This window comes from Pseudoalteromonas ostreae (genome assembly GCF_018069805.1).
Lineage (GTDB): Bacteria > Pseudomonadota > Gammaproteobacteria > Enterobacterales > Alteromonadaceae > Pseudoalteromonas > Pseudoalteromonas ostreae.
Map to the genome: position 1 here is coordinate 1 of NZ_JAGPYN010000003.1, position 57,671 is coordinate 57,671.

Annotated in this window: 53 protein-coding genes, 3 tRNA genes and 1 pseudogene (1 of these 57 running past the window's edge); 39 read left to right on the forward strand and 18 right to left on the reverse strand. The window is 40.0% G+C overall.

The window, feature by feature from the left end:
• Positions 1–121 precede the first annotated feature (121 nt).
• From J7338_RS02520 to J7338_RS02535, 4 genes are all read left to right on the forward strand, one after another.
• Positions 122–198: transfer RNA gene (locus tag J7338_RS02520), tRNA-Arg, on the forward strand.
• A gap of 80 nt (positions 199–278) precedes the next feature.
• A tRNA-Arg gene (locus J7338_RS02525) sits at positions 279–355 on the forward strand.
• Positions 356–488: 133 nt separating this feature from the next.
• Positions 489–565, forward strand: a tRNA-Arg gene (locus J7338_RS02530).
• Positions 566–686: 121 nt separating this feature from the next.
• A complete protein-coding gene (locus tag J7338_RS02535) occupies positions 687–1,628 on the forward strand; it encodes a hypothetical protein (RefSeq protein WP_210795343.1) in 942 nt (313 codons plus the stop codon).
• Here J7338_RS02535 and J7338_RS02540 read toward each other — a convergent pair.
• Positions 1,621–1,875 (reverse strand): hypothetical protein, encoded by a 255-nt coding sequence (locus tag J7338_RS02540; protein WP_210795346.1) that lies wholly within the window; start codon positions 1,873–1,875, stop codon positions 1,621–1,623. The genes J7338_RS02535 and J7338_RS02540 overlap by 8 nt on opposite strands.
• A gap of 263 nt (positions 1,876–2,138) precedes the next feature.
• On the opposite strand from J7338_RS02540, the gene J7338_RS02545 reads away from it, so the two are divergent.
• From J7338_RS02545 to J7338_RS02590, 10 genes are all read left to right on the forward strand, one after another.
• On the forward strand, positions 2,139–2,348 hold the full coding sequence (locus J7338_RS02545; protein WP_210795348.1) for a hypothetical protein: 210 nt from the start codon (positions 2,139–2,141) through the stop codon (positions 2,346–2,348).
• Between the two features lie 53 nt (positions 2,349–2,401).
• A complete protein-coding gene (locus tag J7338_RS02550; RefSeq protein WP_210795350.1) occupies positions 2,402–3,784 on the forward strand; it encodes an NlpC/P60 family protein in 1,383 nt (460 codons plus the stop codon).
• Between the two features lie 9 nt (positions 3,785–3,793).
• Positions 3,794–4,906: a mandelate racemase/muconate lactonizing enzyme family protein gene (locus tag J7338_RS02555; protein WP_210795351.1), complete on the forward strand. Its 1,113-nt coding sequence runs from the start codon at positions 3,794–3,796 to the stop codon at positions 4,904–4,906.
• Positions 4,903–5,667: a L,D-transpeptidase family protein gene (locus J7338_RS02560; RefSeq protein WP_145240855.1), complete on the forward strand. Its 765-nt coding sequence runs from the start codon at positions 4,903–4,905 to the stop codon at positions 5,665–5,667. Before J7338_RS02555 ends, J7338_RS02560 begins: the two co-directional genes overlap by 4 nt.
• A gap of 116 nt (positions 5,668–5,783) precedes the next feature.
• Positions 5,784–7,370 carry a sodium:solute symporter gene (locus J7338_RS02565; RefSeq protein WP_210795354.1) on the forward strand — a complete coding sequence of 529 codons (1,587 nt, stop codon included), beginning with the start codon at positions 5,784–5,786 and terminating at the stop codon, positions 7,368–7,370.
• A 2-nt stretch (positions 7,371–7,372) separates the two neighbouring features.
• Positions 7,373–7,576: a hypothetical protein gene (locus J7338_RS02570; RefSeq protein ID WP_210795356.1), complete on the forward strand. Its 204-nt coding sequence runs from the start codon at positions 7,373–7,375 to the stop codon at positions 7,574–7,576.
• A gap of 7 nt (positions 7,577–7,583) precedes the next feature.
• On the forward strand, positions 7,584–7,766 hold the full coding sequence (locus tag J7338_RS02575) for a hypothetical protein (protein WP_210795357.1): 183 nt from the start codon (positions 7,584–7,586) through the stop codon (positions 7,764–7,766).
• Positions 7,763–8,698, forward strand: coding sequence for an N-acetylmuramic acid 6-phosphate etherase (gene murQ, locus J7338_RS02580; protein WP_210795359.1), 936 nt, complete (start codon positions 7,763–7,765; stop codon positions 8,696–8,698). Before J7338_RS02575 ends, murQ begins: the two co-directional genes overlap by 4 nt.
• Positions 8,699–9,889 (forward strand): exo-beta-N-acetylmuramidase NamZ family protein, encoded by a 1,191-nt coding sequence (locus J7338_RS02585; RefSeq protein ID WP_210795361.1) that lies wholly within the window; start codon positions 8,699–8,701, stop codon positions 9,887–9,889.
• Between the two features lie 108 nt (positions 9,890–9,997).
• Positions 9,998–10,522, forward strand: a complete 525-nt coding sequence (locus J7338_RS02590) for a hypothetical protein (protein WP_210795363.1) — start codon at positions 9,998–10,000, stop codon at positions 10,520–10,522.
• Between the two features lie 94 nt (positions 10,523–10,616).
• Here J7338_RS02590 and J7338_RS02595 read toward each other — a convergent pair whose 3' ends face one another.
• Together J7338_RS02595 and J7338_RS02600 are read right to left on the reverse strand one after the other, a co-directional pair.
• Positions 10,617–13,658: a TonB-dependent receptor gene (locus J7338_RS02595; RefSeq protein WP_210795365.1), complete on the reverse strand. Its 3,042-nt coding sequence runs from the start codon at positions 13,656–13,658 to the stop codon at positions 10,617–10,619.
• A gap of 512 nt (positions 13,659–14,170) precedes the next feature.
• Complete coding sequence (locus J7338_RS02600; protein ID WP_145240869.1) at positions 14,171–15,016, reverse strand: MurR/RpiR family transcriptional regulator; 846 nt, start codon at positions 15,014–15,016, stop codon at positions 14,171–14,173.
• A 486-nt stretch (positions 15,017–15,502) separates the two neighbouring features.
• Between J7338_RS02600 and pbp4b the strand changes: the two genes are divergently transcribed.
• Both pbp4b and J7338_RS02610 read left to right on the forward strand, forming a co-directional pair.
• Positions 15,503–17,950, forward strand: coding sequence for a penicillin binding protein PBP4B (gene pbp4b / locus J7338_RS02605; RefSeq protein WP_210795367.1), 2,448 nt, complete (start codon positions 15,503–15,505; stop codon positions 17,948–17,950).
• A gap of 150 nt (positions 17,951–18,100) precedes the next feature.
• On the forward strand, positions 18,101–19,477 hold the full coding sequence (locus J7338_RS02610) for a Na+/H+ antiporter NhaC family protein (RefSeq protein WP_210795369.1): 1,377 nt from the start codon (positions 18,101–18,103) through the stop codon (positions 19,475–19,477).
• A gap of 101 nt (positions 19,478–19,578) precedes the next feature.
• Here J7338_RS02610 and J7338_RS02615 read toward each other — a convergent pair whose 3' ends face one another.
• Positions 19,579–21,120, reverse strand: a complete 1,542-nt coding sequence (locus J7338_RS02615; protein ID WP_210795371.1) for a LytTR family DNA-binding domain-containing protein — start codon at positions 21,118–21,120, stop codon at positions 19,579–19,581.
• Positions 21,121–21,262: 142 nt separating this feature from the next.
• On the opposite strand from J7338_RS02615, the gene J7338_RS02620 reads away from it, so the two are divergent.
• On the forward strand, positions 21,263–22,750 hold the full coding sequence (locus J7338_RS02620) for an alpha/beta fold hydrolase (protein ID WP_210795373.1): 1,488 nt from the start codon (positions 21,263–21,265) through the stop codon (positions 22,748–22,750).
• A gap of 119 nt (positions 22,751–22,869) precedes the next feature.
• Here the strand turns inward: J7338_RS02620 and J7338_RS02625 are convergent, their stop codons facing one another.
• Both J7338_RS02625 and J7338_RS02630 read right to left on the reverse strand, forming a co-directional pair.
• On the reverse strand, positions 22,870–23,607 hold the full coding sequence (locus J7338_RS02625) for a helix-turn-helix domain-containing protein (RefSeq protein ID WP_210795375.1): 738 nt from the start codon (positions 23,605–23,607) through the stop codon (positions 22,870–22,872).
• A complete protein-coding gene (locus J7338_RS02630) occupies positions 23,597–24,046 on the reverse strand; it encodes a carboxymuconolactone decarboxylase family protein (protein WP_210795377.1) in 450 nt (149 codons plus the stop codon). Before J7338_RS02630 ends, J7338_RS02625 begins: the two co-directional genes overlap by 11 nt.
• Positions 24,047–24,564: 518 nt before the next feature.
• On the opposite strand from J7338_RS02630, the gene J7338_RS02635 reads away from it, so the two are divergent.
• The 6 genes from J7338_RS02635 to J7338_RS02660 all read left to right on the forward strand — a co-directional run bounded on the left by J7338_RS02635 (position 24,565) and on the right by J7338_RS02660 (position 28,489).
• A complete protein-coding gene (locus J7338_RS02635; protein ID WP_210795379.1) occupies positions 24,565–25,308 on the forward strand; it encodes a hypothetical protein in 744 nt (247 codons plus the stop codon).
• Positions 25,309–25,318: 10 nt separating this feature from the next.
• Positions 25,319–25,537: a hypothetical protein gene (locus J7338_RS02640; RefSeq protein ID WP_210795381.1), complete on the forward strand. Its 219-nt coding sequence runs from the start codon at positions 25,319–25,321 to the stop codon at positions 25,535–25,537.
• A 107-nt stretch (positions 25,538–25,644) separates the two neighbouring features.
• Positions 25,645–26,049: an ISAs1 family transposase gene (locus J7338_RS02645; RefSeq protein WP_210795383.1), complete on the forward strand. Its 405-nt coding sequence runs from the start codon at positions 25,645–25,647 to the stop codon at positions 26,047–26,049.
• 816 nt (positions 26,050–26,865) lie between these two features.
• A complete protein-coding gene (locus J7338_RS02650; protein WP_215908995.1) occupies positions 26,866–27,327 on the forward strand; it encodes a hypothetical protein in 462 nt (153 codons plus the stop codon).
• Positions 27,324–27,917, forward strand: a complete 594-nt coding sequence (locus J7338_RS02655; RefSeq protein ID WP_210795385.1) for a hypothetical protein — start codon at positions 27,324–27,326, stop codon at positions 27,915–27,917. The genes J7338_RS02650 and J7338_RS02655 overlap by 4 nt, the downstream gene beginning before the upstream one ends.
• A gap of 344 nt (positions 27,918–28,261) precedes the next feature.
• Positions 28,262–28,489 (forward strand): hypothetical protein, encoded by a 228-nt coding sequence (locus tag J7338_RS02660; RefSeq protein ID WP_210795387.1) that lies wholly within the window; start codon positions 28,262–28,264, stop codon positions 28,487–28,489.
• Positions 28,490–29,331: 842 nt separating this feature from the next.
• On the opposite strand, the gene J7338_RS02665 is transcribed toward J7338_RS02660, so the two are convergent.
• From J7338_RS02665 to J7338_RS02690, 6 genes and pseudogenes are all read right to left on the reverse strand, one after another.
• Entirely contained in the window at positions 29,332–30,090 is a 759-nt protein-coding gene (locus J7338_RS02665) for a hypothetical protein (protein ID WP_210795389.1), read from the reverse strand.
• A gap of 3 nt (positions 30,091–30,093) precedes the next feature.
• Positions 30,094–31,143: an AAA family ATPase gene (locus tag J7338_RS02670; protein ID WP_210795391.1), complete on the reverse strand. Its 1,050-nt coding sequence runs from the start codon at positions 31,141–31,143 to the stop codon at positions 30,094–30,096.
• Positions 31,136–32,251 carry a DUF262 domain-containing protein gene (locus tag J7338_RS02675; protein ID WP_210795393.1) on the reverse strand — a complete coding sequence of 372 codons (1,116 nt, stop codon included), beginning with the start codon at positions 32,249–32,251 and terminating at the stop codon, positions 31,136–31,138. The genes J7338_RS02670 and J7338_RS02675 overlap by 8 nt, the downstream gene beginning before the upstream one ends.
• A gap of 305 nt (positions 32,252–32,556) precedes the next feature.
• Positions 32,557–33,084, reverse strand: coding sequence for a hypothetical protein (locus tag J7338_RS02680; RefSeq protein WP_228732904.1), 528 nt, complete (start codon positions 33,082–33,084; stop codon positions 32,557–32,559).
• Between the two features lie 24 nt (positions 33,085–33,108).
• Positions 33,109–33,465, reverse strand: a pseudogene (locus J7338_RS02685) (RNA polymerase sigma factor); the annotation flags it as partial.
• 26 nt (positions 33,466–33,491) lie between these two features.
• Positions 33,492–34,130: an energy transducer TonB gene (locus tag J7338_RS02690; protein ID WP_210795395.1), complete on the reverse strand. Its 639-nt coding sequence runs from the start codon at positions 34,128–34,130 to the stop codon at positions 33,492–33,494.
• 152 nt (positions 34,131–34,282) lie between these two features.
• Between J7338_RS02690 and J7338_RS02695 the strand changes: the two genes are divergently transcribed.
• Positions 34,283–34,789 carry a DUF3087 domain-containing protein gene (locus J7338_RS02695; RefSeq protein WP_210795397.1) on the forward strand — a complete coding sequence of 169 codons (507 nt, stop codon included), beginning with the start codon at positions 34,283–34,285 and terminating at the stop codon, positions 34,787–34,789.
• A 69-nt stretch (positions 34,790–34,858) separates the two neighbouring features.
• Complete coding sequence (locus J7338_RS02700) at positions 34,859–35,377, forward strand: hypothetical protein (RefSeq protein ID WP_210795399.1); 519 nt, start codon at positions 34,859–34,861, stop codon at positions 35,375–35,377.
• Between the two features lie 255 nt (positions 35,378–35,632).
• On the opposite strand, the gene J7338_RS02705 is transcribed toward J7338_RS02700, so the two are convergent.
• Positions 35,633–36,037, reverse strand: a complete 405-nt coding sequence (locus J7338_RS02705; RefSeq protein WP_210795401.1) for a hypothetical protein — start codon at positions 36,035–36,037, stop codon at positions 35,633–35,635.
• A 105-nt stretch (positions 36,038–36,142) separates the two neighbouring features.
• On the opposite strand from J7338_RS02705, the gene J7338_RS02710 reads away from it, so the two are divergent.
• From J7338_RS02710 to csrA, 6 genes are all read left to right on the forward strand, one after another.
• Positions 36,143–36,958 (forward strand): LysR family transcriptional regulator, encoded by an 816-nt coding sequence (locus J7338_RS02710; RefSeq protein ID WP_210795403.1) that lies wholly within the window; start codon positions 36,143–36,145, stop codon positions 36,956–36,958.
• Positions 36,959–37,183: 225 nt separating this feature from the next.
• Entirely contained in the window at positions 37,184–37,807 is a 624-nt protein-coding gene (locus tag J7338_RS02715) for a GTP cyclohydrolase II (protein ID WP_210795405.1), read from the forward strand.
• Positions 37,808–37,885: 78 nt separating this feature from the next.
• The gene (locus J7338_RS02720; RefSeq protein ID WP_210795407.1) at positions 37,886–38,674 is read left to right on the forward strand and encodes a BPSS1780 family membrane protein; all 789 of its coding nucleotides are present in this window, start codon (positions 37,886–37,888) and stop codon (positions 38,672–38,674) included.
• Positions 38,675–38,685: 11 nt separating this feature from the next.
• On the forward strand, positions 38,686–39,138 hold the full coding sequence (locus tag J7338_RS02725; RefSeq protein WP_182718042.1) for a regulatory protein RecX: 453 nt from the start codon (positions 38,686–38,688) through the stop codon (positions 39,136–39,138).
• Between the two features lie 19 nt (positions 39,139–39,157).
• A complete protein-coding gene (gene alaS / locus J7338_RS02730; RefSeq protein WP_210795409.1) occupies positions 39,158–41,758 on the forward strand; it encodes an alanine--tRNA ligase in 2,601 nt (866 codons plus the stop codon).
• A 687-nt stretch (positions 41,759–42,445) separates the two neighbouring features.
• Entirely contained in the window at positions 42,446–42,637 is a 192-nt protein-coding gene (gene csrA, locus J7338_RS02735) for a carbon storage regulator CsrA (RefSeq protein ID WP_004587515.1), read from the forward strand.
• A 26-nt stretch (positions 42,638–42,663) separates the two neighbouring features.
• On the opposite strand, the gene J7338_RS02740 is transcribed toward csrA, so the two are convergent.
• Positions 42,664–43,131, reverse strand: coding sequence for a YcxB family protein (locus J7338_RS02740; RefSeq protein WP_210795410.1), 468 nt, complete (start codon positions 43,129–43,131; stop codon positions 42,664–42,666).
• Positions 43,132–43,258: 127 nt separating this feature from the next.
• Here J7338_RS02740 and J7338_RS02745 point away from each other — a divergent pair, with 127 nt between their 5' ends.
• Positions 43,259–44,194, forward strand: coding sequence for a hypothetical protein (locus J7338_RS02745; RefSeq protein ID WP_210795412.1), 936 nt, complete (start codon positions 43,259–43,261; stop codon positions 44,192–44,194).
• Positions 44,195–44,242: 48 nt separating this feature from the next.
• Here the strand turns inward: J7338_RS02745 and J7338_RS02750 are convergent, their stop codons facing one another.
• The 3 genes from J7338_RS02750 to barA all read right to left on the reverse strand — a co-directional run bounded on the left by J7338_RS02750 (position 44,243) and on the right by barA (position 47,680).
• On the reverse strand, positions 44,243–44,416 hold the full coding sequence (locus tag J7338_RS02750) for a response regulator transcription factor (protein ID WP_210795414.1): 174 nt from the start codon (positions 44,414–44,416) through the stop codon (positions 44,243–44,245).
• Positions 44,397–44,522, reverse strand: a complete 126-nt coding sequence (locus J7338_RS20915) for a response regulator (protein WP_267459576.1) — start codon at positions 44,520–44,522, stop codon at positions 44,397–44,399. Before J7338_RS20915 ends, J7338_RS02750 begins: the two co-directional genes overlap by 20 nt.
• Positions 44,523–44,914: 392 nt before the next feature.
• Positions 44,915–47,680: a two-component sensor histidine kinase BarA gene (gene barA, locus J7338_RS02755; RefSeq protein ID WP_210795417.1), complete on the reverse strand. Its 2,766-nt coding sequence runs from the start codon at positions 47,678–47,680 to the stop codon at positions 44,915–44,917.
• A gap of 98 nt (positions 47,681–47,778) precedes the next feature.
• On the opposite strand from barA, the gene rlmD reads away from it, so the two are divergent.
• The 5 genes from rlmD (at position 47,779) to eno (ending at position 55,275) form a co-directional block, all read left to right on the forward strand.
• Positions 47,779–49,104, forward strand: a complete 1,326-nt coding sequence (gene rlmD, locus J7338_RS02760) for a 23S rRNA (uracil(1939)-C(5))-methyltransferase RlmD (protein ID WP_210795419.1) — start codon at positions 47,779–47,781, stop codon at positions 49,102–49,104.
• An 8-nt stretch (positions 49,105–49,112) separates the two neighbouring features.
• Positions 49,113–51,269 carry a GTP diphosphokinase gene (gene relA, locus J7338_RS02765; RefSeq protein ID WP_210795421.1) on the forward strand — a complete coding sequence of 719 codons (2,157 nt, stop codon included), beginning with the start codon at positions 49,113–49,115 and terminating at the stop codon, positions 51,267–51,269.
• A gap of 8 nt (positions 51,270–51,277) precedes the next feature.
• Complete coding sequence (mazG, locus tag J7338_RS02770) at positions 51,278–52,093, forward strand: nucleoside triphosphate pyrophosphohydrolase (RefSeq protein ID WP_210795423.1); 816 nt, start codon at positions 51,278–51,280, stop codon at positions 52,091–52,093.
• Between the two features lie 138 nt (positions 52,094–52,231).
• The gene (locus J7338_RS02775) at positions 52,232–53,866 is read left to right on the forward strand and encodes a CTP synthase (RefSeq protein WP_210795425.1); all 1,635 of its coding nucleotides are present in this window, start codon (positions 52,232–52,234) and stop codon (positions 53,864–53,866) included.
• A gap of 110 nt (positions 53,867–53,976) precedes the next feature.
• Positions 53,977–55,275, forward strand: coding sequence for a phosphopyruvate hydratase (gene eno / locus J7338_RS02780; protein ID WP_210795428.1), 1,299 nt, complete (start codon positions 53,977–53,979; stop codon positions 55,273–55,275).
• 165 nt (positions 55,276–55,440) lie between these two features.
• Here the strand turns inward: eno and mutH are convergent, their stop codons facing one another.
• Entirely contained in the window at positions 55,441–56,112 is a 672-nt protein-coding gene (gene mutH / locus J7338_RS02785) for a DNA mismatch repair endonuclease MutH (RefSeq protein WP_210795430.1), read from the reverse strand.
• A gap of 427 nt (positions 56,113–56,539) precedes the next feature.
• Here mutH and rppH point away from each other — a divergent pair, with 427 nt between their 5' ends.
• Entirely contained in the window at positions 56,540–57,061 is a 522-nt protein-coding gene (gene rppH, locus J7338_RS02790; RefSeq protein WP_145240920.1) for an RNA pyrophosphohydrolase, read from the forward strand.
• Between the two features lie 17 nt (positions 57,062–57,078).
• Positions 57,079–57,671, forward strand: partial view of a phosphoenolpyruvate--protein phosphotransferase gene (gene ptsP / locus J7338_RS02795; RefSeq protein ID WP_210795432.1) — the 5' end (the start) only. It continues 1,681 nt past the right edge of the window; 593 of the gene's 2,274 nt are visible here — the first part of the coding sequence; the start codon lies at positions 57,079–57,081; its stop codon lies beyond the right edge, outside the window.

Genomic DNA, 57,671 nt, shown 5'->3' on the forward strand with positions numbered 1-57,671 from the left:
AGCAAGTAAAAGTGATTGGTTTAGTAAACCAAGCGGTCGGAGGTTCACTCTTTGAAGATATGTCCTGCGCCCACCATCCTTTACTTATTAGTAAGAAACTCGAATTAGAGTATAAAAAAGTGGGCGCATAGCTCAGCTGGATAGAGTACTCGGCTACGAACCGAGCGGTCGGAGGTTCGAATCCTCCTGCGCCCACCACTTTTTATTTACTACTGAGAGTTATATTAGTTATTGCATACTAATATGTCAGATAAGACATTAAAATCGAAATAGAATGTGGGCGCATAGCTCAGCTGGATAGAGTACTCGGCTACGAACCGAGCGGTCGGAGGTTCGAATCCTCCTGCGCCCACCACTTTCTATTAGTGTTAATTTATAAAGAGCCCGACAGATGGTCGGTTTTTTTATCTTTAAAATTCGTAATAAGCTTTTTATTAATTAGCTTAATGCGTCAGTCAAAGTAAGACTTTAAAATCAAAATAGAATGTGGGCGCATAGCTCAGCTGGATAGAGTACTCGGCTACGAACCGAGCGGTCGGAGGTTCGAATCCTCCTGCGCCCACCACTTTCTATTACTATTTAAGTTAATAGAAGACAACCGACGATAGTCGGTTTTTTTATGCCTGAAATTTGTCCCGTACTTATAAAAGTATAAACCACCAACCGAGCGGTCAGAGGTTCACTCTTTGAAGATACATCCTGCGCCCACCACTTTCTATACATTTACAGAAAGATGTAAGAAAGCACCAACCGACGAGAGTCGGTTTTTTTCATGCCTGAAATTTGCTGTATTTGTAGGTTTAAGCATTGCTTTAATAGGCTGTCGCTCAACCAAAACAGAGCAACAGCAGTACCATGAGCTTCAAGATGGTATTTTTTATGGTGCTTATTATGGTGTATCTACTGCTAGCGTTGATACTCTAGCTTACACCTACAACACTGTGCAGGAGTTAAATGAAAGCGAAAATGAACTGCTTGAAAGTATTGATCCTGCTATAACTCATGCCACGTTAAGTTTTCTTATCGGCTTGGGAGTCAGTGCTGATTTTGCTGTTGCAGAAAGTGATTTGGCCTATAAAAAAGCAGATAATCCCAGAGCTAAATATTTAGCCTACTCGGCGCAGTCACTGGCATTTTATAGTCAGGGGTGGCGTGATTTAGCAAAACAACGGGCTGATATTATTAAACATGATCCTATGTTTAGTGCAGTGAAGAGCAGTTACCCAAAAGATCAATTAATTGCCTATTTGATTTTAGGTAGCAGCGCTGTGCATAACGGTGATTTAACTACAGCGGATGAAATGTTTACTATTATTGGTGAGCAGATTGATAAGCCGTGGCTACCGTCGGTGGCCAAAGCGGTAACGTTTGCGTTTAATGGCTCATTTTTTAACACTGTTGATATGTTGCAGGGGTTACTCAGTGACCCTAGTTTAACGCAATATGAGCGTGCAAAATTGGATGAACTTAAAGCAATAGCGCAAAGTAATTTATCAACAACGCAAAAACAACAGGCTATGGCTAATCTTGCTGATAACTTTGTGTTTGAAAAAATAAAAAGTGGTAGTAGTGGCTTATATCAGCAATATTTAACTGATTTACAAGGCTACACTAAAGGTATCATTTAGCTATTTGCTGCATCATCAGCTTTAACGTAATCAAAATACCAGCTATAAAGACTGTCACGCCTTTCACCTTACATAAGCCTGATCGCTTTAACACGCCAATTATAAACGTCATAGTAAGCAGCTCAGAGCATTTTTCGCCATCGCAACTGAATATGCGTTTGCCAATATGATGTACACGTAACGAAGACTGCCACGGATAAATTAAACCAAATTCTGCGCCATTACTTTGTACCTGTGAATCAACCATGGCATTTCCATGTCATTTCCTTATAAATAGGTTGAAGTGTTTATATTTAATACTAATGCGTTTTAAGGTGTTAATAGAATGGAAACATTTGCTTACTGTGGAGAATATGTTATTTTAAATAAAATATTCCAAAAGAGAATCGCTAGAGGAATTTAATCTTGGTTGTAACAAAACTGAAAAAAGCGGGGCCGAATGTTTTAAGCCAGAGCTTATTAATCGGGTTTCTAGGCTGTCATAGTCAGCAACAATAATGGGCTGTTACAATGTTACAAAAGCAATATGAGAAGTTCAATCAACAGGTCATGTTGGCTCATGTTTACTTACCGTTTATTCAAGGTGGACGCGAATTTACCTTAGCGGCACAAAATAGTGTGCCAGGTGCAAGTGAAAAAAACTTAGCCGTGGTTGGCTTAAAAATACAGGCGAATTTTACGCATGCATTTAAACAGTTACTGATACCGCAAAACCAATAATAAGTAGCACACAGCACGACTTACCAAGCAAATTGATAATAGGGATCCTACGAATGCGACATACATTTATCGCCCTGAGTATTTCATTAGCAAGTATTATGACCATGGCACCCGTCATTGCGGCGGCTAATACGTGGCAATCAGATGTTATAGGGGTCAATCAATCGCAATTAACACCGCAGCACTGGCTTAGCCAAGTGACTGATAAAACCATGATGAGTGCAGCGCAAATTGCAGCATTTAATAAACAATTGATTGCTGAGAATGAACATATTGTCGATCCACTCGATTTTGCCTCTCAGCTAACTGGTGAGCAGTTAAAGGCATATATACTCAGTATTAGTGCGGTACCAAAAAGCCCGCGTTTTTACCCGAATGGCGTGGCATTAAGTAATAAGCATTTTGCGAAATATCTAGCCAACTTGAATTTAGACGCTGTGGCAGATAATAATCAAGTTAGTTATGCCATGGTGGTAAAGCGCTCAGTCCTGCGTACTTTTCCAACGTCGGACCGAGTATTAAATAGTGGCTTAGATAATGACCTCGATCGTTTTCAAGAAAGCGGATTATTCCCCGGTGACGCAGTGGCTATTTTGCATCAAAGCGCCGATAAAAAGTGGCTACTTGTGCGTGCTTATAATTACCTAGCTTGGGCGCCAAAAGCGGATATTGCCGTGGCAGATAAAGCTACATTACGTGAGTTTAAAAATAATGAAGATTTTTTATTGGTAACGGGCGCTAAAGTTAATACTGCTTATGTACCTGATGATAAAACCACATCGCAAGTGCAGCTTGATATGGGCGTACGACTGCCTTTAGTTGATCCACAGCAAGTACCCAATTTATTACACGGGCAAAATACTTATGCAAGCTATGTTGTGCAACTGCCAACCCGCGATCAGCAAGGCCAGTTAATATTAAAGAGTGCACTTATTAGCCGCAGTAGTGATGTTAATCTGGGCTATTTACCTTACACCCAACAGCATTTAGTCAAGCAAGGGTTTAAGTTTTTAGGTGAACGTTATGGCTGGGGGCATGATTACAATGGCCGTGATTGCACCGGTTTTGTTGGCGAAATATATAAATCATTTGGTCTATTAATGCCGCGTAATTCAGGTCAGCAGGGTAAAGGCGAGTATGGCATAAATCATCGCTTTGATAACGAAAGCTCAGAGCAAGATAAACTTACCACAGTAAAGCAAATGCAGGTCGGCGACCTTATTTATATACCAGGCCATGTGATGATGTATTTAGGTGAACAAGACGGTCAACCGTATGTGATCCATGATGTTAAAGGGTTGGGTTATAACAAGGCTGATGGTCGTTTTTATTCAAGTTCACTTAATGGGGTATCGGTAACGCCTTTATTGCCACTGCGTTTATCGCAAACTCAGAGCTATTTAGACCGTACTTATAATATTAAGCGTATTCGCTAGGAATTAAAAATGAAGATTACGGCGATACGTTTTGCCAAACTTAAAGTGCCATTAGTTACGCCGTTCAAAACAGCGCTGCGTGAAGTGAGCTATATTGAAGACTTAGTGGTGTTAATTGAAACCGATAAAGGTGAAATTGGTTATGGTGCTGCGGCATCGACGCCGGTAATAACGGGCGATACTCACCAAAGTATCCTTAGCGTTATTAAACAATTTATAGCGCCAAAACTAATTGGTATGGAAATCGAAAACCTCAATCAAATTTGCCAAGTGATCCAATCAAGTGTGGTGGCAAACTACAGCGCAAAAGCTGCGCTCGAGCTGGCTGTGTATGACTTGTGGGGTAAATTATATCAAGCGCCGCTGTATAAATTGCTCGGCGGTGGTAGTCAAACATTACGTACTGATATCACTATTAGCGTTGATAATATTGATAAAATGCTCAGTGATTGTGCTGTGGCTGTAGCGCAAGGTTTTGATATTTTAAAAGTAAAAATTGGCAATGATTTACAGCAAGATATCGAACGAGTGAAAGCGATTTATCAAGGTTTTGGCCAGCAAACGCAAATTCGTTTGGATGTAAATCAGGGCTGGAATGCTAAACAAACGGTGTTTGCTTTACAGCAATTAGAAAGCCACAATGTTGAATTAGAACTTGTTGAACAGCCAGTGAAAAGTGATGATTTTAAAGGTTTAAAGTATATTACTGAGCGGGTAAATACGCCGATCATGGCTGACGAAAGTGCCTTTTCGCCCAAGCAAGTAATTCAATTATTAGAGCAAAATGCTGTTGATATTATCAATATCAAAGTCATGAAAACGGGTGGCTTAAGTCGTGCTATTGAAATTGCCAATATTACTGCGCAGTATCAAGCTGATTGTATGATCGGTTGCATGTTAGAAGGCAGTATTGCCGTTGCAGGTGCGGCGCATTTAGCGTCTGCAAAAGCCCCGCAGATCAGTAAAATAGACTTAGACGGTCCAGCGCTTGGCCAATATGATCCGGTGCAAGGCGGTGTGGAATTTAATGGCCCAGCGATCACGTTAAGTGATGGTCCTGGTTTGGGGATTAAAAGTATCGACACATTACAACCGATAAACGATGGAATTTGGCCGTTATGAAAAAAATAATAATAACATTAATCACCACTGCAGCCCTCAGCGGCTGTGCAAATAGTGCAAGTACATCAGCAGCTGCAAGTGCTGCAGTTATCCCACAGCAAAGCCAACAGTTAGTGGTGGTGGTTGCAGATGATTGGCAAGCCATTGCCGCACAATTGTATCGATTTGAGCGTGTTGCAGGACAATGGCAACAACAAGGCCAAGGTCACAGTGTGGTACTTGGGCGCACCGGTCTTGCGTGGGGTATTGGTTTACACCCAGCTCAAGCGGGCGAACAAAAACAAGAAGGCGATGGTAAAGCTCCCGCTGGTATTTTTGAACTCGGCACCGCGTTTGGTTATTTAGATTCATTAAAAACCAATATGACCTACCAAGGCATGACTGCTGACGACTATTGTGTTGATGTCAAAGGCTCGCCATTTTATAACCAGCTAGTTAATAAGTCAGTGGTAGGAGAGGCTGCTGTCAAAGACTCGTCAGAGTGGATGCGCCGTGATATTTACAGCCAAGATAACCTTTACAAAAAAGGCTTAGTGGTTAAGCACAATAGTCAAAATGTTGATGGTGCAGGCAGTTGTATCTTTATGCATTTATGGCGCGCAGAAAATAAACCAACTGCCGGTTGTACTGCAATGACTGAGCAGAATATGGATACCTTGTTAGCTTGGTTAGATGAACAGAAAAAACCATTGTTAGTGAGCTTGCCTAGCGAACAATATCAACAAAAACAATTGCTTTGGAAGTTACCAGCGATTAAATAATACGTGTACAGCCACGCGATCACGTGGCTTTACAAAGTAAATAATAAAATTGTTTTCTTTTTATTAATTTGGTGGAATAATATATTCCACCGATTGGTTTGAAATTGGGATAATAAATGAGTGCACAATACACCTTGCTTGATTGGCTCGTATTCGCAAGCTACGGAGCAATTTTATTACTCAGTGGTTGGTGGTTTAACCGTAAGCGCGCCAACTCAAGTAAAGACTTCTTTTTAGGCGGTAATAGTATGCCGACCTGGATGGTGGCTATTTCGGTATTAGCTACTTCACAGTCTGCTGCCACTTTTATTGGTGGACCTGATCAAGGTTATCAAGGTGATTTATCGTATTTAGCGACGAACATTGGCGCATTCATAGCTGCATTTATTGTTTCTATTTTTCTGATCCCTAAGTTTTATCAACAAAAAGTGTACACAGTTTATGAACTGCTTGAAAAGCGCATTGGGCCAAAAGCTAAACGCCGCAGCGGCTTAATGTATTTATTTGGCCGAGTGTTCGCCAGTGGCGCACGTCTATATATGGCCGCGATTGCAGTAGCGATGATTTTATATGGCAATATAAATGCCGACAGCGTCATTATTGCGACGTTACTGCTCGCGCTAGCAGGTTTGTTGTACACCGTATTTGGTGGCATTCGCAGTGTAATTTATTCTGATGTGCTGCAAAGTGTGGTGTATGTCAGTGCTGCGATTGCCGTTATTTGGTGTTTATTAACACTTATTCCTGCTGATTTTTCGACTATTTTAGCAACCTTAAATGAGCCAACCCCAGGTGCTGACCCAAAACTGGCTATTTTTAAGTTTGATTTAGACTTTGGCCCAAGTGGTGTATTTAACATGGCGTCGGTATTAACTGGTTTTGTGCTGCTTAATATCGCGGCTTTTGGCCTTGATCAGGACATGACGCAACGCTTACTTACCTGTAAAAGTGAGAAAGAAGGCAGTAAAGCATTGCTACTTTCTATCGTAATGGTTATTCCCGTGATGTTGATGTTTATCTTTATTGGCTTATTGCTGTACATCGTTTACCAACAGCCTACATTAATGAACAGTGATGGTGCGCAAGTCGTACAAGAATTTAATGGTGAAAAAATCACTATTTTTATGTACTACGTACTTAATGAGGCCCCTGCTGGTGTTAAAGGTTTAGTTAGCGTCGGTATCATTGCCGCGGCCATTTCAACATTAAACTCCGGTTTAAGCTCGATGTCGTCGGTCATTGTACAAGATTTATATCGACCTTATTTAGCAGCTAAAAATAAGCAAGTTGCCGATAACCATTTTGTTAAAGCTGGGCGTATTGGCATGGCGGTTGTGAGCTTATCATTAGCATTAATGGCCATAGTTTGTTATTTCTGGCAGCAATACAGTGATATGCCGCTTCTTAAGTTTGCGCTGAGTGTGATGGTGTTTTCGTACAGTGGTTTACTGGGCGTGTATTTTACAACACTCTTTACTAAACGTGGCAGTGAAGGCTCAGTATTGGCGGCGTTAATTGTCGGCTTTATGATCACTTTATTCATGCAACCATACATGATTGATTGGTTATTGCCGGCATCAGATCGCTTCTATTTAGGCTTTACTTGGCAGTTATGTATTGGTACAGCGTTGTCGACTTTAGTGTGTTGTTTAGGTAAACCTCAACTTGCCCAGCGCGGCCAGTCAGCTTTAGGAGCCCAATAGGTATGAACATTGACTCATTATATGGTGCAAATCTAGTAGGTCAGCCGATTGCAATATTAGCGTTTGGAACGGGGGCTGTAGCAGCAAGATTATCCGCTGATGGTGAAACCAAATTAATTGGCGGCTCTTTAATCTTTAGTTTAAAAACACGGTGTATAATAGCCTATTCGGTGCTTAGTGAGCTGTTCTATAAGGCGATAGATTAATTGAAAAATGTCGTGGGCAGAGCCAGTTAGCAGTCATAGTATTGGCGGTTTAGCGGACGTAACCATTGCATTATTAAATGAAAATACACAACTGAATTTATCTCCTCGCCAAGGGGATTCGTTAGCCGGTGCGGTGATTTTAGCCAGCGACCGTATTAAACAAATTGAATACACAAGGATTACACAATGAGCCCTGAGTCTAATTTTAATCAGCAGCGTGCACTTTTAGAAGAGCTGAACGGGATTGTGTCAGAAGGACAAAACTTAGATACTTTGGATATAGATTTACTTGATAGTCGCGAAATTTTAACCAAAATAAATTTGGAAGATCAAAAAGTTGCCGCTGCTGTAAAGTTAGTGATCCCAGAGATAGCCAAAGCGGTCGATCATATTGTAACGGCATTTAAGCAAGGCGGTCGTTTAATTTATATTGGTGCCGGCACCAGTGGTCGCTTAGGTATTTTAGATGCTGTGGAATGCGCGCCAACTTACAGTGTCAGCGATCAACAAGTAATGGGAATAATTGCTGGTGGCGAAACGGCTTTTAAAAAAGCAGTTGAAGGTGCCGAAGATAGCTTAAAATTAGGCGTAGAAGATCTTAAAGCCGTTAATCTACAAGCTAAAGATGTCGTGGTAGGGATTGCCGCTAGTGGCCGTACACCTTATGTGCGAGCAGCCATTGAGTATGCAAAATCAATAGGATGTACCACCGTTGGAGTAACCTGTAATCCTAACTCCGCGGTAATGAAACTACCTGATATTGGCATTTGCCCGGTAGTTGGCGCAGAAGCGGTAACTGGTTCAACACGTATGAAATCGGGTACTGCACAAAAGTTAGTATTAAATATGCTCAGCACAGCCAGTATGATCCGCACCGGTAAAGTCTATAAAAACTTGATGGTTGACGTAAATGCCAGCAATGAAAAGCTGCATGCCCGTGCCATTCGAATTGTAATGCAGGCGACAGATTGTTCGCATCAGCAAGCCGTTGATGCTTTAGCAAAAGCAAAGCAAAGCGCGAAACTTGCTATTTTGATTGTACTAACTGGTAAAGACGCTGATCAGGCAGAGCAAATGCTTAGCCAAGCAGATGGATTTTTACGAAAAGCGGTGGAGTTATAAATGTTAATTAGATTATTGGTTATATTACAATGTCTAATTTTGAGCGCATGTGCCCATAACAGCACTGACGATGCAATCTTAACTGATACACCGCAAGTAAATTTAAGTGTTGGCGCTTTACAATATCAGCAGTACCTACCACAACTTGAGGGCAAACGAGTTGGCTTAGTCGTTAATCAAACTTCACAAGTTAATGGCACTCATATAGTCGATTTACTGCGTGATAAAGGCGTGAATGTTACTAAAATATTTGCCCCTGAACATGGTTTTCGTGGCGACCACGATGCCGGCGCGCATGTAAAAAGTACGGTGGATGCAAAGACCGGTATTGATGTGGTGTCTATTTACGGCAGTAATAAAAAGCCAGATACCGCTGTATTAAGCGAATTAGACGTGATTATTTTTGATATTCAAGATGTTGGCGTGCGCTTTTACACCTATATCAGCTCAATGCATTACATGATGGAAGCTGCTGCTGAGAATAATATTGATTTTATTGTACTTGATAGGCCAAACCCGAATATCGCCTATGTTGATGGGCCAGTTTTAGATTTAAAATTTCAGTCTTTCGTTGGCATGCATGAAATTCCTGTATTACATGGCATGACAGTGGGCGAGCTGGCAAAAATGATCAAAGGTGAAGGGTGGATAAATAAAGCTTCGTCACTAAACTTGACGGTTGTGCCTGTGGCGCATTATCGCCGCGATATGACGTATAGTTTACCTGTTCAGCCAAGCCCTAATTTACCGAACGATCAAGCTATCGCACTTTACCCATCGCTGTGCTTTTTCGAAGCAACACCTATTAGCATAGGTCGGGGTACAGACTTTCCATTTCAAGTGATAGGTTATTCACCCGTTGCATTAGGCGAGTTTAGTTTCACTCCGCGTGCTATTGAGGGGGCATCAATGAACCCTAAACTTAAGGGGATTGAAGCACAAGGTCTTGACTTACGTGACAGTACAATTAATGGGCTAAATTTAAGTTTATTTATTACGGCCTACAAAACTTTAACGCAAAACGAGCAAATATTCTTTGAACGTGCAGGCTTTATGGATAAACTTGCAGGCACTGATAAGCTGCGTTTAGCTATCGAAGCCGGCCAAACAGAGCTGCAAATCAAACAAAGCTGGCAACAAGATCTAGCTCGCTTTAAACAGCAACGCGCAGCATATTTGTTATATCAATAAGACTATTTTTATTTATAAAACCTTAAAACGCAGCTTTGGCTGCGTTTTTTTATTGCGCTTAGAAAAGTTCAACTGTATGTTCTATAAATAAAATTTAAAGGAATAATAATGAAAAAAAGTGCATGGTATAAAAAACCAGAAATGATTGTGGCCCTATCAGCTTTACTTATCAGCGTAGTCACAACAATAATAGGTATTTACTCAACGATGATTGAACGCTCTTATGCAAGGGCTTCGGTTTGGCCGAGAGTTGAGTTGCATAGGAGTTTTTTACCTAAGGATGGGCTATTTAGTTACAATATAATGAATAACGGCACAGGTCCGGCAATTATTAAATATGCCAAAGTAACCTATAATGAGAAGCCCATTAAGAAATGGTCTGATTTTATAGCTGCAACGAACTTAGTTCAATCACATATCGGTACACGTATTCTACCAAGTCAAGCGAATTTTAGTGCGGTTACCATAAAAGATAAGGCTTATTTAACAGAAATTCTTAAAATGGATGAACAGATTGCAATCGAGCTGTGCTATTGCTCTATTTATGACGAGTGTTGGCTGGTTGATAGAAGTAATCAACCAATAGAAATAGCACAATGTGAAATTAGCGACGAACAGCGATTTATGCAGTAATACGCGTATTTTTGGAATGAAAAAGGCCACAATTGTGGCCTTACCATGGATGGGGAAATAAGCGCCCATTGAGCGCTTACTTTAATCCATAAGATTAAAACTTAAAGTTAACTGATAACTGCAAGCTACGTGGATTGTAGTAGCTACGCGATTCACCAAATTTCTCTTCAAGTACATACGGGTTTTTGTTATAACCTGTTTGACGATTAAATACGTTGAAGAGATCAGCACGAAATTGTAGTTCCATATCACCAGAGAACTTAAAGTCTTGCGTATAGTTTAAGTCAAGTTGCCAATGGCTAGCAGTGCGACGACTACCAGCAGACTCTGCATAGCGGCTAATATGGCTTGTAGGGTAGCCGTATGTTGTTCCATCCCATGCTTCCCATGCTTTACCTGATTGGAATACGAAGTACGCCCCTAAGTTAGCTTCCCAAGGAAGAGTATAGTAACCGTATACTTTCAATAAGTGCGGCTTATCGCCAGAAAGCGTACCGTAGCGGTTATCCCAAGAATAACGACCACGGCCATCACCATAGTAAGATGAGCCAATAAAGTTATTTGCATCATTGGTTGACGTAGTATTATCTTGGTCAAAGTTACCATAGTAATGGCTCCATACATACGAAGCATTTACGTAGCTGTTTTCGCCCATGTACTCTGCTTCGATACTGGCTTCCCAATATTTGGTTGCACCGCCATCAACTTCAGCAATAACATAAGATGAACCGCCAATTTCATCGCGGATCTCAGCTAGGTTATCTATGTATAATCCCTTATCTGCGATATGTTGCGGCACGCCATCAGCATCAACGTCTGAGTAATCAGTTAAGCGTGCTGTGTTTGGCATATCTTCCCAAAAGTGCATGCCTTTACGGTGGCGAACGTGTGCACGTAATACTAAGTCAGAACCAACATACTTAGTTGTACCAAGTGTGAACTCGTTAATACGACGAGGCTTCATACCGTCTTGGAATGCCTTACCTGATGAGCCTTTTCTTGGTGAAGACGAAAGAATATTACCTGATTGGTCCAAAAGTAGTTCGATTTCGGCTCGGGTATTACGATCCCAAGACGCTGCGCGTGCAAGTGAGCTTGCTTCAGGGTTATACATAGCGAAATTAGCAAATACAGAATCTTCACCAGAGTAAGTCCAAGTTGCACCTAACCGAGGCTGAATCATATCGGCCCAGTCAGTTTTATACATTTCATACTTGTGACCCGGCGCTAGTTCGTAACCGGAAAGAGTGCCTGATTTAGCTTTGAGGCCTTGCCCGTACCAAGTATCTTGGCTTATTAATAGACCTAAGTTATAGGTCCAGTCACCATGTTCAATCGTGTCGTTAATCTCAAAGTTTAAACTACGAGTTTCAGAGTTAATACTAGAAACAGGATTACCGCCTTCTGTTGCTAAACTCATCTGTTGTACACGGGCTCGGTAAATGGCATCAGCGGGGTCAAAACCTTCGGTGTCTGCATCTGCATCGACTAAACCACCTAGATAAGAAATACGTCCCCAACCATTAGATAAGCGCGTTAGCTGTTCTTCGCCTTTTTCCCATTTAGCACCAAAATGAAGTATATGATAAGTATCGCCCCAATCAAATTCATGCTCTAAGTTTACTTCAAAAGAATCTCTGTAGAAGTTTTGATTATCATAAGTTGCGAATGCACCAACACCACCACTGCCTTTCATCACACCGTCTTCAAGGTAGCCATAGGTATTAATTAATGCTGAAGCCCCTGCATTATATAGAGCAATTTGTTGCTCCGTGAAGCCTTCCTCTGGATCATAATTGCGTAAGCTAGGTACTGAAAAATAACCCATCTCAGTTAAATTATTGACATCGAGCTGGTTAGATAAAGAAGGTGTCACAGATAAAGGATTATCAGGTTGCGAGCCTGACTCTAATTCAAACTTACTGTATTGGAACGAAAGTGTGGTTGCTGAACCTAAAATCCAAGAACCATCTAATGTGAAAATATCCTGATCGGCTTTATCGCCTGCCGATACACTATCAGCCTCGTAAGCATCGACTGAGCGACCTTCAATTGTTTTATCTGAGGTACGCTGTGAAATGTTAAATAGTAAATCATCGGTTGGTGCCCAAGTTAACTTACCAAAATATTCATCACGAATGCTGTTATATTCTTTGACAGCTCCATAAGCGGAGTCTTTGTTATCACGCGTTACTTCAGGACGGTAGTAAGAAGTATAGAAATAGAGTTCATCTTCAATGAGCGGACCACCTAAACTAGCAGTTAACCAGCTTTTATCTTCTTCATAAGATTCTTCGCCTTCTTTAGTGGCCACGAAACTTTTTGGTTGGGCTTTGTATTCAACATTGCCATGGAACTCATCTGTCCCAGATTTTGATACTGTGTCAATTGAAAAGCCACCAGAACGGTTAAAGCCAACCGCTTTTGCACCACCTCTGTCCATAGTAACAAAGGCAACATCGTGTGTTGATGGCTCTGAAGCTAAGTTTCCATACATCGGCAATGACACATTAACACCATCAAAGCCATATGAGTTATCAACACCTGATCCACCCGCTGATGGGCCCAACGTTGAATTTGCCGAAAGTTCTATACCAGGGACAAGCTTTAAAAGGTCTCGGTAATCTTGACCCACAGGGACATTATTAATTCCCTCTTCACCTAATGAGTTTGTGAGTGCTGATTTACCTTGTCGAAATAGTTTACTGCCTGTCACTGTAATTACTTCAACATTATCTTTTTTACCGCTAAGAACAACATTAGCACTTGAGGTTTGCTCTAGCAGTACATCAACAGTTATTGTTTGTGTAACGCCGCTGCTGTCTTCAAAGGTCAGCTCATAAGTGCCTGGTTTTAGTTGCGGGAGATCATAACTACCATCTTCACGGGTTACCACCGTACGCGCTTTTGGCATGACGTTACTACGTGCAGTAATAGTAATACCCGCTAGTGGTTGGTTTGCTTGCTCGGTTTTTACCTTACCTTTAATGCTACCGTTTAAATTCGCGAATGCAGGAGCACTTGCTAGCGAGGCAGCTATTATAGCGGTGGTTATTGCAGTTTTTGGCACTCGCAGAGCGCGATGTGTGGCCTGCGCTAACGAGCTTATAGTGAAGGTTGGTGCCAGTTTTTTCATTGTTTTCCCCGTCCTTATTATAATTAACTTATAGCTCTGAACTTTGCTGATCCCCCAAACAGAGTTATAAACTTTGATCAATTGTTGCTATTCCATTAAACATGCGTTGCCATTAATGGTCAAGAATAAACTCTTCCTTACATTTGTTATGCCTATAAATAAAATATATAAAAACTGGTTTCGTTATATTTTTTGTCAATATAAGCACAAGGCTGGGGGAGTGTTTTCGCGATTTTTAGCGCAGTTGATTATATTTAATACCTTGAAATAACATGTTTTTGTGTTTTTCATTACTGAAGAAGGAGGATATTTGAGTGGGGTGGAGCAATACTGTTGTAGTTACAATAATAATTATTGTTTATGAACTAAAAAATTTTTGTTGGCATAGAATAAAGAAATAATTTATCAATTAGCAAACGAGAGATAGGTTATTATTGCATGGCTGTTGTTAAAGTGGTTTTTATAATAAGAAAGGCCACAATAGTGGCCTTAATTCTTTAGGATGACCTTGGTTAGTGATTTCTAAATTCACCAACAACGTCATTTGAATGCTCTAGTAATTTACGACCTTGACGACTCGATTGCGTTAAAGCGATAAATAGAATATCAATAACAAAGTCTTGCGCAGTACGGGCAAGTATCGATGATAAACGGACTGACTCTTCTTCTGCCACAGAGTAAAGCCTAACATTGGCTTGATCAGCAACAGGATTACTACCAAATTTAGTGACAGAGATCACGTAACTGTCGTTTTTCTTAGCCTGCTTTACCACTTCAGCAATTTCTCTGGTAACACCCGATTCACTGATCGCAATAACTAAGTCGCCTTTTGCAAAGGTTGATACATAGGCGAGCTGCGCATGACCATCAGGTTCAGCTATTGCAGGCATACCTAACTTTTGCAACTTATAGGAGAAGTCTTTAGCCACCAGAGCTGAGCCCCCTAAGCCACAAATTAAAATTCGCTTAGCTGATTTTAACAAGCTAACAGCCTGTTCAATGGCTAGCGCTTCATTGAGATTTTTTGTTTCAGTAAGCACAGCAAGTTTACTACTGAGTAGCTTTTCTGCTATTTGCTCTAGTGAATCACTTAAGGTGATTTTACCATGCAGTTTTGGTTCTGATGTTTCATCATTGAGTGCATCAATGACAGCCAGCTTAAATGCTGGAAAGCCTTTGTAGCCCAGTTTTTGCGAAAATTTTACAACGCTTGACTGGCTCACGCCGACAACTTTAGCCAGCTCTACAGACGAAAGATTACGAATAGCATTAGCTGAGTTCAATGTGAAGTCAGCTAGCTTAGCTTCGCTGCTCGATAGGGACTGACGTAAGGCTTTAATTTTTACAAATGTAGACATACTACCCGCTTATTTTTATATTTGGCGTATTTATAGCATCAATCGAAATAAATTTGTACTTATTCTAGGTTCAAATGTAGCCACCTTTGTTTTTACTCTTGTTTCTAGGCGTACAAAAAATAAATTATTCCCAATAGACGCAATTAAGTTTTGGAATATTGTTTAAGAATAATTGGAATAATATAGTTTTAATTATCTAATTTTACAACACCAATAGCACGAACTAACAGATTTATTTGCTAGTCGCTTGGGCACTGTTTTTATGGTGGGATAAAATATCTTTATTTAATTTACTTGTTGAAATAAATTATTTACAAATCATTTTGCTGTGATAGGGTTTGGTTTATACAACTCAAATCGAGTTGTCCAAACTATAATAACAATATGAGAACTGGGTTTATTTAATGTATTGTTTACTAAAAGCACATACCGCTAATCGTGGTTTTGGGATTGCGCTTATTTACTTTGATCAGCAATGAGAAGGCTATGACGTTTTTATCTTGGTTTAAAAAACTTTGTTTAGTTACAACTGCCGCACTTTTGACTAGTTGCGCTTCAACACCTTACGAGTTTACACAATCTGCCAATTACAGTCATCGTGTTAAGTTTTTAGTCATGCATTACACCGCTATTGATTATGAAAAATCGATGCGTGCTTTAGTCGATGAAGGTGGTTTAAGTGCTCATTATTTATTACCAGAGTTAAATGATCCTAGCTACCCTGAGGATGAATTAAAAGTAATTCAACTAGTTGACGAACATGATAGGGCGTGGCATGCCGGGACAAGCTTTTGGCAAGGCCGTGAAGATTTAAACGATCAATCAATTGGTATCGAAATTGTTAACGTACCAAGCTGTCACTATCCTGAAGTTAAATCTGATGAGCAAATGGAAAATGACGCCTCAAAACTGTGTATTTTCCCCGATTTTGACGCTAAACAAATAGCGTTATTGATTGAGCTCAGTAAAGGTATTTTAGCCCGTAACCCTGATATTGGCCCAACTCAAGTTGTAGGGCACTCCGATATAGCGCCTACACGAAAAAACGATCCAGGTCCGCGCTTTCCATGGTATCAATTGTACCAAGCTGGTATTGGTGCATGGTATGACAGTGACACGGTTGATAAATATTGGCAGCAATTTAATTTAGTTAAACCATCCATTAGTTTAATGCAAAAAGCGTTACGTGGTTATGGTTATGATGTACACGTGACTAATCAACTTGATCCACAAACCCTTGATACATTAAGTGCCTTTCAAATGCACTTTTTACCTTGGCATGTAAGCGGTAATTCAGATGCGCGCAGCGCTGCGGTATTGTTTGCTTTGATGCAGAAGTACTTCCCGAAAAAAGCAGCTAAGTTAATGTTGCAATATCAACAACAGCAACTTGCTCCAGAACCGATCATTAAGCCTTTAGCAAATGCGCAGGTTGTGTTGCAGGTACCAAATCCTAATCCAAGTTCTCGGGCACTGGTTAATGACCGTGGCACGTTTAAAGCTTATAAAGGCCGAGGCGAAATTATCATTGAAAATAACACCGCAACGAGCGCGGATATTTTTATCAATGGTGAAAAAATAAATATTGCTCAGCCACTTATGGCAAATAATAGCTACAAATACAGCTTATCTAAACGGACTCACAACGGCACAAATACGTTCAAGGTTGAAAATGTGCAGCCCGAAGAGGCTAATTTAACATTACGTTTTCCTTACCCAACTTTAGTAGCTAAGCCCGTAAAGTCAGTGCAGTTTAATAACGTGGATAAATTGATCAACGAAGAAGTCGCGGCAGGATTTCCCGGTGCCGTACTGGCAGTGATCAAAGATGGTAAGTTAATCAAATTAAGCCACTATGGAGATGCTAAAAAATACCTTGCTGATGGCTCATTATTAGCACAGCCACAGCAAATGAAAAGCGATACATTATTTGATGTTGCCTCTAATTCAAAAATGTTTGCTACTAATTTAGCGTTAATGAAATTAGCCAGTGAAGGCAAGCTCAATGTTGAAAAGCCCTTATTTTATTACCTACCCGAATTTAGAGGAGCGGGACGTGAGCAGCGCTTAGTTAAAGACTTGCTTACTCACAGCGCAGGCTACCCAGCTGTGGTTGATTTTCACCGTAAAGATAATAAGTTTGGTGAACGGTTTTTTTCACAAAATAGCTTACGTACTAAAAACTTATTACTGACGGGTGTGCCGTTTGTTGCAGGTCGTAGTGTTAAACATTTATATTCAGATATTGATTACATGTTACTCGGTGTATTAGTCGAGCGACTTTCCGGGCAGTCGCTGGATAATTATGTTGAAGGGCAAATTTATCAACCGCTTGGTTTAACCCACACCGTTTATAATCCATTGCAAAAGGGCTTTATAAAAAACCAAATAGCTGCCACTGAGTTAATGGGAAACACTCGTGACGGACGGATCAGCTTTGATAATGTTCGTACCGACGTTTTACAAGGACAAGTACATGACGAAAAAGCATTTTATGCGTTAGGTGGGGTCGCAGGTCACGCAGGACTTTTTAGTACAGGTCAAGATTTAGCTGTGCTTGCGCAGTTATTACTGAATCGCGGTGGCTATGGTGATAAGCAAATATTTACCCCGCAAGTATTAGAGCAATTTATTGCCCCGCAAGCCAGCGATGAAAGTTATGGTTTAGGTTGGCGTCGTGCCGGTAACGGTGCTTTACAATGGCATTTTGGCCCGTACGCGAGCCCACAAGCGTATGGTCACACTGGCTGGACGGGCACGGTTACTGTGATTGATCCCGCTTATGACTTGGCGATAATTTTACTTACCAATGCTCGCCATACACCGATTGAAGGGAATGAAACAGATTATGAATTTATGGGGAAAAAGTTTGAAACCGGTAAATATGGCTCAATTGTTTCGCTGATTTATGAAGCAATATTAAATAAGCATTGATCTAAATGGCAGTGTTCAGCTTATCGCTAATCGATTTAAGTTGTGTTTATTGACGAACCGATTAAGCTAATGAGTTTGTTCTAGCCTTTATAACAAAGGCCTGATAATAATTAGAGTGAGTCTTAGACTCACCACAAAAAAGGTTACAGTATGTCTTGGTATTCAATTTTACCGCCACTAATTGCGATTTTGATCGTATTTTGGCGCAAAGAAGTCATTATGGCGCTACTCGTCGCTGTTGTTTCTTCAGAGTTTTTGCTGGCCTTGCAAGGTAACGGTAATACACTTTTTAATACATTTATAAATACCATAGAGCGCGTGGTGAGCGTAGCAAGTTCGCCAGGTAATAGTCGTATCCTCATTTTTAGTATCTTAATCGGTGCATTACTTGCTTACATACGAGAATCGGGCGGTGTGGCTGCAACAGTAAATGTGTTGATGAACAAAGGTGTGGCAAAGAGTAAACGCCAAGTGGGTTATTTAACCATGTTTTCAGGCATTGCGGTATTTATAGAATCTAACTTAAGTGTACTGACTGCGGGTATTTTATCGCGGGGTTTATTCGATAAATTTAAAATGAGCCGTGCTCGCTTAGCGTACATTATCGATAGTACCAGTGCACCTGTGTGTATTTTGATTTTACTTAATGGCTGGGGGGCATACATACTTGGCTTGCTTGGTAATTATGAACTGTCAGAGTCGGCAGTCTCGGTGTTATGGGGCAGCATAGGTTATAACTTTTATGCCATCATCACCTTACTCATTGTGTTTTACACTATCTCGTTTGATAAAGTACACGGCTCGCTTAAAAAGGCTGAAGAGCAATTAGATCATCAACAAACAGAGCTACAAGAAGAAGTAAAGGGCACCAAAGCACGTTATATGCTGGTTCCTTTACTTACTTTAATAGGTAGCATGGTCGGCTTTATGTATTGGTCAGGTAATGGTGATATTGCCAGCGGCAGTGGCTCTAAGTCGGTATTGTATGCCACTATTTTAGCTTGCGTTGTCGCCTACTTATTAATGGTAAGCTCTCGTCAATTTACCCATCATAAACTGGTTGATATTGGTTTTAAAGGCATGGGAGAATTATTGCCATTAGTGGCTATCGTACTACTATCGCTTACTTTAGGTGCTAGCTTAAAAGATTTAGGCACGGGCGTATTTGTGGCAGGCTTAGTGGGCGATTACTTACCTATCTATTTAGTTGTGCCTGTGTTGTTTGTTACCGGTGGAGTGATCTCGTTCACTACAGGCACCTCATGGGGCACGTTTGCAATACTTATCCCGATTGGTGTGCCATTAATTCAAGCGCTTGGTTTACCGCCGTCATTAGTGATTGCGGCAATTTTAGGGGGCGGCGTATTTGGCGATCATTGCTCGCCAATATCAGATACCAGTGCGGTGTCAGCCATAGCCTCCGGCTGTGACTTACTCACTCACGTTAAAACACAAATGCCGTATGCATTATTCGCGGGTGGCTTAACCTTTGTGGCCTACCTCATTACCAGTATTATTGTGTTGTAGAGAGTTAGCGAGCTTGCGAGAGCAAAGTTAGCTAGTTAGCGAAAAGCCTGCAAATTTGCAGGCTTTTTTGTAGATTGCCATAAGCTAAATGCAATTGAGATTCAGCTATTTCGAATTATTTCACGAACGTGAGGTAATAAGCGGCGACTGACAGGTATTTTATGTTGCTGCACCAATAAATGTATTTGTTGTAGATTGTTGTTTGCTGTTTTGTTGCATGAAGAGTTAAGTTCATCAATATAATCCAAGTTAACAATATAAGAGCGATGAACTTTCATAAATGTATTGGGAAGTTCCTCTGCTAAGCCTTTTAAGCTGCCGCTATACAAGCGTTGTCTATTCTCCGTTAGGTGTATTTCTACGTAGTCCCCCGCAGCTTTACAAAAAATAATCTGCTCGGTTGCGAGGTGCTCTGTTTTGCCTGCGCTATTGAGTGTAAGTTTTGGTGGGCAGTGGCGTTGTTGTTTTTGTGCCAAGCTAAATTTTAACTTAGCCACTTCATCACGCTCACTGTTTAGTGCCACTTTGTAGGCCACTAACTCTTGCGCCTGTTTGATAAATAGCGCGATCATAAGTGCAGTGATAATGCAGTAAAATAATATATTATGGAATGTGGGTAACGTTAAAAGGGCGATAACATCGAACAGCACAAAAATAATAAAATAAGGTATTAATTCTGTTCTTTGTAGTTTGAAGCAATGCCAGCCAAGCAGCACTGTAATAATTGCGGCAGGTATTAAAACCGCTATGACGGTTTTAATATCATACCAAGGTAGTAACCAAACAATAAACAGAGTGATGGCAGTTGATAAAATTAAATAATAAGTAGGCTGTTTAATGTGAAGCTTTATGAAAAAAAACCATATTAAGCATGCTCCATAACCGAGCGCGCAAGTAACCACTAACAGCAGTCTAAGATCTTGAAATGGATAATAATAATTGAATAAACCTCTTGAAAGCTCTAAAGACAATTGAATTAAAACAAAAAACACCATTAGAAAAGTAATTCTAACCTCAGCCGAGTGAAGTCCGAGCGCTGCTAAGTAAACAATACCCACTAATAAAATGCCCAATATTAAAACTGAAAGCAGCATGTTTTGTTGGAAAAAGTGTGTGCTAGCGGCGTATTCACCAATACCAGCAAAATGCATTGGCGATGATAAGGTTAGGTAACCATGGTGGGAAGATAGGTTTATTACAATTTCATTATTCCCCAGTTTTAATAGATGCTCAGGCAGATAAAACTTAGCATCCATTTTCCCTACAAATTCTTGTTCAGGGATGTTGTGCGGCGTACCATTTTGACCGATTTTTATGCCATTAAAATAAACTTCACTAGAGGCTTTAGCGAAAAGAAAAAATGCGTTTGCTTGTTTTAAATCTAAATATTGTTGTTCAAGGCGTAAATTAGCTTTTATCCAAATATGCGAATTCTGTGGGTTCACCTGATAAAAATTAAGCGTCTCACATTGTGAATCATCAAAATCTACTGCAGCATAACTGACAATTTGTGTAGGGCAACTAATGACTGATTCAGTATCAATACTAATCCATTCTTTCGCGAATACGCCCGGTGCGGATAAAATTCCCGACAAAAAGCTGAGAAAAATATAAATTGTTATTCTAATACTTAAATGTTGCAAAACGTTTCCTACCGTTTATCGAAAATATGCTACCGTTTAACGATTTTATCTTAAAAATCAATGCCATTTGTCGGCTTTAAGATGCACTTATCATGTTAAATAAGTTTAATTGAATCTAAGTAAAACAACGAGGATTATTATTATGCTTAAAAATAGAGTCGCTAATACAGTAAAATTGACGGGCTGCATTTTTGTTTTAATTACAATGTCAGTGATGGCGAATGAGCAGTCACAAAAGCAGTATAGCTACAGTAATGAGGAAGCTATTGTTTTTGAAACAATGGATGGCATTCAAACAAATGCGTTTAGTGGTTATATAACTGTTCCAGAAAACCGTGCTAATCAGCAGAGCAGAAATATAAAAGTACACTATGTACGTTTTCCTGCAACTGCAAATAAGGTTGGTTCGCCAATAATTTATTTATCAGGGGGGCCTGGTGGATCTGGTATTGATACAGCTAAATACCCAAACTTTAGGTTTCCACTCTTTATGGCGCTTCGCGAGCATGGTGATGTGATCGCTTTGGATCAAAGAGGCACTGGGCAATCGAAAGACACACCTACCTGTTATTCAGATCAACATATGCCTTTTAATACTGCACATTCAATTGACGATATAGTCGCACTTTACAAACTGGCTGCAAAACAATGTCGTGCTTTTTGGCAGAGCAAGGGAATAGACTTATTAGGGTATAATTCTGTTGAAAGTGCTCATGACTTAAATGATTTACGTCAGCACCTTAAGGCTGAAAAAGTAACACTATGGGGTATTTCATATGGTAGTCATCTTGCTTTAACTGCGATGAAGCTATTCCCTGAAAAAATAGATAAAGTGGTGATCGCTAGTGCCGAAGGGCTGAATCAAACAGTTAAGCTGCCCGCGCAAACGGATGCATACTTTAGCCGATTACAAAATGCTATTGATACACAACCAGAAGCAGCTAAACACTATCCAGATATTAAAGGGTTAATTGCTCGTGTACATCAACGGCTACTCGATAACCCGATTCGAGTGACCCTACAAAGTAAAGCTGCATCGGGTAATACTATGTTATTTAAAAAGCATCATTTGCAAATGTTAGCCTCAGGTATGATTGCTGATCCGCAGCGTTATGTCAGTGTATTACTTAAGCTCTATAAAACACTTGATGAAGGGAATTTAGAAATACTTAATGACTTACTTGCACGAGGATATTTTGATGATAACCAAATTAGCTTTGAGGCCATGCCTTTTGCTATGGATATTGCATCAGGAATAACGGCAGATCGGCTAGCCTTAGTAGAAAAACAGGCGAAAACCAGTTTATTAGGTTTAATGCTTAACTTTCCTATGCCGCAGTTAAATAACCAAGTTAAGGGGCTAGATTTAGGGGATTCTTTTCGTGCTGATCCTGTCAACAATGTGCCAACGTTACTGCTTTCGGGCACATTGGACGGTCGCACCTATTTAGCCAGTCAATATGAAGCAACATCTGGTTTAAGTGCGCTGACAAAAGTAACAATTGAAAATGCTGGGCACAATTTATTTATGAGCTCACCGGAAGTGACAGACGTTATAAAACAGTTTTTAAATGAGCAGGCTATTAACGATAAAACTATCAACATAGGTTTACCTGATTTTATGAAGTAAACATGGCTCAGTTTTTAGCTTGTGCAAGGCTACGTTTATGGAAAATCCAGCACTATATTTAGTAACAGGACTGCATCAAAGGAAGTATTTTATAGATATTAATAGCATAGTTAACTATTTCACTGATGGATTAACTTTTTATATTTGGCTGGGGTTATTTGTAAAATAGCGTTGAACTCGTTGTTTAGGTGAGATTGATCGGCAAACCCACAATCAATGGCGAGTTGTGCCAAGCTTAGCTGTGGGTTTGCTTTGATAAGTTGTTTAGCCTGCCTGACTCTGTAAATGCGTGCTAGGTGTTTGGCAGTGATGCCACAGGTGTTTTTAACATAGCGCTCTAATTGCCGCTTACCTTTAGGGGTATGCTCATAAGCGGTATTGAGTGGGGTAAGATTGATTATTTTATGGATCAGTTTTTGTGTGTACTCAATTGCTTGGTGGTGAATTTTTGGTGCATTGAGGTGCGCCGACAATAAATCAATAAACGAATCTAAGTTAGCATATTGATCAAGCGCTTGTGCAATACCCGTTAAAGTGGCTGGGGCAACAAGGGAATGATTAACCTTTTCTAAGTGAGCAAGCCCTGCGGGCCTAAACCGGATCCCACAAAAAATGGAACCAGCGGTAAACGTTACTTTTTCTGATTGAGTAGAGGTGGTTTGCATTAAATAGGGGGGATTCAATGGTTTGCCAGCTAAGTTAAGCTGCCCAGAAATCAAAAATATAACGCCCTTAGCGCCATCGCAGGGGAGCCAATTCTCCCCTGAAAATTGGGCGCTAGCAAACCAAATTGCTTGTACATAATCAGCGATATCGCCCGTAGGACTGTAAAGCTCAAGTAATAGTTTATCGTTCATTAAACTCGACTGTCGGTTTAAACATTTTGACTATACGATTCCAACTATTTATAGCATTAATTGCTACGGTGAGGGTAACTAAACTTGGTTGATCAAATAATGCTGAAAGTGTTTGGTAAAAGCCATCATCAATGCTCTGCGACAGTGTCAATTTTTCGCAAAGCGCTAATGCAGCCCGCTCTTTATCATTATAAAGAGGCGCGTCTTGCCAAGCACTAAGGGCAATAATGCGGTTAATGCTCTCACCATACTCCAGTGCTTGTTTGCTATGCATGGACAAACAATACGCGCATTGGTTTAACTGTGACGCTCTTAACTTCACTAGCTCCCAAATTGTTAACCCAAAGCTTGCTTCGACCTTTTGTTTAATTAGAGTTTCTTGATTAATCAAGTAGCTAACTAGCTCAGGCTCAATATTATAATAATCCGCTCTTTTCATAATAGTTCCAAATCGATAAATAACTACTAGCTATTTTATTGACGAATAAATAAGAAGGATTGTAAAAAAGCGACTTTCGTAACCTGTGAACGACAACAAAAAAAGCCCTCAAAATATCAGGGCGTGGGTGTTTCGGAGTTTTTCAAGTTAGTTGTCGCCTCAAGTATATTAGAGGCGACAACTATCCTGACACCTGTCTCTTGATCACATCTCCTGTTGTTGCGCTTGCATGAATCGAGCGCCTTCTACATTTGGCTCAGTAAAAACCAACCTTTCCATAAAGCTTCCCAACCAACAACACCAGTTTGCTTGCTGTTGTGAGTTATTGTCAAATCCGGTGTATGAGCTCACCTTGATGCTCTGCTTGACTTTGTATTATTCTTTCTCCGTCTTTAAATTTAACACCTGTTATCACATCCGCTAACAACTTAAAGATGCGGTAACGATCTTACCTTGTATACGATACATAACAAAATGTTGACCATGTGTCGCTTGTGTGTTACTTGTGTGTTTCCTTTGTGTTGTTGCAACGTTGCAACTGTTCATCAACAAGTAGTTATGTACAAAAAATTATAACTAAAGCTGAATATTTAGCTAATTCATCTAATGCTGGGTTTGATGGAAATATTAATGTAATTAACCCAACAGATAATAAAATTCATTCGTTAAAGGTTAAATCGAAATGGATTTTTAAAGGTGGTCATGAGCCTTCTTTAAATACTCAAATATACTCTCATACACCATCGGCTCAACTAGTTAGTCAAGTTGGTGAACTTTCTAAGTTGAAAATTTTTGAACACTCCAGAATGGGTAAAAGGGGGATTGTTGTTCCAGAAAATAGTGGTTTTAAAAGCGCTTATGATATAGGGAGGAATGAAACAAACCGTGATTTATTCGATGATTGGTATCATGATAATTATTCAGTTAGTTATTGGGCAAGGATTGCTCTCGACACAGCCGGTCAGATTGGAGTTTCTCTTGATATATTTACAGGCATACAAGTTCAATTTGTTTTTTCTGACCAGTCAACAGCAAGATTTAAAGTTGAACGTTTTCAAATAGGAGATCTAAAGTTTTCTTATGTACCTAATTCTTCTAGAAATAAAGATGGTATTCCAATAGCTGATTTTGGTCGTAGCTTTAATGGGGAATATACATTTAATAATGAATTAGCTTCTCGAGGGATTGAAATTAGGGTTGTTAGAGTTGGTAGTACTGGCGGAAGAGTTAGAATTACTGAGATATCTACTTCAGTTGAATAATAGGAAAGTTATGAATATTTTTGAGATGGTAAGAAATGGTGAGTTAAATGTACTAAGCTTAGTTATTCCATTACAGATGATTATTCTTGTTACTTTATGTTATTTTTTTGCTAAAAGTAAAAATAAAAATACTTTACACGCAATTATATTTGGATTGATACCAGGGCTGAACTGTGTCATGTTGCTTTATTATATTGTAGTCCCAAAAGAAAAGGTATTAAAAACCTAGGTTCTCAATGTTTTATATAAAATGAACTGATTAATTAAGTTGGATGTGAAAATTTAACTTATTTTAGATATTCATTTTAAGCTGAGCACTTTTTTAAGGAATTCCTCGTGCCTGATATACAGCTATTTAAATATTTCGAGTCAATAGATGACCCTCGCGGCTGGAAAGATGCAAAGACAGTGGGAGTTATAGTTTCTTACAAAAAAGAAAAAGGTAAAATAAGCAATGAGTTATGTTATAGGTACTATATCAGTTCAGCGTATTTATCGGCGGAAGAGCTCGCGAGGTCAGCACGGCAACATTGGCAAATAGAGAATGGATTACATTGGCGTTTAGATGTCGGATTTAAAGAGGATGAGTGCCGAATAAGGTGTGAAGGCGCAGCCCCAGTATTTGCAGGACTGAGGCACATTGCATTTAATCAGCTAAAAGCAGAAACAAGTTTTAATAAAGGGATGCCTGCAAAACAGAATAAAGCTATGCGCAGTACAGCTTACCTTGAAAGACATTGAATTCATAGCCTTTTTTCATGCTCTTGCCCTGGTAAATATTCAGCTTGCCCCTACACATCTTAATCCTTCCCCCCTACATGTTTGAGCACGATGTCTAGCCTTGGCAGTTGTGAGCTAAATCGGTATGCCGCTTAACTCTCCCAAGACTTTCTGCAGGAGTTGGCTTTAGTTGGCTTTAGCCGCGAATGATTTAACACCAATGTTAGGGTTAACCACCATAGGGGCTTCCGCTGGCCACTCCTGGACTCTCTGTAGGAGCAGGCTTTAGCCGCGAATATTTTCCACCCGAGCATCACGCTTAATCCTTCAATGCGTAATTGATGTGAGTAAACGGCGAAGATAGGCCAACTTACACATCCACAACTTACACATCCATGTACGCTCCCCAGTTCGGCCATCCATGGCCTCTCGTTCAAAGCTACGCTTTTCACCCATGGCCTACATGGATGTAGGTACTTAGGATTTGTCGGGAACAAAATCCTGCCATGCGCGATATTACTCATCAACTACTTATTTTCAGGGCGTGATGACGGGGGAAGGGTGTTAAACGTGAGATTTGTGTTTGAGCTTGGCAAGATGCAAGACCTGAATCTATATATCTTTATTCCGATCAAGTATAAGTATATAAGCAGAGCCAGAGGGTTGACATAATGTATTGATAAAGATACGTTATTAATCATAAAAATGGATATTTTAATACAAGGAACTAAGTAATGTCTGACTCAAACCTTTCTATAACTCCCCAAGAAAGAGCTCTTTTTCTAGCCGAAAACTTAGAAGGCTTTTGGCTTAGCCGATTACGTAAAGGAGATCCGGTTGTATGCTTTATGGGTTTCAGATGTCGACAATTTGAAAAGAGAGATCCGTCAAGGTTCAGCAGTATTTTGGAATAACAAAGGTTTTGGTTATTGGGAGTTTATGGCCCGTTCAACAGTCGTAAATTTAGCTGTTGGATTAGAGCGAGGCGGATTTAGGGGGTCCTTCGTTGAAATGAGACAGATGATTAAAAAAGTTGGTTTAGAGGTTGCTAAGCAGCATATTAAATATGTACAGCATGATTATCAGGCTGGTAACATTGGCCAAATAAGAGGGTTACTTAGTTTAAAACAAATGGCTGATTATCATCATGATGCATTTAAGAGGTTTAATATTCCACCTAACTTTTATGGTGGCACTTGGCTAGATAGTGTACCAAATGATGCAGAATTCCAGCTATATGGTGATCTATATTGTCATGATTGTGATAATGCTAATAATTACCAGAGACCAGCCCAATGATTAAGCCTTTAGCCATACTTTTTTTTATACTGTTTCTCGCAGGGTGTACTGAGGATAAATTTAGCTGGCAAGGGTATTGTTTGCCAAACGTTCAATTGACACCGGCAACATTAGCTAGCGGGACTTCAAGCCTAGATAAAAACTTTGATAGTGCAACTGATTATGGACCAACGTTATTCTTTTCTGGGGAAACAGTAGCTAAAGAAGTGAGTGCATTTAAAGCGTTCACCCCTGACCCATTATTTGGTAAGTACCAACATAATATTCAAGTTAATTTGTCACATAATGAAATAACATTAAATCCAACCAATACAAATGAGTTGAGGGCTAGTGAGCTTGCTGGAATATATTTTGAAGACCTTAGTGAATACAATTGGAATGCATATCAAAAAGTAGGCAGCAATTATGAGTTCTGGGGAAGTTGCATGCTTGATGGTAGTGGGGAGCAGAATAAAGGCTACAGCTGTTTAAGACAGCTTAAAGTTAATAATACAGTCTTAAGCTTTGATTTGGACTATGTCAATATTCATATTCATAAGCAAGTAGATGAGTTTCTCGTTGAAAAACTTAACAACTGGCGCTGTGATTGACTTTGCTCGATATTTTAATGGCTATTTAAGTTTCTTTGCAGAAAAAAATCTTAATATTGTGAAGGGTGATTTCTGGTAAATATTCAGCTTGCCCCTACATATCTTAATCCCACCCCCTACATGTTTGAGCACGATGATCTAGCCTTGGCAGTTGTGAGCTAAATCGGTATGTCGCTTAACTCTCCCAAGACTTTCTGCAGGAGATGGCTTCAGCCACGAATGATTTAGCACCAGTGATAGAGTTAACCACGGTAGGCGCTGGGCTTGCTGGCGCATGTGATTGTAGGTTGGGTAGAGTGCAACGAAACCCAACGGGCTTGGTTTAAATTGTAGGAGGAGTAAAAGTGAATTTCACCACAAAGGGCACAGACTCGCTTCGCGCTGCACCGAGGTTAACATTTGTTGTAGGAGATGGCTTTAGCCACGAAGGGTTTTGCATCAGTGATAAGTTCACCGCCGAAGGCGCTAAGCTTGCTGGCGCGCGTGGCTATGGCTTCGTGCGGCGGGCGACGAACTACGGAACAATCCTAGTACCTAGTCACTTCCTAGAGCCTAGCCACTTTATATTTTAGGTCGCCCTTTAGGGCGAAAAAAGTGAATTTTCACCACTGAGAACACAGAGGCGCTGCGCTACACAGAGGTTAAATATTGGGGAAGTAGGAGATGGCTTTAGCCACCAAGGGTTTAACACCAGTGATAGAGTTAACTATCGTAGCAGCTAAGCTTGCTGGCGCGTGTAACTTTTGGTCATTGCTTGCTAACTTGTCGCTTTCAAACTCGCTAACTGTTTAAACAAACCTTATTCAAGGTTTGTCGCGCTGGCACGACAGCAAAATCGGGGGGCGCTGCTGCCTTTGGGCTTAACCTGCGACGGGAATCACGCTATTTCCTTCAAAGCATAATTGATGTGAATGTAAGCGCCGTTTTTTCGCCAACTTTCACATCCATGTACGCTCTCCAGTTTGACTATCCATGGTCTCTCGTTCATAGCTGCGCTTTTGACCTATGGCGAAGTCACGCTTTATCGCGCATTGCCTACATGGATGTAGGTACTTAGGATTTGTCGGGAACAAAATCCTGCCATGCGCGATATTACTCATCAATTATTTATTTTCAGGGCGTGATGACGGGGTGGGTGTGTTAAATGTGAGATTTGTATTTGAGCTTGGAAAAAAGACAGATTTTATAAATGTATTATAGCCCTAGGTGTATTTAGTTAAAAGAGAAATAGCTATGAAATGCAGGTAACAATTTGAAATATTGGTGAAATGTAGTTTTTCAAGGTGAGGTTGTTTAATTTATGGTTTGGATTTCAGTATAGCAAAGAGCTTTATTATCCCAAAGTCAAAACCTTGTCCCATTCAGCCCTGTACCAATTAAATGTATTAGATAGTACGAGTATAAAGTGAAAAAATTATGGTTTTTCTATCACTTTGATTATACAGGTAATTTCTTTTGGGTTTGCTTTCCATAAATGGGTAAATCCACTAGAAATCATTACTTCAAGAGTACCTTGAGGTGACTCAATTAGTAGATACCTGTCATGCGAACCATGATATAACGGGCTTACGGAGATAGACCATTGCTCATGAATCTCCTGAACGAAGTCATTAGTCATTTTACTGCTATTCTTTACAGCATTAATTGAATCTGGTGTTTCTACATACTCTATTTTTAATGAATGCTTAGGTAATATTGATATGAATAGGCTTTGCGTAGATTCCCACCCTTCAGCAAAATAGTTATCACAAATAGTCACTTTTGTTGCGTTAGAACACAGTAGTTGTAAATATTTTCTAACCTGTTCTCTGCTTTCTGTGGGAGTGAGATTTATGGTTAACTGATTTGAAAGGAATGGAGAACGATAATATACATAAGGAAGTGTTACATTTTCTTCCTCAGTTAATATAACTTTAAATTGGGTGTTTGTGGCTAGTATGTCTAGAGAGTAGTCTCTGTCAGCTGCATGCTGTAACTGAGGCAACAAACGTTGATAAGTATTGTCGTTTAATCCTTGAACTTTGGCTTCAATTAATTGCTTTTTATTCGTTTTATATGGAAGTGAAAGTACTTTCATCAGTCGCTTGTATTTTTTATGATACAGGCGAGGATTTGAAGCCATATTTTCGTAAGCAATAAGTAAAGATGTACTGAGAACCATTTTTTCAGACATCGCTTATCTCATTTTCATTAAGTCAAATAAAGTGGCGTCAAAAAAGCCTGTGGGGAAGGTAATAATATTTCCAAAAGAATCGTTAAATTCACCATTCGAATCAAAAAGAATTGTTTCAAAATCCTCATCAACATTACTTTTATAATGTATAACTACATCTTCACTATTTATTTTGTCTTCATAAATTTCATACGCAACTTTGTTTATTAAATGTTCACAGTGAGTTTCAACAATTAATTGAGCACCTTTACTGGCTATAAATGATATGAACACACCTAGTTTTGCTTGCGCCTTTGGGTGAAGTTGAACCTCTGGGTTTTCAAGTAGTACCAGGTCGCCTTTTTTAGCTACAAGGCAAATGATGATTACTTTAGCGAGGTAACTCATTCCCGCGCCTAAATTAAAAGGAGATAAATTACTATCTAAATCTTTTACCTTAAATGACACTTTTACTTGGTCACTAACTTTTTCAGTTATCAGTTCCGTAGTTGAGTCTGTAATGTAAGTTAACCACATCCCAACTTGATAGGAAATAGTTTTTGAGCCATCGAACTTGAGTAGAGCTTCAGGAAGTATGTAACCTTTTACTTTATCAAATGTAGAAAAAAGGAATTCTCCTAAATAGCCGACCTTTCTTTCGGATAAGGGTACGAAGTCTTGTGCCCCAACTCTATTCGCACTCAAGTAAAATAGTTCTTTTTCATCATTTATAGATGGTAATTCATATTGATAAGTAAGTTGACTGGAAGTTTTAATGCCATCAGCTGTAATATTGATAAAATGCTGCTTTTCATTGGAGTCAATAGCATTGATATTTATAAACTTTGCATTATTTTTTTTATTTCGTATAGCTGAGAAGTCATTAAGGTAACGAGTTAAATCCTCCATACTGTAACGGTTACTAATTATACTGTTTTTGATTAGCAGCATGATTCCTTGGATTATAGTCGATTTACCTGAGGAGTTAGTTCCAGTTAGAATTGTTAAAGGTGCTAATTTTAATTTGGAATCATTTATACTTTTTAAGTTTTTTACTTGTATTTCTTTAAGCATGATTAAGACCTTTTGCGATGTCTCTAGCGGTGTCAAATCGTATTCGAATAAAATCTAATGTATCCATAGAACCTGAAAAATATCCTTCACTATCAATATCTTTTTTGTATTTTTTAACAAGTTCAAGAGCTTCATATCTATTTATTTTGTTAGGATCTACATAACAAAATGCATATGTTAGCATTTCAAATAATCCCATATTTATTGGACGACGATTACCGCCTTTAGATTTAGGTTCGAACCTATATGCCTCAGGACCTATGACCTCATTTACTCTCTGCATTCCGGTTAAACACCACTTTCTAACCTCATCAATTAAATTATCTGACTGGGTGGAATTAATAAACTTCATTACTGATGCTAAAAAAGAGTCTATATCAGAACGAAATTGAACTTTTTCGGGCAACTTCCCTTGAATATAAAGGTAAAAAGCTACAAAACGAAGAACTAGATATCGATCTCTCATCCTATCGTTATTTACTCCCCCACCTGTTGCAGATTTAAATTCTATAGATTCAGCAAGATTTTTAATCAGCGTTGTTGACTTACCTTGATATAGAGCGTGCCGCATTTCTTGTTTATTAAGATTCATTCCACCACGGTTTACTCTTTCAAAAATATTAAACTTTACATACTCTGGTGTTGGTGGCTGAATAATGTAGACATTAATTTGATAGTCTTCTAGTTTAGCCTGTAATACTGGCTCAATATCTCTAAAATATTTACCATTTAGTTTAGGTAACATACTGAGGTGCTTTAACGCATATTTATTTTGAATAAAACGTTTTAGCGCGGTGGTACGCTGTTTTCCATCAATAATTTGACGTACACCATTTTCATTTTCGAATAAATAAATAACGGGTATAGGAATTCCCATTAAAATAGATTCAATTAACTCTGATTGTCGCTGTTCATTCCAAACTTCTTTACGCTGGAAATCAGGTGAAAGTACTAATAATCCTTTATCTTCTCTACGTAGTAATTCAAACACACTGTAATTATCCTTTGCAATGCGGACCTCAGTATCAGTTCCCATTGGGTGCGGGTGAAAGTTTAACTCAAGATCATCTTGGTTTTCACTATCAACTACATCATATGCTTCAATCATCTGTAATGCCTTGAACCTTTATTTTACGTCACTCGGATATTAGTGTGCTTGAATATTATAATTTGCGTACAGTGGCTTAGATATTATTGGACTATCCCTGAGCTTGCAAAGCAGCCTAAGAACTCTTATCAATTTTTCCGTATACATCCATATTGTAAAGTAATAAAGAGATAATTGCAGTTATTTAGTAAATTAAACTTTTGTACTGAGGGCGTCTAAGTATTTATATCCAAGTGCATAAATTGTATTTATCCATCCATAAATACTTTGACTGATTGTACATAGGCTGCTAATGCAAAATATTATTACCCCCTACAAACCTTAACCCCATCTCCTGCATGTTTAAGCGCTATGATCTGGCCTTGGCTGTTGTGGGCCATGGCGAGCATGTCGCCTTTTACAATATCGCTCGCTACGGCGTGTTTGGTTTTTAAGTTATTTAATAGCGAGTCTTTTATTTGAATGAGTACTTCGCTGTGACAGCTGGCGATGTACCAGTCGTTATCTACTTTGACTAATTGGCCGTATTCAATATAGCGCTGTTGGTGTAGGCGCAGGTCGGCGGCGAGTTTGTCATCGAGTTGTTGTTTTTGGCGGGTGATCTCACTTGAATAACTGCCTGCATTATCTACTTGGTGAACCTCAATAAAGTGGTAATTGCTTTGCTGTGCGGCAAAGGTGTTGTTAAGTGTGTCTTGTTGTTCTGTGGTGTTATTTGTTGTGGTAAACACGGTAAAGCCCAGTACCGCTAAAGCGCAGGCGAGGCCGGTCATTTGCAGGGGTAATAAAAATCGAGTCGGCTTTTTGTTTGCTGCGCTATCTGAAAGTTGCATTAAAAAGCGGTTAAAGGCTTAGTAATCAAAGCTTTGCTGAGTATTAGGTGCTGCAATTGCAGTATCGTCTGCTAATTCTACAAAACGCTGTTGTTTACGAAACTCATCGATTAACGCATTACGGGCGAGGCGGAACAACCAGGCTTTCGGGTTGTCTTGCGGTTGATAATAATGGCGTTTTTCCATCACTTTTAACCATGTTTGTTGGCTTATATCAAAGGCGAGTTGCTCATTACTTTGCGTGACTAAGTAATGATACAAATCGTTGCCAAACAAGGTAACGAGTTTAGTTAAGTGGCGATTGTCGCCACTTTTTGCGTAGTCAGCCAAGTAGTCGTTACTGGGCTGACTAATAAACCATGACTTTAAGCTTGTAAGCATAGGCAACCTTATCCGTTAATGAGCTTTTATTGCGTTTGGTCTAACTTAAAATCAAGTTGTACGCTTTGCCCCGTTTGCATTTGTGCTACGCCATCAATCACTTTTGGGCGGTATTTCCAGCGTTTAATTGCCCGTAGTGCTTCACGGTCGAAAATGCGTTTTGGTTCTGCGTCAGTAACTTGTGCATCTATTACTTCACCGGTTTGAGATACATTAAAGCTTAATTGTACCCAGCCTTCAATGCCTTCTCGTGCGGCAATGGGCGGGTATTTAGGATTTATACGTACTATTGGGGTCGCATCACCGGTTGGTCGCTGTAAGTTAGCTTTTATATCGCCACCTATTTTATCAATATTTATATCTGGCGTTATTGCGGTTGTTACTATATTAGTATCAGTACTTGGCGGTGTACGCGGCGGCACTTTAGGCGGCGTTTGCATTTTAGGTGGCGGCGGCAAGGTTTGCTTGTGCTGCACTTTAGAATCTTCTGGTGCTTGGAATATTTCTACAATGATGCTGTCATCAATAAAGCTTGGCGCGCGTTGCTCGCCACTAATTAAGTACTGCATAAATGCAAATGCCGCAAAGGTCATGGCTGCACCGCCAACAATGGCCGTTGATGTTTTTAAAGCATGATTAGTGTGTGGTAAAGCTACTGTTTGCATAAGCAAATCCTCGATAAGTTAAGTGGTATTCATCACTAAAACGTGCGCTAGATTAAAAAGGGGTGAAATATTTTTAAAAAGTTTCGTGTTTGCTTATGGGCATTGGTTACAATGGCGGCTGAGAATTTTGGTTTTTATTTTATTAGGTAGTTATGCAACTTATTCAAATTGATAAAGCTCGTTATCGTAAGCATTTAAACCGCGTTATTATTGGCTGCGGCTTGGCGTTGGCTATTGGCAGTTTAGCAATCTCACAACTACTAATCGCGTTATTCCCTGATGAAAGTGGCAGTCATTTTCATTGGAATTTAATTGGTGTAGTTATTACTAGCCTAACAATTGGCTGGGCGCTGAATAAATACCGCACGCATGATTATATGACCGAAGTGGTGTATGTGTGGGATCTGAAACAAGCATTGAATAAAATCACCCGTAAAATGGCAAAATTAAAAGCGGCGGGGCGAGAAGGAAATCCTCAGGCATTGTTAGCAATTCATTATAGTTATGCGGGCTCGCGGTTATTATGGCAACTAGACGATAACACCATCACTATGGATGAGTTGGCAATCAAGCAAACGGAGCTTGATAATGTGGCGGCGCAGTTTAATGTCGCGCTGAATGCAGATGACTATAAAGAGACTATTTTGAAGCAATTTTAGTTGCTTTTCTATTTCTAAAGTGTGTAAAGTGGCGTTTGCTTAATAACCAATAACTTTACAGGAACTTCAATGACATTAAGTAAGCTTTGTTTAGGTGCTTTATTAACAGTATGTACTTTTACATCTAATGCAAACGATGTTAATTTTTCAATCGGTGGGGGTTACCCTTATTTTGTTATACCTGAGGTATCATTATCAGCAGCGCAAGGCACACAGCGCTGGTATGCAAACTATAACATAGGCTTAGATGATGGTTTTTCTGTCGGGTTTGAACATGCGCTAACGAACAACAAAAAGCATGCATTAGGTTTGGTTGTTGGCGCCATAGGTGTGAGACATTATGATCGTGAGTGTCCGAATACTGATGATGACAGTCTTAGTGGCGAATTGGGTAATATTCTAGCCTGTGCACTAGTAGCTCCGTTTGATCAAGAAACGATCAATGGTGTAGGCGTGAGCTATAGTTACCTTTTTCGTGGTTTAAATGAAGGCGGTTGGCGCGTTCGTTTTGAATTAGGTTATGGCGAAGGCAGCGATAGTAATGAAAAACGCGCTGATGGTGGTGTGAGTATTAGTTACGAATTTTAATAATTGCATATAGCTTAAATAGGCTTTAGTGATAAATTAAAGCCTACCTCTACCTTGTAATACATGTTAAGTTATTCGATGTAACTGGCTATTTAATCCCTCTTATAGCACCGCTAATTGGTTACAAGGTTGGAAATAGTAATATTGTTGGTAATTTGAAAAACCACCAATACTACCCATGGTGGTTTATTCAGCTTTAGAACATTATGATTTTTAGCGTGATTAACTCACATTGATATATATGTACATTTATCATTAAATATCCGATCTTTCGAGGTTACTTACGGTTTCGCGAAAGTAATCTACTTTCCCTGCTTGTTCATGAGAAACAATATAAGTGCGGCTTTTAACGTGCTGCTCTTCTTCACCATACCAAAATAATTGGTCAAAGATGGTTATATACCAATCGTTTCCTAAAGCCTGAGATTCTAGCCCCATGATGTGAGTTCCTTTGGGAAAGATATCAGTACCTAAACGGGTTAATACAGTGATAAAACCTGCTTTATCACAGCATTGTTGCCAATCGATATCAGTATCATCTTTATAGTGATCTATTCGTAGATTAATATCGTCAGCGATTAAATCTAGTAATGCCATATCTTCTTTTTCGAATAAGTTTAAAAGTTTATGAATTGCAATATCACTATAGCGTTCAATCATTTTTTTAGTCCTTGTGATTAATTGTATTGTCTTCTTAACTGAAATTAGCAAATTTATTGTTATAGGTATAATATTGTTTATATTATTAATCTATAGGTAAATTGTGTGATAGAGGTTAGGCCATTAAATTACTTTATTGCTGCATATGAAGAAGGGTCGATTACTGCTGCTGCATCGCGATGTTTCATTGCTCAGCCTTCAGTTACTCATGCGATTAAAACACTGGAAATAAGTTTGGGGGTTAAGTTATTTGAACGAAGTAAGCGTGGAATAAGTCCTACAGCTGATGGCCATAAACTTTACAAGCTTGCGAGTGACTTACTATTACAAAACAGGCAGTTACAGGAAGCTTTTATACCTAACAATATGCATGAATTATATCTTTATGTGCAGCCTGATATAAATATCGAACGTTACGCTTGTATTCTAGAGCGGATAAAAAATACACCTATAGATGTTAATTTATTCATCGTTGATGTTATTGAACAAGCGCAAATAGCAATTGTTGATGAGCAATTGTTATCACCACAGTTTAAGTTTAGAAGGCTAAATCAAGAAGGTTATAAACTGATTGTACGTAAAGATCACCCCTTAGCGAAAAATAAAACAGTGAGCTTGAATGAGTTACAAGGGCTAGCCTTTATTGAAAGGCCTTACTGCACTAATCGAAAAGCATTTGAAAGGCTTATAAGTGATGAGAACATATTGATCACTTACCAAGGTAAAGCTATTCATGACTCTCAGCTGCAAAGCCTTGTAAAATTAGGTTTTGGTGTAGCAGTTATACCTGAATCATACATTCAAAAAGAGTGTGATTTAAAGTATATCCCTATCAGCTTAAATAACCCTATAACGCGCTCGATTGTATTTGCTTATCGTAAGTTACCAAATAGTATAGTAGCAGCTATCGAAGATACTTAATTGATTTAAAGCTTTTACTTAAGTAGAAAAGTAAATATCAAGGTTAGCTGAGGTTCAATTGGCAATGTAGCCAATCAAGTATCTCATGTATAATACTTGAATTGTTGGCTATCGCCTCAATGTAGTGATCACTTATTGCGATATTGCATTATTTTCAACGCTGATTTATTTGTGATAATATCACAATTCAATGCATCGCATTACTTTTTAAAATTTGGATTTGTCGTGGCGCAAGTAAGAGCTAGAGTCCAGCTAAATGTTGGCAAAAACAGTGGTATACCCGCAGAGATCGTATCATTCAGCGGTTTAAAAGATGGCCAAGAGCATGTTGCTTTGGTATTTAATAATGCGGATAGTGAGCAGTCTGTGCCGCTTATTCGTATGCATTCTGAATGTTTAACCGGTGATGTATTTCATTCATCACGGTGTGATTGTGGTGAACAACTCAACGAATGTATTGAAATGATGCATCAACAAGGTGGTATTTTACTTTATTTACGCCAAGAAGGGCGTGGTATTGGTTTATACAATAAAATTGACGCCTATGTATTGCAATCGCAAGGTATGAATACCTATGAAGCAAATAATCATTTGGGCTTTGCTGATGACTTACGTGACTTTTCTGACGCGGTATTAATGCTAGAAGCGATGGGGTTGGCTCATGTAAAGCTGATGACCAATAATCCTAAAAAGCTTAATGCCTTGAAAGATGCAGGTATTGAAGTTGAATCAGTGGTTGGCACGCATGCACACATTAAAGCTGGTTTAGCGGGCAATAAAGCATACCTAGAGACGAAAATTAAGCATGGTGCGCATATGTTAGATATAAAGAAGATTAAAAAACCGTAATTTTAAGCTGTCGTCTATGTAATCCCATCCAACGCCGAGTTATACTCGGCGTGTTTTGTTGTTAATTTAAGAGCAAGTATGTCAATTGAATTACGAGTATTTAAGGCCGATGCAGGGCTAAAATGGTTTAAAGCAGGGTGGCTTATTTTTAAAACTCAGCCTTTTACCTTTATTTTTATGCACTTATTTATAGGTATTATTGGTTTACTATCGCTATTTTTACCTTTTTTACAAATTATAGCAGCCATCGCCACGCCATTTTTAACTGCAGGGTTTTATCAAGCGGTGATCACCAAACAGCAAGGCGGCAAAATTATGTTAGCCGATATCCTAAAGCCGTTTACCGCCAAGGGTAATCGTATGGGGCTGTTACGTTTAGCGCTTTATCAAATGGCGGCAGGTGTGCTAATGGCCTTGTTAGCAGGTGGCTTATTTACTGAAGCTGTTGAAATTATGAGTAACCCGAGTGTCGACCCTAACATTGCTTTGCAGCAAGTTATAGATAGCATCTCGATGGCAAATGTTGTGCTGTTTTTAATTGCGTTATCTGTTTATTTAACGGCTTTTTCTTATGCTGTGCCATTGGTTTATTTTAATCAGCAAAAACGCATTTTTGAGGTGCTTAAAAGCTCACTGTTGGTGTTTTACCACAACATGGCACCATTGAGTATATATGGGGCAATTGCAGCAGGTTTGATGATGCTTTCAATGTTCTTATCATTCTTGCCGCTGTTGGTTTTAATGCCAATTTGTTACATTAGCTTTTTTGTTTCTTATCAAGCTATTTTTATGCCGATCGTGCCGCCTGCAGGGGCAGAGCCTGTTGCGCCGCAGCATAATGATCAAAGCGGTCGTTTTGACGCATAATGGCTGAAGAAATGGATGAAGCATTACAAAAGAAGTTAAAAAATTATGTACTTTGGTTACTCGGGCGCCAAGAATATTCGCGTCGAGAGTTAACCCAAAAATTACAGCAAAAAGAGGCGACGCCTGAATTTATCGAAGCTTTATTAGATTGGTGTGAAGAACACAATTTTATAAATGAGCAGCGTTATGTTGAAGGTTTTGTACGTCGCCACATTGCTAAAAAACATGGCTTAAAACGTATTCAAAGCGAAGCCATGGGCAAAAGGATTGACCGAGCACTGTTAGAAAGTGTGATTGAATCATTCGAAATTGATTGGTTTGGGTTAGCGCAGGATGCGTATTTAAAGAAGTATTCAAATTCACAGGACGACTTCGATCACAAAGAAAAAGCTAAGCGCGTGCGCTACTTAATGTATCGAGGGTTCAGTTACGAACAAATAGATTTTGCAATGCAAGCACAGTAAAAATGGGTGAGACGTTCACATGCAGCACATGACTACCGCACAGATCAGGCAACAGTTTTTAGATTTTTTTGCCTCTAAACAACACCAAATTGTTCCATCAAGCTCGCTTATTCCGGGTAACGATGCGACGTTATTATTTAATAACGCCGGCATGGTGCAATTTAAAGATGTATTTTTAGGCGGCGAAAGCCGCCCTTATAACCGCGCAACTAGCTCACAACGTTGTGTGCGTGCCGGTGGTAAGCATAACGATTTAGAAAATGTAGGCTACACAGCACGCCACCATACATTTTTCGAAATGTTAGGTAACTTCAGCTTTGGTGATTACTTTAAGCAAGACGCGATTAAGTTTGCGTGGGAGTTTTTGACTGACGTTGTAAAACTGCCGAAAGAAAAACTGCTCGTTACTATCTATCATGATGATGAAGAAGCATTTGGTTATTGGGCTAACGAAATTGGTTTGCCTGAAGATCGCATTATTCGTATTGCTACTTCAGATAACTTCTGGTCAATGGGTGATACTGGCCCGTGTGGTCCATGTTCTGAAATTTTTTATGATCATGGCGAACAGATTTGGGGTGGACCTCCAGGCTCACCTGAAGAAGATGGCGACCGTTTCATTGAAATTTGGAACTTGGTATTTATGCAGTATAACCGTCAAAGCGACGGTACGATGGAGCCACTTCCTAAGCAGTCTGTTGATACTGGTATGGGTCTTGAGCGCATTGCTGCAATTTTACAAGGCGTGCATTCAAACTACGAAATCGATTTATTCCAAGGCTTAATTAAAGCAGCTGCAGAAGTTACCAATGCACAAGATATGGATGATAAATCACTGCGCGTCGTGGCGGATCATATTCGTTCATGTGCGTTTTTAATTTCTGATGGGGTGATGCCATCAAACGAAGGCCGTGGTTATGTACTGCGCCGTATCATTCGTCGCGCAGTTCGCCATGGTAACAAGCTTGGCGCACAAGGTTCGTTCTTCTATAAGTTAGTTGCTGCGCTAATCGAACAAATGGGTCAAGCGTATCCAGAGCTTGCAAAACAGCAAGAAATCATCGAAAAAGTACTGCGTATTGAAGAAGAGCAGTTTGGCAAAACTCTTGAGCGTGGTTTAGCTATTTTAGAAGAAAGCCTAACTGATTTAACTGGCGATGTGATCCCAGGTGAATTGGTATTCAAATTATATGACACCTATGGTTTCCCAGCTGATTTAACCGCAGATGTAGCGCGTGAGCGCTTTATGACGATTGATGAGCAAGGTTTCCAAGAGTGCATGGCTGTGCAGCGTAAAACAGCACAACAAGCTGGTAAATTTGGTGCTGATTATAACCAGCAATTAAAGTCTGACAAACACACTGACTTTAAAGGCTATGACGCAACGCACTATAGCGGCACTGTGATTGAAATGTTCGCGCAAGGTGAAGCTGTATCAGTACTTGAAGATGGCCAACAAGGCATTGTGGTACTAGATCGCACACCGTTTTACGCTGAATCTGGTGGCCAAGTTGGCGACACCGGCACATTAACGGTAGCTGGTGGTGAGTTTAAAGTTACTAACACCACTAAACTTGGTAATGCATTCGCGCACCACGGAACAGTGATGGGCCGCATTGGTGTGAATGATAAAGTTGACGCAAACATTGATGATGCGCGCCGTGATCGTGTTAAAAAGAATCATACAGCGACGCATATTTTACACGAAGCACTACGTCAGTTATTGGGCGATCATGTGTCGCAAAAAGGTTCACTCGTAGACCCTGAACGTTTACGTTTTGACTTCTCGCATTTTGAAGCAGTCACGAAAGCTGAACTACGTGAAATTGAGCGAGTTGTGAATGACGAGATCCGTCGTAACTTTGCACTAAATACTGAGCTGATGGCAATCGATGCCGCCAAAGAAAAAGGCGCAATGGCGTTATTTGGTGAGAAGTACGATGATGAAGTTCGCGTAGTGACTATTGGTGATTACTCTATAGAGCTGTGCGGTGGTACTCACGTAAATCGTGCTGGTGATATCGGTTTATTTAAAATAGTTTCTGAGAGCGGTATTGCTGCCGGTGTGCGTCGTATTGAAGCGGTAACGGGTGCTGATGCAATTGCTTATGTAAGTGAGCAAGAGCAACACCTAAACGACGTAGCGGCTCTTGTTAAAGGCGACAGCGCATCAGTACTTGAAAAAGTAACTGCTTTGCTTGAGAAGTCAAAAGGTCTTGAAAAACAAATAGCACAGCTAAGCGACAAGCTAGCCAGTGCTGCGGGTGCATCATTAATTGATTCAATTGTTGAAATTAACGGTGTTAAATTACTTGTGGCAAACGTTGAAGGCACTGAATCAAAAGCCTTACGCGGTATGGTTGATGACCTTAAAAACAAGATTGGCTCAGGTGTTATTGCACTTGGTGTTGCTGATGGCGACAAAGTAAGCTTAATTGCTGGTGTGACTAAAGACTTAACTGGCAAAGTGAAAGCCGGTGAGCTGGTAAATCACATGGCATCACAAGTTGGTGGTAAAGGCGGCGGTCGTCCTGATATGGCGCAAGCTGGTGGCTCTGAGCCGCAAAACTTAACTACAGCACTTGATAGCGTAACCGCTTGGTTAACTGAGCGTACTTAAGAGCGCAGTACGTAAAGTTGATTTAACACGTTAGGAGGCTCAATTGAGTCTCCTAAAGTGTTTATTCTAAATCTACTTTAACAGCTAAGCCACGTCCTAAATTTATAGCTAAAACGGCATACCTTACTAAATACACACTACCGCATTTTTATTGCCACTGGATTTACCGAATTACGAAAAAACTCTGAACCATCCCAATTAATTCTCTACAGCGATGATAAAACTAATTTTTATTGAAACTTTTTCTTTATAACTGCGTCCAAATAGTTAAGATCAATCATAACTTTGAAAAAATAGGCTATGCTTATATCGACTATCGTTATAGTGCACAGAAAAGATTTTAGTAACTACTTGAAGTATTAAATGACAACCACCATTATATTAATAGTAAAGAAATTTCTGTTGGTTGCTCAGTTGCTAAAGTCGCCATTGAGGCTGTGACTATGAAATCATATCCTCGTGTAGTAAGTTTGTTTTTATAGATTAACGTAAACACGTATCAAGATCTGATATTAAAATATCAGTTTGAATAGATGAAACATACTTAGAATTGGCAATAAGCGCATTATAAAGAGTTTTTTTAACAGAAAATGAATCGATTTAGAGTTTTTACTTACTATTAAGGCTTATTTTCTTTAATATACAGACGCGGAATCTTTTAATTTATTGGAATACGGGAGCAAGAGAATGCTAATACTAACTCGTCGAGTAGGTGAAACCCTAATGATTGGTGACGAAGTAACTGTCACTGTACTAGGTGTTAAAGGAAATCAAGTACGTATTGGTGTTAATGCACCTAAAGACGTTTCGGTACACCGTGAAGAAATTTACATGCGTATTCAAGCTGAAAAGTCTAACCCGAACCCGGGTAATGCTTAATCAATTAAATTGATGTGAAAGAGCCACTATTTAGTGGCTCTTTTTTTTATGTATTCAATAATCTCATCATTGAGTACGCTGTTTGATACGTACTGCATACCGCGACGACTTTTTAAAATAATACCGCGAACAGTAAAAATTACTTCATCAATATCTTGCCATGCTAGCTGATAGCTTTTATGCGGGTTTTCGCTTTTAAAACCGCTTTCATCAATAGTTAGCCTTGCCTCAGAGCCAGATGCGCGACTAAGCATTTGCCGAGTTACCCACCAAGGCCTGCGATAATAAAAAGCAACACACTCGAGCACTGCTGCTAAAATTAAGAAATTACCTAAATAATGTTTATTCATCGCATAGATTGCGATCAGTCCTAAACTTATCAACAATACCAACAGTGCATACTTGGGTTTTGCTTGGGCACTATAAGGTAGAGATTCATCAAAACATTCGTAAAAATAAGGTTTATCTAATGTATAAGTGGTACTAAATGACATGATTTACAAATTCAGGATTACTGTGCGGTTATTTTAGCAAGCTTAACCACAAAAAGCCGTTCTTTTAAATGTTCATTTGTTTGTTACTATGAGGGCTTAAGATCTATTTGCGCAACAGGGGATGGTGATGTTTAGTTTAATTGGTTTGACTTTGGCGCTGTCCAGTAATGCGTTTTTGGTGATGGGGGATATGCCATATACCCCATTTGATGAAGTAAATTTAGCGCCAACAGGGGCTTTGGGTAAAAAAATAAAAACGACTGAGCATGCTTTTTTGATCCATGTTGGCGATATGAAATCTGGTTCTGAGCCTTGCAAAAATGAGTTGCTTGAGAAGAATAAACAGTTACTAACGTCTTTAACTACGCAGCCATTTATTTACACCCCCGGCGACAATGAATGGACTGATTGCGACCGAAAAAATCTAACCCCTCGTTATGATGAATTAGAGCGCTTGGTATTTTTAAAAACCTTGATGTTTGACGATAAATACCTTGAAAAAGCGAATACTTTAGTTGATTTTCAACAACAGCCTAGCATGCGTGAAAATGCGCGTTGGCGGTTCGCTGATGTAGAGTTTATAACGCTGCATATTGCAGGCACTCACAATGGCCGTCGAGAGGTGTTAAAAAGTGATAAACAATTTGCTTATCAACAAGCTGATACAAGAGACGCCAACAATCTTAACTGGCTAGCGCAAGCAGATCCAACAGCCAAAGGTTATGTGATTGCTTTTCAGGCTGATATTTACACCCATCAAACAGCACAACCGGCATGCAGCAAAACTCAGCCAGAACGGTGTGATGGTTTTAAAGTGTATCGCGATGCTTTGGCGGAGTTTGCAAATACAGTAAAAAAGCCAGTATTAGTGATCCACGGTGATACAGGCCCTTATTGTCAGCAACCATTATCACACAATTTAACACGGCTTAATGTACCCGGGGATTTTATGTATAGTGATATTGCGCGAGTTGAGATTGATAAGAGTAAAGGTAGCGACGAAATTAAATGGCAAATAGGCAGCCTTAAAACGAACAAACCCATACAACGAATATGTAAATAAGCAAATAAGTAACACAGAACAAGGTTATATTTTGAATATTATTTTAGCTTATTGGTCAATACTTAGGGGGTCAAGGCTAAATAAAATAGTTTCATTCGTGTGTTTTTTTGCAAGTAATTTTATTCTTACAGCTAACTCTTCAAGTGCAAGTGGCTTGGTTAAATAATCAAGTGCCCCTGCTGCAAATGCAGCGAGTTTATCTTCAAGCGCACTGCTCAGCAAGCGCTAAGCCATTGCCATCAGGTAAGTTTATATCAAGTATACTCGCGTCATAATGTTGTCCAACACTGATCCCTTTTGCTTGCGCCAAAGAGCGGGCATAGTCCACTTCAATACCTTCATTTTCTAAAAAGGTAATGGCTGGCTAGGCTAGGATTGCATCGTCCTCCACTAATAAAATAATCATGATGTTCTACACTGTTACCTTAAGTTACCATTACTTTGCTAGTGTAGCGTTAAATCTTTGGAGACAACAATGAGTATAATTAAAATGAATTTAGCAACTAGCGTATTTTCCCTTAGCTGTATACTCTTGGGCTGTGGTGATACAGCATCACATGCGCCCAGCGGAGAATATAACAACCGCTAGAGTGATGATAACGCTACTAAATGGTAAGCAGGTTTATCAACGTTAGTTCAGGTCAAATATTCCAAGTTACATGGTTGGAGCTCGGGCGAAATATTTAACGCTATATCATTTCGAGTTCATTTTTATGAAAACTAGTCACTTTTTAAACCTGCGTCGGTCATCAGGTTTTCAAGTTCGTCTTGTAGCTCAAAAAGCTCAGGCTCAATATAACTTAAATTACAATCGCCTTTTAATGCAGTTTCCAGTGCTTCAGCGAGTGCTTTAAGTTTGGGTACGCCCGTGTAGCAGCAAGCACCGTGAAATTTATGAATAATACTGAGCACATGTTCGCAATCTTGGCTACTGATTGCTTCTTCAAGTAAGCGCAAGGTTTCTGGCACACTGAGTAGCAACATATTAAGCATTTCAAGCGCCAGTTCATTTTTACCGCCAGCACGTTGCAGTGCTAATGGCCAATCCAGCGAGGAGCTTACAAAAGGAGGATCAATCACAATCAGGTCATTACGGTTTTTGTCACGTCGCAGCGGTGATTGTGGACTATGATCACTGATTATTTGTTTCAGCATATCCTCATCAATAGGTTTAGTTAAATACCCTTTAAAGCCATCGGTAATTAGTTGCTCTTTCTCGCCCGCTAAGGCGTGGGCTGTGACTGCAATAATAGGGGTATCTTCGTTTAAGGATGATTCTAGGATCAGTTTACAGGCGGTAATACCGTCCATAATTGGCATTTGAATATCCATAAAGATAATGTCGTATTTATGGCTTTTGCTCAAACTATAGGCTTGCGAGCCATTATGAGCAGTATCGATAGTTTCAATCTGCTCCTCCAGTAAAGTACAAATTAACTTTAAATTGGCATCGTTATCATCAACGACTAATACTTTTAGCGGTAATAACTTCTCGTCATTTTCTTCAATATTATGCACGGGATGATCGAGCCGGTACGGTGCAGCAAGCACTTCGCAAAGCTTGCGGTGATTGAGTGGTTTACTCAAACACGCATCTGCACCACAGCCAATATACGCTTCGCGCATATTATGAGACACCGAGTTGAGCATTAAGTACAGGTAGTCAGTCGATTCACGGACTGCTTTGATATAACTTTTTAAGCGTTGCATTTCGTCAACTGAGGCAACGTGGCCAATAATACAAATATCGTAATTAAACTCTTTGTTTAACTCTTGCAAAAAGGTTTCTTGGTCAAAACACGCAGTGACCTGAGTTTGCCACTCGGTTAATAAAGAGAACACCGCATGATGAGTATGTTCATGAGGTTCAAGGTATAAAATACGTTTATTCGCCAGCGATTTACTTGGCAAGTCGCTGTTGTAGCTATGGCTTGGTAGTCTAAATACGCCATTAAAAGTAAAGCAGGTGCCATTACCAGGCGCTGAGTTTAAAGTAATACGGCCACCCATGGTTTCAACTATGTGCTTGGTAATAATTAAACCAAGGCCTGTGCCACCAAACTTACGCGTAATGCTTGAATCTGCTTGGCCAAAGGGAGTGAATAAGGCATCTTGTTTATCCATTGGGATGCCAACGCCAGTATCGGTTACCGAGACTAATACAGAGGTACGTTCTTCATCAAGTAAACGATGGCCAACATCAATTTTAATTGAGCCTTTTTCAGTAAACTTAACAGCATTACTGATCAAGTTGATCAAAATTTGTTTAAATCGGGTTGGATCACCAGTAATATTATCAGGCACTTGCGCGTTGATATAAATCGATAGTTCTAATTGCTTTTCATGCGCACTGGGCGCTAGTAGCGTAAGTACTTCGTTTACTGTATCACGTAGTTGAAATTGAATTGACTCAAGCTCCATCGCGCCTGCTTCAAGCTTCGAAAAATCTAAAATATCGCTGATGATAGTCATTAAACTATTTGCTGAGAGCTCAATGGTGTCGAGGTAATCTTTTTGGTGTTTATTAAGCGGTGTTTTATGTAATTGACGAGTAAAGCCAATGACACCATTAAGTGGTGTGCGCAGCTCGTGGCTCATTTTTGCTAAAAAGTCAGACTTTACGCGATTGGCGTCTTGGGCATCGGTTTTAGCAATACTGAGCTGAATATTTTGTGTTTCGTATAACTCTAACGACTCGCGCAAGTCACTGGTTGCTTGATCAATGTGCTTTTGCATTTCATCTTTTTGCATCACCATAGTATCAGAAATGGTGTTTAGCCCTTGGCGTAATAACTCAAATTCGCCCATCATCGGAGCAGTTAGGCCGGTTTCTCTTTTCCCTTCGATTAATTTGTCGGTAGCAAGTACTAACTTATTTAATGGGGTCATAAACATATGACTAAGTCTGATGGCTAAAATAGCCGCCAACACTAAGGCTAAAATAATCACAATACCGCTGACTAATAATGCTTGTTGCTGACCAATTATCGCTTGATCTTTGTTGAGCTGAATAACCACAGTACCAAGTGATGTTTGAAATGCTGCATTATTCCACTGTGCGTCTGGGGTCGAGTGATTAATGATTGGCGTGAAAAAGGTAAGCAGATGCTCACTGCTGAGTACTTTGGTATTTTTTCCAACTTGTAAGTGTTCATTATGCAGTAAATTGTCAAAGTCACGATGATAGTTACTGGTGAGTATCAGTTTATTATACTCATCAAAAATGGCGATGGTTTTAATTGTTGGAGAGTGTTTGTTGTGTGCGTGGCTTATCAAACGGTTTAGCAGCAGCTTATTTTTTGCTAATAATGGTTGTTCAATGGCGATTGAAAGTGGCTCCGAAATGGTCGCTCCTTGTTGATATAAAATTTCATCAAGCTCAATGTAACGATTTATTGTAAAATAGCCGCCAAGTAGTAATCCAATAATCACTGTGGGAATGAGTGTTAGCGTTAAAACTGAGTCGCGCAAACCAAGTTTAGTCATAAGTGAACGTTGTTATCATTATTAGTTAGTTAAAGAGTATATACTTATAAGCTAGTAATCAATCACCCTCGTTGAATCAATATTTAAGGTGTTGCCCGATGGCGCAGTTTTTCCAAGCAAAAAAGAAAACCCTTTCAGGGCAATCGTTAACGTTAGTCATTACCGGTATGGATCACCAAGGTCGGGGCATTGCCAAACATAATAATAAAGTGTGCTTTGTCAGTGGTGCACTAACGGGTGAAACAGTAAAAGCCAAATTAACCGAAGATAAAGCCCGTTACAGCGCAGCCAAAACAGTAAAAGTTGAACACCCCAGTGATGCCAGAGTAAAACCATTTTGCGAGTACTATCAACAATGTGGAGGTTGCCAACTGCAACACTTGCGTCTTGATCAGCAATTAGTTGAAAAGCAATTGGCGGTGAGCCAGTTGTTTGCCAAGTTTGCTAAGCTTGATGCAATGAACTGGCAAACTCCGTTATTGAGCGAGTCAACACATTATCGTCGCAGTGCCCGTTTAGCCGTGATGTTTGATAAAACCGCAAAAAAAATGCGTGTAGGCTATCGTGCGCAAGGCTCTAAGCAAATTGTTAGCGTGCAGCACTGTGCTGTACTTAGTGATGATTTTTCGGCAATTTTTACTGTTTTTGATCCGTTACTAAATCAGCATGGTGAACTTCGCAGTGTCAGCCATCTACAATTATGTCAGGCGGATGAACAAAATTTTGTGGTGGTCCGCCACACTAAAACGATTAGTGATAAATTAAAAAATACAATTACAGCACTAGGATTAACTCACCACTGGCAAATAATATGGCAGGGTGAAACGCAACATATTAACCATGACCATTTAGCGATGCCATTTTATCAGTTACCTGAGCTTGGTTTAAAGTTTGAATTTGGTTTGGAAAACTTTATTCAAGTGAATGCACAAGTTAATCAGGCTATGTTATCTCAAGCGGTTGATTGGCTTAACTTAAATGGGGACGAGCAAGTGCTCGACCTCTTTTGTGGCATCGGCAACTTCTCGTTAGCGCTGGCAAACAACGCAAAAACTGTCGTTGGTGTCGAAGGAGTTGCTTCTGCGGTTGCAATGGCAACGCAAAATGCGCAAACTAACCAGATAGCCAATGCTCATTTTCATTGTTTTGATTTAACACAAAACATGCAGCAAGCGCCGTGGTTTAGTAAAGAATTGGATATATTAGTACTCGATCCTTCACGTACTGGCGCACTCGCTATTTTAGAGCAACTGCCTCTTAAGCAATTTAAAACGATTTTATATGTTTCTTGCGATCCTGTGACTTTAGCCCGTGACAGCGCAATTATAACGCAAGCAGCATTTTCACTTGAAAAAATTGGGCTAATGAATATGTTCCCACATACTGGGCATATTGAAACAATGGCGTTATTTCAAAGGAGGTAGAGCGCATTATGGTAGCTACTCGGCAATCACACCAGCACGACAAACCGGGTGATTTCAGCACACGACTTGGTTTACTAAACTTAACGCAAGAGAAATGCGAGTTATTAACTAAAGCGAATACCCTTTGCGCTGAGCTGCACAATTATCAGCAACAAAATATTGCCATGGAAATGGTCGAAATTTTGGTGGAAATGAATCTCGATGCAGACACCCTCGCTACCGCATATATTACGCCGAGTTTTTTGGCTAATCTAATCGACATCGATACAGTAAGCGATGTGATGGGTAGCCATGTGGCAACCCTATTAACGGGTGTTGCGCAAATGGCGACTATTAGCACCTTGGCTCATCAAGGCACAGGCAGCGTTCAAGTAGATAATATCCGCCGGATGTTATTAGCTATGGTCGAGGATGTGCGTGCAGTTGTGATCAAACTTGCAGAGCAAGTATGCCATTTACGAGAGGTTAAAAACGCCAGTGAAGAAGAGCGCGTTATTGCGGCAAAAGAAACCGCCGATATTTTTGCCCCCCTCGCTAACCGTTTAGGAATTGGTCAATTAAAGTGGGAGTTGGAAGATTTAGCGTTTCGTTACCTCCACCCAGATGTTTATAAAAACATTGCCAAGCAGTTAGATGACAAGCGACTCGGTCGTGAAGCCTATATGGTCGATATGGTTGAACAAGTTAAAAATAAACTTGCTCAAGCAGGTATCAAAGGTGAGGTCTATGGCCGACCAAAGCATATCTACAGCATTTATAAAAAAATGGCGCAAAAAAATTACGAATTTGATCAGCTGTTTGATATTCGTGCCATGCGTATTGTGGTAGATGAATTGCAAGATTGTTACGGTGCGCTGGGGATCGTGCACACCAATTGGCGTCATCTAAATAAAGAATTTGATGATTATATTGCCACCCCAAAACAAAATGGCTATCAATCGATTCACACAGTAGTGTTTGGTCCAGAAGGTAAAACCGTTGAGATTCAAATTCGAACTCATGCCATGCACCAAGACGCAGAGCTCGGTGTTGCTGCGCACTGGATGTATAAAGAAGGAGCGTTACCTGGGCGTGGCTCTGGCTACGAGCAAAAAATTAGCTGGTTGCGTAAATTATTGCAATGGCAGGAAGAAGTGGTTGATGGCAGCGACTTAGCTGATGAACTTAAAAACCAAGTGGTTGAAGATCGCGTGTATATATTTACGCCGCGCGGCGACATCTTTGATTTGCCACTGGGCGCAACGCCACTGGACTTTGCCTATTACATTCACTCAAATGTGGGGCACCGTTGTATTGGCGCTAAAGTATTTGGCAAAATAGTGCCATTTACCCATCAACTGCATACTGGTGATCAGGTTGAAATTTTAACCCAAAAACAGCCTAACCCGAGTCGTGATTGGCTGAATCCATCATTGGGCTATATCAAATCATCTCGAGCTAGAGCGAAAATACATCATTGGTTTAAACAACTCGACCGTGATAAAAACCTCAGTGCTGGGAAAGAAATCCTTGATAACGAACTACAGAAACTAGATCTTACCTACAAAAATTTAGCACCGGCTATTTCGCGTTATAACTTTAAAGAATTAGATGACTTAATGGTTGCGATTGGGGCTGGTGATGTGCGTTTAAATCAGCTGCTGAATTTTATAACGGATCGCTCTGATGACGAGCCCGTTATTCGCTTTAAGAACCCGACTAAAATCAGTGGTGATAAAAATGGTATCGTGGTTGATGGGGTTGGTAGTTTAATGAGCCATGTGGCTAAATGTTGCCGCCCAGTTCCTGGTGAGGCAATAATCGGTTATATCACCCAAGGCCGTGGCATAGGTGTGCATAGGACTGATTGTGATTCTTTTAATAATCTAAGAACACAACACCCTGAGCGTGTAATTGCGGTTAGTTGGTCAGACGAAATTAACGGCTCGTATGCGTTAGCGATTAAAATCGAAGCCAGTGATAGAGCAGGGCTTATTCGCGATATTAGTTCGGTACTGGCCAATGAAAAAGTTAATGTGCTGAATATGAATATGGAAACTGTGGACGACCGTCAATTAGCGCTATTTACTATGCAAGTTGAAGTGCATGATTTATCAAGTACGAATCGATTACTATCAAAATTAGATCAAATCGAAGGCGTGCATGAAGCAAAACGTAGTCACTAGGAATGTAAATGAACCAGACAACTAATACCTCGACGAATACCTTAACAGAGTTATTAGCCATTATGGCTAAATTACGTGATCCAGCAACAGGCTGCCCGTGGGATTTAAAGCAAGACTTTACATCCATCGTACCGCATACCTTAGAAGAAGCATACGAGGTAGCCGACTGCATTGAAAAAGGTGATTTCGGTGAGCTTAAAAATGAACTGGGTGATTTACTCTTTCAAGTGATTTTTTATGCGCAATTGGCACAAGAGCAAGGGTTATTTGATTTTAATGATGTAATGGCTGGGCTAAATAATAAGTTAGTGCGTCGCCATCCACATGTATTTGCCGAACAGCAAGGGCTGACTGAACAACAACTCAGTCAGCAGTGGCAAACCATAAAAGCACAGGAGCGGGCAGCAAAAAAAACTGAACCGCAGAGCAACACATTATGGCAAGATATACCCGCTAATCTGCCAAGTTTGAGCAAAGCCAAAAAAATTCAGCAGCGGGTTGCAGGATTAGGCTTTGATTGGCCAAGTTATCATGGCGCATTAGATAAAGTGGCCGAAGAAGTTGATGAAGTTAAAGAAGCACTCGCAGTTGATCCATATTCTACACACAGTGCCGAGGAAGTGGGCGATCTATTATTTGCGACGGTTAATGTGGCGCGGCATATTAAACGTGATCCAGAGCAACTATTACGAGCCGCAAATGATAAGTTTTCAGTACGTTTTGAAAAAGTTCAAGCGTATTTAGCCGAGCGAGGACAGTCACTTGATACGGCAACGCTCGAACAAATGGATGCCGCATGGGAAGCCATAAAAAAGCGCGTGTAAATCAAGATAGACTTTGAGTGCGTTTTTTGTGCAGAGAATTGCTAACTTTCACTGGATTGATGGCAGTGCCTTTGCTATAATTTCGCCCCGTCTTGATTCTATATTTTTCCTTTTAATTCCTGATATTCTAGGGTTCGCATGAGTACAAAATTTATCTTCGTTACCGGCGGGGTTGTTTCCTCGTTGGGTAAAGGTATTGCAGCAGCATCGTTGGCAGCTATTTTAGAGGCCCGTGGTTTAAATGTTACCATTTTAAAGCTGGATCCTTATATCAACGTTGACCCAGGCACAATGAGCCCAATTCAACATGGTGAAGTATTTGTCACCGAAGACGGTGCTGAAACCGACCTTGATTTAGGTCACTATGAACGTTTCATCCGTACCAAAATGACAAGCCGTAACAACTTCACACAAGGTCGTGTATATGAAGATGTGCTACGTCGTGAGCGTCGTGGTGAGTACCTTGGTGCAACAATTCAGGTAATTCCACATATTACCAACGATATTAAGCAACGTGTATATGACGGTGCTGAAGGCCATGATGTGGCAATCGTTGAAATTGGTGGCACGGTTGGTGATATTGAGTCACAACCATTTTTAGAAGCAATTCGTCAGCTTGGCACAGAGATTGGCCGTGAGCGCGCATTGTTTATTCACTTAACCTTAGTGCCATTCTTAGGCCCTGCGGGTGAAGTGAAAACTAAACCAACTCAGCATTCTGTAAAAGAATTACGCTCAATTGGGATTCAGCCAGATATTCTTATTTGTCGTTCAGATCGTAAATTACCAAACAACGAACGTGCGAAGATTGCTCTTTTCACTAACGTTGAAGAAAAAGCGGTTATTTCATTACCAGATGTAGACAGCATTTATAAAATTCCAGCGCTATTAAAATCGCAAGAGCTAGATAACTTTGTATGTCGTCGTTTCCACCTTGACGCTCCAGAAGCCGATTTAGTTGAATGGGAACAAGTGTTATACCAAGAGTCAAACCCTACGGGCGAAGTGACCATTGGTATGGTTGGTAAATACATTGAATTACCAGATGCGTATAAATCTGTAAACGAAGCACTTAAACATGCAGGTCTTAAAAACCGTTTAACAGTTAATATTCAATATGTTGATTCGCAAGATGTAGAAAGCAAAGGCACAGAACTACTTGCTAACCTTGATGCTATTTTAGTACCTGGTGGTTTTGGTGGTCGCGGTGTTGAAGGTAAAATTTTAGCTGCTCAATATGCTCGCGAGAATAAAGTACCTTACCTTGGAATTTGTTTAGGTATGCAAGTAGCGCTAATTGAGTACGCACGTAATGTTGCTGGTCTGACTGATGCAAATTCAACTGAGTTTAATGCTAATTCAGCAAGCCCTGTTGTTGGTTTGATCACTGAATGGTTAGATGCTGAAGGTAATATTGAAACACGCAGTGAGAAATCTGATTTAGGTGGCACAATGCGTTTAGGCGCACAAAAATGTCATTTAACACCAGGCTCTAAAGTACGTGAAGTATACGGTAGTGATGAAATTGTTGAACGTCATCGTCACCGTTACGAAGTAAACAATAATTTTGTTGAAAAGCTTGAGCAAGCAGGCTTGAGTTTCACTGGTTTATCAGAAGATAAAAAGCTAGTTGAAATCATCGAAAATAAAGATCACCCGTGGTTTATTGCGGCTCAATTCCACCCGGAATTCACCTCAACCCCGCGTGATGGTCATCCGTTATTTGAAGGGTTTGTTGCCGCAGCACACACCCATCAAAAAGCGTCATCGTAATGTGAATAAGCCGTGCTCTATGCACGGCTTATTTGTTTTTAAAGCGGCGGTATTAAGGAAAATTAATAAAGCCAAAGTAGACTCACCATTTTGGGAAAAGAGGAATCAAGATGTCAAATATCGTAAAAGTGATCGGTCGCGAAATTATGGACTCGCGTGGTAACCCAACTGTAGAAGCTGATGTACATTTAGCTGACGGTTCTTGGGGGCGCGCTGCCGCACCATCAGGTGCATCAACAGGTACTCGCGAAGCACTCGAATTACGTGATGGTGATAAAGCACGTTATTTAGGTAAAGGTGTATTAAAGGCAGTTGGCTTTATTAATAAAGAAATTGCTGCGGCGTTAGAAGGCCAAAACGCATTAGAACAAAGCACTGTTGACCAAGTAATGCTAGATTTAGACGGCACTGAAAATAAAGAAAAATTAGGTGCTAACGCAATCTTAGCTGTATCACTTGCGACTGCAAAAGCTGCTGCTCAATCGAAAAAAGTTGAGCTATATGAGCACATTGCTGATTTAAATGGTACGCCAGGTGTTTACTCTATGCCGTTACCAATGATGAACATCATCAATGGTGGTGAGCATGCTGATAACTCTGTTGATATTCAAGAGTTTATGATCCAGCCAGTTGGCGCTGCTAACTTCCGTGAAGCGCTACGCATGGGTGCTGAAATATTCCACAGCCTTGCCAAAGTACTTAAAGCTGATGGTCATTCAACCGCAGTAGGTGATGAAGGTGGCTTTGCACCAAACCTTGCCTCTAACGAAGCGGCACTTGCAGCAATTAAAGTTGCTGTTGCTAATGCAGGTTACGAGTTAGGCAAAGACATTACTCTAGCGCTTGATTGTGCTGCGTCTGAGTTTTATGACAAAGAAGCAAATATCTACGACCTTAAAGGCGAAGGTAAAAAATTCACTTCAGAAGAGTTTAACTACTTCTTAAAAGATCTAACTGAACAGTACCCAATCGTGTCTATCGAAGATGGCCTTGATGAGTCTGATTGGGACGGCTTTGCACACCAAACTAAGCTACTTGGCGATAAGATCCAATTAGTAGGTGACGATTTATTCGTAACAAATACTAAGATTTTAAAGCGTGGTATCGACAACGGTATTGCTAATTCAATCTTAATCAAGTTTAACCAAATTGGTTCACTAACTGAAACATTAGCTGCAATCAAAATGGCTAAAGACGCTGGTTTCACAGTTGTTATTTCTCATCGCTCAGGTGAAACTGAAGATTCAACAATTGCGGACCTTGCTGTAGGTACTGCTGCGGGTCAAATCAAAACAGGTTCATTGAGCCGCTCTGACCGTGTAGCCAAGTACAACCAATTGCTACGTATCGAAGAGCAACTAGGCGCTAAAGCACCTTTTAATGGTCTTAAAGAAGTTAAAGGTCAGTAATTCTTTTTAAGAATATGATTTAAGCTTTAAAAAATCCTCGCCACGGCGGGGATTTTTTGTTTTAAGAGGGCGATGGCAAGCCACTCGGCTACAGTTAAATTCAGCATTTAATGTTAAGTGTCCTGCAGGCGATAAGCTTGCGCGTTTTTCTGACGCTCTAGAAAATCAAAGCTGAAACTGTTGCTTCAAAATCTGCCCTGTAAAGCTAGTTTTTAAATAAAAACCACGGGGTAGGGTTTTAATAATTTGTCCATTCGGGCCAATGGCGTCGGTGACGATTCGGCTATTGGCAGCTTTAGGGCGAATTTGCATCGCATCCCCTAAATGCCCGGAAATCTCATCAACACGTCCCAGTGCAATCAGCTCCATTTGCTCTTCCCAGTCTCGCTGTAACTGCGCATCTTGCTCCGCTGAGGGTTGCCATAAAAAGCCACTGCCAATAGTCCTATCAAACGGTACGATGTCTCGCTCGCCAAGTATGGGCAGCCACAAAACATGATTGAGTTTTTTACGCACATTACTGAGCTGCCATGTCATACCTGTGACATTTAATAGTGGTGTTACAGAAACAAAAGTAGTCTCTAGTGGTTTGCCTTTATATGAAATAGGTAACGTTTTAAGTTCAATCCCGAGCTCTTCAAAATCAGGGGTTGGTTTGGATCCCGCTGTTGCCCCTAATGCATATTCAATCAACTGCCCAGTCCAGCCTTTTTCCTTTAATAAATGCTCTGGTGTTTTAAATTGATACTGACTTGCTAGTTGGCCTAATGTCAGTCCTGCAATGTTGCTAACACGTTGCATTAATTCGTTGATTGAATGTGGTTTTATTGGTTTCATAGGGGATTATTTGGTTGTATAAATTCACCACTAATGATAGCAAAAGAGTATAACCGTGGATATCTTTGTGTTTGGGTGTTTTTTGTTCAGGGACGGTTTGCTGTGTTTTTAGGCTAACTGAAACTTGCTATATTTGTACTTAACTTTTTGAATTTAATGATATTAAACTTTTTTATCTACAAGGGGGGTAGGCTGTGTTGAGAACTTGTTGGGATAAATACATAACTATGAACAATGTTATCCACAGAAACTGTGGAAAAGGCAAGTTATTAGATCTGTTATTGTGGATTTGTTTGCAAAATGAGCGGCGCAAACTGAAGTTATGCACAAGCTGTGGGTAAGATGCGTAAAACTCTGAATATTGTTTGCCGTATTGCAGGTAATGTGGAACAATCATTAAAAATCGACTTACAAATGAGGCACTAAGGTGATTGATGCCGAAGGTTTTCGTGCCAATGTCGGAATTGTAATTTGCAATAATCAGGGACAGGTCTTTTGGGCCAGACGTTATGGTCAGCATTCTTGGCAGTTTCCTCAAGGTGGTGTTGATAGTGGCGAAACAGCAGAGCAGACTATGTTTCGTGAGTTACACGAAGAAGTCGGCTTGCGCCCTGAAGATGTAGAAATTGTCGCAAGTTCAAAACATTGGTTACGTTATAAATTGCCCAAGCGTTTGATCCGCCGAGACTCCAGTCCGGTGTGTATTGGGCAAAAGCAAAAATGGTTTTTATTGAAACTGCGTTGTAAAGACGAAGACGTCAACTTACTAAAAACACATCATCCGGAATTTGATGATTGGCGATGGGTAAGTTATTGGTATCCGGTAAGGCAAGTTGTATCGTTTAAGCGCGATGTTTATCGCCGTGTTATGAAAGAATTTGCACCTTTTGCGATGCCTTTTAATAAACGTGAACAGTCCAAAGATACGTGGCGCCATAAAGGTAAATAATATAAAGGAGCAGTATTATGCTGGCTACACTCAGAGCTATTGCCGAGTCCGTTTCGCAACAAGCGAGTTTGGATAGTGCGCTAGCATGTTTTGTTGAAATGGTGAAAGATGCCATGAAAACTGAGTGCTGCTCCATTTATTTTGCTGATTACAGTCAGGATAACTTTGTATTAATGGCCACCAGAGGGCTTAATCCCGCAGCTGTGGGTAAATTTAGAATCGGTTTTACCGAAGGTTTAGTTGGCTTAGTAGCACAACGAGAAGAACCTATTAATATCGCCTTTGCCAAATCTCACCCGCGCTTTAAACTCTCTCCTGAAGTGAATGAAGACGGCTTCAACGCATTTTTATCTGTGCCTGTAGTTCATCAAAAAAAAGTGCTGGGCGTAATTGTTGTACAACAAAAAATGGCTCGTGTATTTAGTCAAGATGAAGAGTCCTTCTTAATTACGTTATCTGCGCAACTCGCGTCGCAATTAGCGCATGCAGAAATCAAAGAAGTACTACGCCAAGATGAGTTTTCCCATCAAACCTCGGTGCTAAAAGGGGTTTCAAGTGCACCAGGAATTGCGATAGGGCAGGCATTTGTTATTCTGCCGAAACTTGACTT

Bases quoted from the DNA above. Each gene is read 5' to 3' on its own strand.
- J7338_RS02540 (WP_210795346.1), bottom strand. From the start codon at position 1,875: ATGGTTGATTCACAGGTACAAAGTAATGGCGCAGAATTTGGTTTAATT.
- J7338_RS02545 (WP_210795348.1), top strand. From the start codon at position 2,139: ATGTTACAAAAGCAATATGAGAAGTTCAATCAACAGGTCATGTTGGCT.
- J7338_RS02550 (WP_210795350.1), top strand. From the start codon at position 2,402: ATGCGACATACATTTATCGCCCTGAGTATTTCATTAGCAAGTATTATG.
- J7338_RS02555 (WP_210795351.1), top strand. From the start codon at position 3,794: ATGAAGATTACGGCGATACGTTTTGCCAAACTTAAAGTGCCATTAGTT.
- J7338_RS02560 (WP_145240855.1), top strand. From the start codon at position 4,903: ATGAAAAAAATAATAATAACATTAATCACCACTGCAGCCCTCAGCGGC.
- J7338_RS02565 (WP_210795354.1), top strand. From the start codon at position 5,784: ATGAGTGCACAATACACCTTGCTTGATTGGCTCGTATTCGCAAGCTAC.
- J7338_RS02570 (WP_210795356.1), top strand. From the start codon at position 7,373: ATGAACATTGACTCATTATATGGTGCAAATCTAGTAGGTCAGCCGATT.
- J7338_RS02575 (WP_210795357.1), top strand. From the start codon at position 7,584: ATGTCGTGGGCAGAGCCAGTTAGCAGTCATAGTATTGGCGGTTTAGCG.
- murQ (WP_210795359.1), top strand. From the start codon at position 7,763: ATGAGCCCTGAGTCTAATTTTAATCAGCAGCGTGCACTTTTAGAAGAG.
- J7338_RS02585 (WP_210795361.1), top strand. From the start codon at position 8,699: ATGTTAATTAGATTATTGGTTATATTACAATGTCTAATTTTGAGCGCA.
- J7338_RS02590 (WP_210795363.1), top strand. From the start codon at position 9,998: ATGAAAAAAAGTGCATGGTATAAAAAACCAGAAATGATTGTGGCCCTA.
- J7338_RS02595 (WP_210795365.1), bottom strand. From the start codon at position 13,658: ATGAAAAAACTGGCACCAACCTTCACTATAAGCTCGTTAGCGCAGGCC.
- J7338_RS02600 (WP_145240869.1), bottom strand. From the start codon at position 15,016: ATGTCTACATTTGTAAAAATTAAAGCCTTACGTCAGTCCCTATCGAGC.
- pbp4b (WP_210795367.1), top strand. From the start codon at position 15,503: ATGACGTTTTTATCTTGGTTTAAAAAACTTTGTTTAGTTACAACTGCC.
- J7338_RS02610 (WP_210795369.1), top strand. From the start codon at position 18,101: ATGTCTTGGTATTCAATTTTACCGCCACTAATTGCGATTTTGATCGTA.
- J7338_RS02620 (WP_210795373.1), top strand. From the start codon at position 21,263: ATGCTTAAAAATAGAGTCGCTAATACAGTAAAATTGACGGGCTGCATT.
- J7338_RS02625 (WP_210795375.1), bottom strand. From the start codon at position 23,607: ATGAACGATAAACTATTACTTGAGCTTTACAGTCCTACGGGCGATATC.
- J7338_RS02630 (WP_210795377.1), bottom strand. From the start codon at position 24,046: ATGAAAAGAGCGGATTATTATAATATTGAGCCTGAGCTAGTTAGCTAC.
- J7338_RS02640 (WP_210795381.1), top strand. From the start codon at position 25,319: ATGAATATTTTTGAGATGGTAAGAAATGGTGAGTTAAATGTACTAAGC.
- J7338_RS02655 (WP_210795385.1), top strand. From the start codon at position 27,324: ATGATTAAGCCTTTAGCCATACTTTTTTTTATACTGTTTCTCGCAGGG.
- J7338_RS02665 (WP_210795389.1), bottom strand. From the start codon at position 30,090: ATGTCTGAAAAAATGGTTCTCAGTACATCTTTACTTATTGCTTACGAA.
- J7338_RS02670 (WP_210795391.1), bottom strand. From the start codon at position 31,143: ATGCTTAAAGAAATACAAGTAAAAAACTTAAAAAGTATAAATGATTCC.
- J7338_RS02675 (WP_210795393.1), bottom strand. From the start codon at position 32,251: ATGATTGAAGCATATGATGTAGTTGATAGTGAAAACCAAGATGATCTT.
- J7338_RS02680 (WP_228732904.1), bottom strand. From the start codon at position 33,084: ATGCAACTTTCAGATAGCGCAGCAAACAAAAAGCCGACTCGATTTTTA.
- J7338_RS02690 (WP_210795395.1), bottom strand. From the start codon at position 34,130: ATGCAAACAGTAGCTTTACCACACACTAATCATGCTTTAAAAACATCA.
- J7338_RS02695 (WP_210795397.1), top strand. From the start codon at position 34,283: ATGCAACTTATTCAAATTGATAAAGCTCGTTATCGTAAGCATTTAAAC.
- J7338_RS02700 (WP_210795399.1), top strand. From the start codon at position 34,859: ATGACATTAAGTAAGCTTTGTTTAGGTGCTTTATTAACAGTATGTACT.
- J7338_RS02705 (WP_210795401.1), bottom strand. From the start codon at position 36,037: ATGATTGAACGCTATAGTGATATTGCAATTCATAAACTTTTAAACTTA.
- J7338_RS02720 (WP_210795407.1), top strand. From the start codon at position 37,886: ATGTCAATTGAATTACGAGTATTTAAGGCCGATGCAGGGCTAAAATGG.
- J7338_RS02725 (WP_182718042.1), top strand. From the start codon at position 38,686: ATGGATGAAGCATTACAAAAGAAGTTAAAAAATTATGTACTTTGGTTA.
- alaS (WP_210795409.1), top strand. From the start codon at position 39,158: ATGCAGCACATGACTACCGCACAGATCAGGCAACAGTTTTTAGATTTT.
- csrA (WP_004587515.1), top strand. From the start codon at position 42,446: ATGCTAATACTAACTCGTCGAGTAGGTGAAACCCTAATGATTGGTGAC.
- J7338_RS02740 (WP_210795410.1), bottom strand. From the start codon at position 43,131: ATGTCATTTAGTACCACTTATACATTAGATAAACCTTATTTTTACGAA.
- J7338_RS02745 (WP_210795412.1), top strand. From the start codon at position 43,259: ATGTTTAGTTTAATTGGTTTGACTTTGGCGCTGTCCAGTAATGCGTTT.
- barA (WP_210795417.1), bottom strand. From the start codon at position 47,680: ATGACTAAACTTGGTTTGCGCGACTCAGTTTTAACGCTAACACTCATT.
- rlmD (WP_210795419.1), top strand. From the start codon at position 47,779: ATGGCGCAGTTTTTCCAAGCAAAAAAGAAAACCCTTTCAGGGCAATCG.
- relA (WP_210795421.1), top strand. From the start codon at position 49,113: ATGGTAGCTACTCGGCAATCACACCAGCACGACAAACCGGGTGATTTC.
- mazG (WP_210795423.1), top strand. From the start codon at position 51,278: ATGAACCAGACAACTAATACCTCGACGAATACCTTAACAGAGTTATTA.
- J7338_RS02775 (WP_210795425.1), top strand. From the start codon at position 52,232: ATGAGTACAAAATTTATCTTCGTTACCGGCGGGGTTGTTTCCTCGTTG.
- eno (WP_210795428.1), top strand. From the start codon at position 53,977: ATGTCAAATATCGTAAAAGTGATCGGTCGCGAAATTATGGACTCGCGT.
- mutH (WP_210795430.1), bottom strand. From the start codon at position 56,112: ATGAAACCAATAAAACCACATTCAATCAACGAATTAATGCAACGTGTT.